This is a genomic window from Micromonospora musae (assembly GCF_003626545.1).
Lineage (GTDB): Bacteria > Actinomycetota > Actinomycetes > Mycobacteriales > Micromonosporaceae > Micromonospora > Micromonospora musae.
Map to the genome: position 1 here is coordinate 171,254 of NZ_RAZS01000007.1, position 57,671 is coordinate 228,924.

Genomic DNA, 57,671 nt, shown 5'->3' on the forward strand with positions numbered 1-57,671 from the left:
CTGAACATCACCGTCCCCGCGTCGATCAACCTCGGCTCCGTCTTCTCGGGTGCCGCCATCACCGGTGAGCTCGGCACCGTGACGGTCAGCGACCAGCGGGCGGCGCTGAGCGCCACCTGGGTCACCACCGTGTCGTCCAGTTCGTTCACCACAGGCAACAGCTCGCCGGAGGAGACCATCACGCCCAACCTCGTGGAGTACTGGTCCGGTGGCCTGACCAGTAGCACCGGCAGCCCCGGCAGCACCTTCGTGCCCGGCCAGCCCACCGAGGCCGACCGGGTCAACCTGGGCGTGCCGCGGACGGCCTTCTCCAAGACCTCGGGCAGCGGCAACAACTCCGCCAGCTGGGCCCCGGACGTCCGGATCAACGTGCCGGCGACCGCGGTCGGCGGCACCTACTCAGGGGTGATCACCCATTCGGTGGCATGACCGCATCCGCGCCCTCGCCCTGGCCGTGACCGTCCTGGTCACGACCGGGGCGCCGGCGTTGGCCGCCACGCCGAGGTCGGCGCCCCGGCCGGCCGCGCTCGTCGAACCCGACATCCCCGAGGCCGACGTACCGGCGCAGGGACGGCAGGAGCGGGAGAAGCCGCGGCCCTCCCCGACGGCGAGCCCGAGCGGATTGGACGTCTCCGTCGGGATCCGGCTGCTCGACGCCCCGATCGACCGGCGCGACGACACCCGGGCGCACAAGTACATCGTCGACCATCTCAAGCCCGGCACCACGATCAAGCGCCGGGTGATGGTCGAGAACACCTCGGAGATCCACCGGAAGGTGTCGCTCTACGCCGCCGCCGCGGACGTCACGGCCGAGGGCTTCGAGTACGCCCCGGACCGGACCGAGAACGAGCTGAGCAGCTGGATCGACGTGCAGCCCCGCGAGGAGGCGTTGGCGCCGGGCGAGGAGGTCGAAGCCCTGGTGACCATCGAGGTGCCGCGCAAGGCCGAGTCCGGCGAGCGGTACGCGGTCGTCTGGGCCGAGGTGCCCGGCACCGATGACGGGAACGTGCGCAACATCGGCCGATCCGGGATCCGGGTCTACCTCTCCGTCGGCCCCGGTGGTGAACCCCCGTCGGGCTTCGACATCGGCCCGCTGGCGGGCGGTCGGGAGAAGGACGGAACGCCGTTCGTCAGCGCGGAGGTGCGCAACACCGGCCAGCGGGCGCTCGACCTGGCCGGTGAACTCTGGCTCAGCGACGGGCCGGGCGGCCTCTCCGTCGGGCCGGTGAAGGCCGAGGCGCACACCCTGCCGCTGGATGGCAGCACCACCGTCCGGGTCCTGCTCGACCGGCGGCTGCCCGACGGACCCTGGTCGGCGAAGTTCGCCCTGGCCAGCGGCTGGACCAAGCGGACCGCCACCGGCACGGTGACCTTCGGGGCGGTGCCCGCGGCGGCGGCCGGCACCGAGGACCGAACGGACGGGGCGATCAACGCCGGGCTGGTCACGTCCGGACTGGTGCTGGCGCTCTTCGTGCTGTACGCGTACCGGCGGCGGAACCGTCTCCGGGCGCCCGCAGCGGCGGCCTGACCGGTCGGTCCGGTCCGCACGCGTACAGCGGACCGGACCGGACCGGTGTCAGGCCAGTGCCGCCTCCGCGGCGGCCAGGAAGGCGTCGTTCTCGGCCGGAGTGCCGATGGTGACCCGCACCCCGTCGCCGGGGAACGGCCGCACGATCACGGCGCGCGACTCGCACGCCTTGCCGAAGGCGACGGCCCGGTCCCTTAGCGGCAGCCACACGAAGTTCGCCTGGCTGGTCGGGACCTCCGGCACGAACTTGCGCAGCGCCTCGGTGACCCGGTCCCGTTCGGCGACGACCAGGGCGCAGCGGCGCTCCACCTCGTCGGCCTGCGCGAGCGCGGCGAGCGCGGCCGCCTGGGCCACCATGCTGGTGGAGAAGGGCGTGACCACCTTTCGCACCGCCGCCGCGACCTCCGGCTGGGCGACCAGGAAACCGATCCGGAGCCCGGCCAGCCCCCACGCCTTGGAGAGGGTGCGCAGCACCGCGACGTTCGGCCGGTCGAGGTACGTCAGCCCGTCCGGCACCTCCGGGTCCGTGACGAACTCGCGGTACGCCTCGTCGATCACCACGAGGACGTCGTCGGGCACGGCGTCGAGGAACCGGTCCAGCTCCGCCTTCCGCAGGGCGGTGCCGGTCGGGTTGTTCGGGGTGCAGACCAGGATCAGCCGGGTCCGGTCGGTAACCGCTGCCGCCATGGCGGTCAGGTCGTGTCCGTGGCCCGCGTCGTTGGGCACCTGGACGCTGGTCGCGCCGCTGGTCGCCGCGATGATCGGGTACGCCTCGAACGAGCGCCACGAGTACAGCACCTCGTCACCGGGGAGGCTGGTGGCCCGCGCCAGGTGCTCGGCGAGCGCCACCGATCCGCAGCCGGTGGCGACCCGGTCGGGATCCACCCCGTACCGCTCGGCGAGCGCGTTGCGGAGCGTGACCACGCCCATGTCCGGGTACCGGTGCACCCCGGCGGCGGCCTCGGTGACCGCCTCGACCACGCCGGGCAGCGGGCCGTACGGGACCTCGTTGCTGGCCAGCTTGATCGCCTCGGGCAGCCCGAGCTCCCGAGCCAGGTCGGTCGGGTTGCGACCGGGTACGTAGCTGGGCAGCGCGTCCAGGTCGGCGCGGGTCAGGCGCACCGCCGGCTCAGGTCTTCCGGTTTCGGTCATGGGGGTTCTCCCGGGGGTCGGAACTGTCGTTCAGGGGGCGTTCGGTGGGGGCGGGGTCGGGTAGCTGGACGACGACGGTCTGGGCCCGCTTGTCGTGCAGCGCCTGCCGAAGGGGGTGGTCGAAGAGGGGGGAGAGCGCGTCGACGAGCTGGATCAGCAGACCCAGGCCGAAACAGCACCAGAGCAGGGTGGGCACGCCGCCGTAGGTGTTCCATCGGGCCAGGGCCCGGCCGAAGCCGAGCGGCTCGTCGGCGGCGAGGGGCACCGCCTTGATCCGCATCGCCCGCTTGCCGAGCGTCTGCCCGGACGAGGCCGTCGTCGGCACCTCGTAGGCGAGCCAGAGCGCGGCGGCGATCGCCACGATGGCCAGCTGGAGGCCGCCGGCCTGCTCACCGATCTGCGGCAGCCCCTCACGGGACGTGTCGCCCTCCATCGCCCGGCGGAGGACCTCCCGCCAGTACGGCCCCATCTCCTCCAGGAACCGCCAGACGAACCAGCCGTTCACCAGGACGTTCAGGGCCAGGACGATGGCGAAGTCGATGAGCCGGGCGGCCAGTCGGCGACCGTAACCGGCCAGCGGCAGCCCGTGCGGCCGGGGTTCGGGCATCCGTCCCGCCCAACCCGGGGGAGCCCAGCCAGGCGGGGCACCCGCAGGCCCGTACCCGGGCGGAGCGCCCTGGGGGCCGTAGCCGGGCGGGCCGTAACCGGGGCCCTGGGGGCCGTGACCGGGCGGGGCGCTTTGGGGGCCGTAGCCGGGCGGGCCGTAACCGGGGCCCTGTGGGCCATGACCGGACGGGCCGTACCCCGGGGGTGGGCCGGGGTGACCGGGCCAACCGGGCGGCGGCCCAGCGGCTGGCGGCGCCGAGCCCGGGGACACCTGCGCCGGGCCGGGCGTGACCGGCGTCGGCGGCGCGGGCGGCGGCTCGACGGGAGGCGGCCCCTCCGGCGGGGTGGCGTCGACGGGGATGGGCGCGCCGATCCAGCCCTCGCCGTCCCAGTACCGCCGGGTCTCGGTGTCGGCAGGGTCGATGTACCAGCCGGGTTGCACGCTCACGCAGCCACCTTAACGACGACCGCACCGGCGAACCGGGCGTGGCGGCACCAGGTCGGAGCCGGTGGCGGAGCCGCGCCCGGGTGGTGTCCGTACGGCTGAGGGGTGGGACCGGTGGGCGGCGCGAAGCCGCCGGCGGTGGGTGGGGGCCCACCGGCCGGCGGCGTCGGGTACGACGGGGGTTGCGTCACGCTGGCAAGTGTTACAGGTTGCCCCGCATCTCCTGCTCACGCTCGATGGCCTCGAAGAGGGCCTTGAAGTTGCCCTTGCCGAAGCCGAGCGAGCCGTGCCGCTCGATCAGCTCGAAGAAGACGGTCGGGCGGTCCTGGACCGGCTTGGTGAAGATCTGGAGCAGGTAGCCGTCCTCGTCCCGGTCGACCAGGATCTTGCGGGCTTTCAGCTCCTCGATCGGCGCCCGCACGTCCCCGATCCGGGCGCGCAGCTCCGGGTCGTCGTAGTACGAGTCCGGGGTGTCCAGGAACTCGACACCGGCGGCCCGCATCGCGTCGACGCTGGCCAGGATGTCGTTGGTGGCGACGGCGATGTGCTGGGCGCCGGGGCCCTGGTAGAACTCCAGGTACTCGTCGATCTGCGACTTCTTGCGGGCGATCGCCGGCTCGTTGAGCGGGAACTTCACCTTGCGGGTGCCGTTGGCGACCACCTTGCTCATCAGCGCCGAGTAGTCGGTCGCGATGTCGTCGCCGACGAACTCGGCCATGTTGGTGAAGCCCATGACGCGCTTGTAGAACTCCACCCACTCGTCCATCCGGCCGAGCTCGACGTTGCCGACCACGTGGTCGACGGCCTGGAAGAAGCGCTTCGGCTGGATGCCGGCGTCGATCATCGGCTGCCGGTCCACGATCGGGCCGCGCGCCACGAAGCCGGGCAGGAACGGCCCGGTGTACCGGGAGCGGTCGACCAGGGTGTGCCGGGTGTCGCCGTACGTGGCGATGGCCGCCATCCGGACGGTGCCGTGCTCGTCGCTGACGTCGTGCGGCTCGACGAGGCCGGTCGCGCCCTGGGCGGTGGCGTGTGCGTACGCGGCGTCGACGTCCGGCACCTCCAGCGCGATGTCGCTGATGCCGTCGTTGTGCTTGGTGACGTGCTCGGCGCCTTCGGCGTCCGGGCGCACGACACCGGTCAGCACGAACCGGGCCGAGCCGCTGGTCAGGACGTACTGGGCGTGGTCGCGGTAGCCCTGCTCCGGGCCGCGGTACGCCACGCAGGTCATGCCGAACGCGGTCGAGTAGTAGTGCGCCGCCTGCTTGGCGTTGCCGACCAGGAAGTGCACGTGGTCGAGGCCCCGGACCGGGAAGGGGTCGCGGGTGATGTCGTGGTCGACAGCGCCGATGAGCCGGTCGGCATCGACCGTGTCGTCGCCGGACTGGGGTCGGTCGATCGCCTGGGTCATGGTGGTCTCCCTTGCGTACCGGCCGGCCTCGTGGGCCGCCGTGCCTGCTTTGTGCCGAGGATTGCGGTGCCGCCGGTCGTTGGGCAATAGTTCGCCGAAATGCTGGTCAGCTTGTGCATTGCGTAAGGTGAAACCCCATGAACACTGGTCAGGATGTCCAGCTCGACGACCTGGACGCGCGGCTGATCGAGCTGCTCGCCCAGGAACCCAGGATCGGCGTGCTGGAGTGCTCGCGGCGGCTCGGCGTGGCCCGCGGGACCGTGCAGGCGCGCCTCGACAAGCTGGCCGCCCGAGGCGTCATCGCCGGCTTCGGCCCCGAGATCTCGCCGACGGCCATCGGGTTCGGGGTGACCAGCTTCGTGACCCTGGAGATCAGCCAGCGGCACGGCCACGACCCGGTCACCGCCCACCTCGCCGGCATCCCGGAGGTGCTGGAGGCGCACACCATCACCGGCTCCAGCGACCTGCTCTGCCGGATCGTCGCCCGGTCGAACACCGACCTCCAGCGGGTGATCGACCAGATCGTCTCCTCCGAGGGGATCACCCGCGCCTCGACGATCATCGCGCTGGCCGAGCAGATCCCCTACCGCACACTCCCGCTGGTCCGCTCCGCCGCCCGCCGCTGAACAGGGCCGCCACGCCGGAGCTGTTGTCGACAGTGGCCGGACGGGACGGCCCTGTTAACACCATCGGCGGCAGAAAGCGCGGCGACACGGCGGTACGGGCGTATGGGAGCTACGTGATCGTGGCTACCGTGTGCGTGTGGCGAAGGGGAGGGGTCGAGGCGTACGCGTGGTGTTGCTGCTCGCGCTGATCGCCGTCGTCGCCCTCGCCGCCACCGGTGTGTGGAACCCGTTCCCCGGGGTGTGGGACTGGGTCGACCGGAGCGAACCGATCTCGGAGCCGGACGTGGTCTGGCAGCAGCGGATCGGTGGAACGCCGAAGAGCGTGACCATCGCCGGAGAGACCGTCGTCGTCGAGCAGCGCACCCGCGTCGAGGCGCGCGCCCTCGCCACCGGCGGCCAGCTCTGGGAGCGTAAGGCCGACTGGGCCGCGGTCGCCGGCGCCGACCGGAGCGCGGTCGTCGTCGTGGGCAAGCTGCTGGTCAAGGGGTACGAGGTGCTCGACCCGACCACCGGGGTGACCCGGCGGCGGGACGACGACGCGGTGGCCGTGTGGACGTACCGCAACCTGCTGCTCGACGCGCGCTGTGTCCAGCCGACCGACTGCACGTTGAGCGCCTGGGACCCGCGCGGTGCCAAGCCACTGTGGACGGCGTTCCTGCCGGGAGTGGGCAGCGGCCTCTTCGCCGACAACCCCGGGCTGCGCGGCACCCGCCGGCTGACCGCGCAGCGGCTCGAGGAGGAGGTGGCAGGCCCGGAGCCGGTGCCGCCGCTGCTCGGTTTCCCGGTCGACGGCCGGGTGCACGTGGTGGACACCGCCACCGGTGCCGTCCTGCAGAACGTCGAGCCGGGCCGGGAGGAACGCCTCTCCGTGGTCGGCGGGAGGCTGCTGCGCATCAACGCCCGCTCGCAGGACGACAACTGCTACTTCGCCATCGCCGGCGTCGATCCGGCCACCGGCCGGGAGACCTGGCGCCGGGCGGGAATCAACCTGCGCACCGCCGAGAAGGCCGGCTGCGTGCAGCGGGAGGATCCGCAGGGCGCACGGAACGTGGTGATCGGGGTCGCGCCGGACGCCCGGGAGACGGTGCTCGACGGGTACGACGGCCGCTTGCTCTGGGTCGGCGCTGACCGCGAGAAGCTGCTCGCCGTCGACGACAGGTACGCGCTGGTCCGCTCGGCCGACCAGCGTTCGATCATCGCCCGGGGGCTCGGTACCGATCGCACGCTCTGGACCCGGCCGGCGGGCGGAAAGGCGGGGGCGACCCTCACCCCGTACGCCGCGGTCATCGCCGACGAGAAGCCGTCCCGGCTGACCGCCGTGGACCCGCGTACCGGGCGGGAGCTGGCCGTGCTGCGGACCTCCGCGAACGCGCTCGCGGTCGGCCCGGCCGGCATGGTCATCGGCGAGGGGCGGGAGATCGGCTACGTCCGGTTCGGCGCGACGCCGGGTAGCGACCCGAACCCGTCGAACGGCGACGGCGCGCCCGGCCCGGGCGGCAGCGCCCCGGCCCCCGGCGATCACGGAGACGACGCCGACTGCGGGCCGAAACGTGAGTTGTGCCCCGACGGGACCAGCGGCTGACCTGGGCGGTGACGCCCAACCAGGCCGCCCAGATGAGGGGATCGATTTGCCCGGCTCGCGGGTTCGGTGAGAGCGGCGTCCCAGCGGGGCCCGGCGGGTGGGAATGATCGACCGGTCTGCCCTAGGCTTTCCGCTCATGAGCAGTGCCGCCGCCTTCTCGTACGCCCCCCTGCTGCCGACCGGCCCCGATCAGACGGAGTACCGCCTGATCACCGATGAGGGCGTCGACGTCGTGCACGGCCCGGGAGGTCGCCGTTTCCTCACCGTGGAGCCGGCCGCCCTGACCGCGCTGACCGCCGAGGCGATGCACGACATCGCCCACTACCTGCGCCCCGCGCACCTGGCCCAGCTGCGGTCGATCATCGACGACCCGGCCGCCTCGCCGAACGACCGGTTCGTCGCGCTCGACCTGCTGCGCAACGCCAACATCGCCGCCGGCGGTGTCCTGCCGATGTGCCAGGACACCGGCACCGCGATCGTGATGGGCAAGCGCGGCCGGCACGTGCTGACCGACGGCACCGACGCCGAGGCGATCTCCCGGGGCGTCTGGCAGGCGTACACCCGGCTCAACCTGCGCTACTCCCAGCTCGCGCCGCTGACCATGTGGGAGGAGCGCAACACCGGCAGCAACCTGCCCGCGCAGGTGGAGCTCTACGCCGAGGATCCGGACGGACACCCGGACGCGTACAAGTTCCTCTTCATGGCGAAGGGCGGAGGCTCGGCGAACAAGTCGTTCCTCTACCAGGAGACCAAGGCGCTGCTGAACCCGACGCGGATGATGCAGTTCCTGGACGAGAAGCTGCGGCTCATCGGCACCTCGGCCTGCCCGCCGTACCACCTGGCCATCGTCATCGGCGGCACCTCCGCCGAGTACGCGCTGAAGACCGCCAAGTACGCCAGCGCCAAGTACCTCGACGCGCTGCCCACCACCGGTTCGATGACCGCGCACGGCTTCCGGGACCTGGAGCTGGAGGCCCAGGTGCTGGAGCTGACCCGTGACTTCGGCATCGGCGCACAGTTCGGCGGCCGATACTTCTGCCACGACGTGCGGGTCGTCCGGCTGCCCCGGCACGGAGCCTCGTGCCCCGTCGCGATCGCGGTCTCCTGCTCCGCCGACCGGCAGGCCGTCGCGAAGATCACCCCGTCGGGCGTGTGGCTGGAGCGGCTCGAGACCGACCCGGCCCGCTACCTGCCGGAGGTCACCGACGCGCAGCTGGACACCTCCGAGGTCGTCCGCGTCGACCTGAACCGCCCGATGGACGAGATCCGCGCCGAGCTCTCCAAGTACCCGGTGAAGACCCGGCTGTCGCTCTCCGGACCGCTGGTGGTGGCCCGTGACATCGCGCACGCGAAGATCGCCGAGCGGCTGGACGCCGGCGAGCCCATGCCGCAGTACCTGCGCGACCACGCCGTCTACTACGCCGGCCCCGCCAAGACCCCCGAGGGCTACGCCTCCGGCTCGTTCGGCCCCACCACGGCCGGCCGGATGGACGCGTACGTGGAGAAGTTCCAGGCCGCCGGCGGCTCGCAGGTGATGCTGGCCAAGGGCAACCGGTCCGCCCAGGTGACCCGCGCATGCCAGGAGTACGGCGGCTTCTACCTCGGCTCGATCGGCGGGCCGGCCGCCCGGCTCGCCCAGGACTGCATCAAGCACGTCGAGGTGCTCGAATACGCGGAGCTGGGCATGGAGGCGGTCTGGAAGATCGAGGTGGAGGACTTCCCGGCCTTCATCGTGGTCGACGACAAGGGCAACGACTTCTTCGCCGAGGTCACCAAGCCGATGTTGACCATCGGCCGCCGCTGACCGTACCGACCACGAGGGCGCCGGGCACGAGCCCGGCGCCCTTCGTCGTTGCCGAGGTCGAGCTGATGGTCGACGTCGGTGCGCCCGCCCCCGAGGGGTCCCGGCGGGCGCACCGCCCCCGTCGGATGTCGGTGCGGACACCCCACACAAGACTGCGCCCCGCCACTGCCGATCCGCTCTCACATCGCTATCACCGGACGAGGACCTTCTGTCAGCAGCGGGCTACGCTGCGATCGTTACGCCGGTACGGACGGGAGCGGGAATGCGGTTCGGGATCCTGGGGCCCCTGCGGGTCGGTGCCGGCGAGGCCACCGTGACCGCCGGGCGCGACCGGATCGTGCTCGCCATGATGCTGCTGCGGACCAACCGGATCGTGCCGGTGGAGGAGCTCGTCGACGCGGTCTGGGAGGAACGCCCGCCGGCCACCGCCCGCGCCCAGATCCAGACCTGCGTGTCCCGGCTCCGACGCCGGTTCGCCCAGCTCGGCGTGCCCCCGAGCACCATCTTCAGCGATCCGGTGGGCTACGGCATCCACACCGAGCCGGGCGAGGTGGACGCGGAGGTGTTCGCCCGGAACGTCGAGGCGGGCCGCACCGCCCTCGCCGCCGGCCAGCCGGCGGAGGCGGGTCGCCACTTCCGGTCCGCGCTCGCGCTCTGGCGCGGGCCGGCGCTGAGCGGCATCACCAGCCGGAGCGTACGGCGGCGAGCGCAGGCGCTCGACGAGCAGGGGCTCGCGGCGCTCGAAGAGTGTGTCGACGTCGAGCTGGTCCTCGGCGACGCGACCGAGATCCTCGACGTGCTGACCGAGACCGTGGCCCGGTACCCGCTCCGCGAGCGGCTGCGCGGCCAGCTGATGCTCGCGCTGTCGGCGGTCGGTCGGCAGGCGGACGCGCTGGCCGTCTACCGCGAGGGGCGGCGACTCTACGCCGAAGAGTTGGGCATCGAGCCCGGGTCGGCGTTGCAGGAGCTGCACCAGCGGGTGCTCGCCGGTGACCTGGCGCTGGCCGGGTCGGAGGTTCGTCGTTCCGCTCCGGTTCGCGGCCTGCCCCGGGCGATCAGCGACTTCACCGGCCGGCAGGAGACCCTGGCGCGGCTGGTGAAGGAGATCGACGAGGACCGGACCCGGGTCCAGCTCGTCGACGGGATGGCCGGCAGCGGCAAGACGACATTGGCGATCCACCTCGCCACCGCGCTGGCCGACCGCTATCCCGACGCCCAACTCTTCATCGACCTGCACGGGCACAGCGACCGTAAACCGCTCCTTCCGGCGGCGGCGCTCGCCGCGCTGCTGCGTCAGCTCGGGGTGCCCGGCGAACGGATACCCGGCGACGTCGACGAGCGGGCCGCGCTCTGGCGCAGTGAGCTGGCCGACCGGCGGGCGGTGGTGGTACTGGACAATGCGACGTCGGCGGCCCAGGTGGCGCCGCTGCTGCCCAGCGGCCCCGGCACCCTGACGCTGATCACGAGCCGGCGACGCCTGACCGGGCTGGACGAGGGACGGCCCTCCTCGCTCGCTGTCCTCGACCCCGACGAGGGGATCGAGCTGCTCGCGCGGGTGGCCGGCGCCGAGCGGGTCGCCGCCGAGCCGGAGGCGGCCGCCGAGGTGGTACGTCGGTGCGGTTGCCTGCCGCTGGCGATCCGGCTCGCCGGGGCGCGGCTCGCGCACCGGCCCCGCTGGCGCATCGCCGACCTGGCCGCCCGGCTCGCCGCCGGCCGGGACGCCCTGACCGAGCTGGTGGCCGGCGACCGCTCCGTCGGGCAGGCCTTCGCGCTGTCGTACGCGCAGGTGACCCCGACCGCGCAGCGGATGTTCCGGCTGCTCGGGCTGCACCCGGGAACCCGGTTCGACGCCGTGATGGCCGCCGCGTTGGCGGACGTGCCGCTGCCCGAGGCGCAGCACCTGCTCGACGAGCTGGTCGACGTGCACCTCGTCGACGAACCGGAGCCGGGCCGGTTCCGCTTCCACGACCTGGTGCGCGACTACGCGCGGCAGCTGACGGCCGAGCCGGCGCTCGCCGCCGAACGCTCGGCGGCGGTACGACGGATGTTGAACGTCTGCCTGCACCTGGCCCTGGCGGCCACCCGGCAGCTCGAGGGTTCGGCGAGCCGGGCTCCGTTCCAGCGACCGCCGATGCTCCGGCCCGACCTGGTGGAGACGGGCCTGCCGCCGAACCTCGGATGGTTCGACGAGAACCGGTCGAACCTGTCCGCCATGGTCCGGCTCGCCGAGGCGGAGGGCCGGTACGAGTACTGCTGGCAGCTGGCCTTCGCCGGCTGGAGGTACTGGTACGCGTCCGGCCACCCGGACGAGCTGATCGAGGCGCACACCATCGGGCTCCGGGCCGCGGAGCGTCTCGGCGACGAGGCCGCGATCGCCACGATGCACAACTACCTCGCCTCCGGGTACCACCGGCTGGCCCGCTACGCGGAGGCGCTGACCTCGATGGAGCTCGCCCTCAGCCTGCGTGAGCGGCTGGGTGACCCACTGGGCCGGGCCGGTACGCACAAGAACGTCGCGGCCGTCCACGCGTTCCTCGGCAACTTCTCGGCAGCGCTGTCCCACCTGACCGAGGCGCTGCACATCGTCCGGCGGGAGGGGCACGACGCCGGCGTCGTCGCGGTCTTCAACAATCAGGCGTCGGTCCTGTTGAACGCCGGACGACTGGAGGAGGCGTTGGCGGTGTCCCGCCGGCACCTGATGCTGGCCCGGACGGCGGGCACGCTCTACGACAACGCGAACGCGCTGGGGCACATCGCGATGGCCCGGGCCCGGATGGGTCACGGTGAGCCGGCCCGCCGGAGGCTCTGGGCGGCGCTCGCGATGAAGCGCCGGCTCGGCAACCGGTACGGGGTCGGCGAGCTGCTCAACGAGATCGGTGCCCTGGAGCGGGCGAACGGCCACCCGGAGGCCGCGATGGACCGGCACCGGGAGGCGTTGCGCGCGATGACGCAGGCCGCGGACCGCAACGGACAGTGCGTGTCGCGGAATCTGCTGGCCCGGGCGCTGCTCGACCAGGGGGACGCGGCGAGCGCGCTGGACCTGCACCGGCGGGTGCTGACCGACGCCACCCGGCTCAACGCCCGCTACGAGCAGGCCCGCGCCCTGGACGGGATCGCCCGCTGCCTCGTCGCAACCGACCCGGCCGCCGCGCGGGCGCACTGGGTACGGGCGCTCGCGCTGTTCAGCGAGTTCGAGGCACCGGAGCAGCACGAGGTGCGGCGGCGCCTCGCCGCTCCGGAGTGAGGCGCTCGTCGCGATCATCTGCATAGCGCCGTGCGGCGCGGCAGGATGGTACGCGTGACGAATCCAGACGTGCCGGGTTACCGGATCGAACGCGACTCGATGGGTGAGGTGGAGGTGCCCGCCGAGGCGCTGTGGCGGGCACAGACGCAACGCGCCGTGCAGAACTTCCCGATCTCCGGCCGCGGGATCGAACCGGCGCAGATCAAGGCGCTGGCGCAGATCAAGGGCGCGGCGGCGCAGGTCAACGGCGAGCTGGGGGTGATCGACGCGAACGTGGCGGCGGCGATCGCCGCGGCGGCGGCGCACGTGGCCGACGGCGGCTACGACGACCAGTTCCCGATCGACGTGTTCCAGACCGGCTCCGGTACGTCGTCCAACATGAACGCCAACGAGGTGATCGCGACGTTGGCCGGCCGGGAGCTGGGCCGGGACGTGCACCCGAACGACGACGTGAACGCCTCCCAGTCCAGCAACGATGTCTTCCCGTCCTCGATCCACCTGGCCGCCACCCAGTTCGTGGTGGAGGATCTGATCCCCTCTCTCCGGCAGCTGGCCGAGGCGTTGGAGGCTAAGTCGGCCGAGTTCGAGACCGTGGTGAAGGCGGGTCGTACGCACCTGATGGACGCCACCCCGGTCACCCTGGGGCAGGAGTTCGGCGGGTACGCGGCGCAGGTCCGCTACGGCCTCGAGCGGCTGGAGAGCACGCTGCCCCGGCTGGCCGAGCTGCCGTTGGGCGGGACCGCGGTGGGCACCGGCATCAACACTCCGCTGGGCTTCGCCGCCGCGGTGATCGGCAAGCTGCGCGACTCGACCGGGTTGCCGCTGACCGAGGCGCGCAACCACTTCGAGGCGCAGGGCGCCCGGGACGCGCTGGTCGAGACGTCCGGTCAGCTCCGGACCATCGCGGTCGGGCTCTACAAGATCGCCAACGACATCCGCTGGATGGGCTCCGGGCCCCGGGCCGGCCTGCGCGAGCTGCGGATCCCCGACCTCCAGCCCGGCTCGTCGATCATGCCGGGCAAGGTGAACCCGGTCGTCGCCGAGGCGATGCGGCAGGTCTGCGCGCAGGTGATCGGCAACGACGCCGCAGTGGCCTTCGCCGGCAGTCAGGGCGACTTCGAACTGAACGTCATGCTGCCCGTGATGGGCCGCAACCTGCTGGAATCCATCAAGCTGCTGGCCGCGTCGAGCCGGCTCTTCGCCGAGCGCCTGGTGGTCGGTCTGGTGGCGGACGCCGAGGTGGCGTTGGCGTACGCCGAGGGCTCGCCCTCGATCGTCACCCCGCTCAACCGCTACCTGGGGTACGACGAGGCCGCCTCGATCGCCAAGGAGGCGCTCGCGAAGCAGCTCTCGATCCGCGAGGTGGTGGTCTCCCGCGGGCACGTGGACTCGGGGAAGCTCACCGAGACCCAGCTGGAAGAGGCGCTCGACCTGCTCCGGATGACCCACCCCTGATCGCCAGGGTTCGTTGCCCATCGCCGGTCCGACGCTGAGCGGCGCTGGTTTGGCGCCGTTTGGCGCTGAGCGGCGGTGAGCCGCGCTGGTCCGGCGCGTCGGTGTGCGGCCGGCCGGTCGGTCCGGAACATGGTGCGGCGCTCCTTTGGAGCTGAGTCACCTGCGTCGTCATCCGGGCCCGCGCGGGGTCGCCGGCCGGGGAGCGGGCTGTCCGGAGCCGCTCAGCCGGAAAAGTGGGCCGTCCGGGATCGCCTGGATGGGGAAGCGGCGTGTGGGACTGCCCGGCCGGGGAGTGGCCGTCCGGGGCCGGCCGACGGGAAAGGTGGGCCGTTCGGGATCGCCTGATGGGGGAGCGGGCCGTAGGACTGCCGGGCCGGGGAGCAGGCCGTCCGGGACGGGCCGGCCGGGGGGCGGGCCCGTTCGGGATCGCCTGAAGAGGGAGCGGGCTGTGGGACTGCCCGACCGGGGAGCAGGTCGTCCGGAACCGCTCGGCGGGGGACGGTCCCGCGTGACGCGCCGGTGCTGTCGGCGGCCGCCCGGCCGGGCTCGCCGAGCTGGTCAGCCCTGGGTGGCTGCCTTGCGGGCCCGGTAGGCCGTGACTGCGGCGCGGTTGCCGCAGCCCGCCTCGCAGAACCGCCGCGAGCGGTTGCGGGAGAGGTCGACGAGCACGTTGTCGCAGTCGGGGTGGGCGCAGGCGCGCAGCCGGTTCAACTCCCCGTTGCGGACCAGGTCGGCGACCGCCATGGCCGCCTCGACCGCCATCCGGATGGCCAGCGGGGCGTCCCGGGGTACGGCGTGGAAGTGGTACGGCTCGTCGTCGTGCGTGATGAGCTGTGGGAGGGCGGCGTGCTCCCGGAGCAGGCCGTTGACGATGGTCACGACCTCGTGGACGTCCGCGTCCCAGATCCGGCGGAGGCGGGGCCGGAGCTCGCGTACCGAGGTCAGTTCGGCTTCGGTGTGCTCGTGCCGTCCGGTGTAGGCGTGCGCGACGTAGAACTCATCGAGGGCTGTCACGTCGGGTAGCCCCTCACCCCCGCCACCAGCGGTGTTGACGAGAGCGGCGGCGGCGATCAGCGAGCACTCGGTGTCATGGGCAAAAAGCAACTTGACTCCTGTCGGGATGGCCACCTAGCGTCATCGGCGTACCCCTAGTTTGCCCATTACCGCTGTGACGTGCCAGGGAGGCCCGATGCAGAAGTCGCCCGCCGCCGGACTCGGCCTCGGTCTCGCCCTGCTCTCCGCGGTCACGTTCGCCACCTCGGGCACCTTCGCCCGGTCCCTGATCGAGGCCGGCTGGTCGGCCCCGTCCGCCGTCATCGCCCGGGTCGGGCTCGCCGCGCTGGTGCTCGCCGTGCCGGCGGCTCTCGCGCTGCGCGGCCGGTGGCCCGTGCTGCGACGCAACCTCGGCGTGGTGGGCGTCTTCGGGCTGCTCGGGGTGGCGCTCGCCCAGGTCTGCTTCTTCAACGCCGTCCGCTATCTCCCGGTCGGCGTCGCGCTGCTCCTGGAGTACCTGGGCATCATTCTGGTCGTCGCCTGGACGTGGCTGGTCCACAAGCAGCGCCCCCGTCGACTGACCGTCGCCGGCGCGGTCGCGGCGCTGGCCGGCCTGGTCTTCGTGCTCGACCTCACCGGCGACGCGCGGCTCGACGTGCTCGGCGTGCTCTGGGGGCTGGGCGCGGCCGTGGGCCTGGCCGGCTACTTCGTGCTCGCCGGTCGCGTCGACGCCCAACTGCCCTCGGTGGTGCTCGCCAGCGGCGGAATGGGCGTCGGCGCCGCCGCACTGGCCCTCCTCGGGCTCGTCGGAGTGCTGCCGCTGCACGCCGTCTTCGGCGACGTCAGCTTCGCCGGGCAACAGACCAGCTGGCTCGTGCCGATCGCCGGACTCTCCCTGGTCGCGGCCGTGGTCGCGTACCTGACGGGGATCGCCGGGGCGCGGATCCTCGGCCCGCGGCTGTCGTCGTTCGTCGGGCTGACCGAGGTCATGTTCGCCGTCCTCATCGCCTGGCTGGTCCTCGGCGAGCTGCCGAGGATGGTGCAACTGCTCGGCGGCGTGCTGATTGTGGCCGGGGTCGCGCTCGTGCGTCTCGGCGAGCAGCGCGAGACAGCTACGACGCCCGAGGCGATCCCCGAACCCGCCCTCGCCGCCGACCGCTGACCCCGGCGCGCCTAGCCAAGATCGTTCCCGAGTTCTGTGAAGTCGGGCTGTCCCGGTCGCCCGGATACCCCGACTTCACGGAAGTCGAGTTGATCTCGGCGTGGCCGACGCGATTGCCACCTTGTCGGGGCCGAGATGTCAGGCGGCGGCATGGTTGGACACGGACGCACACGGTGTGACTGGCGGGACACTCCCGCGGCGCAGCCAGGGTTGCCGGCGGCCGGGGGACGGCCGAATGGGCGACCCGGGCGGAACGCAATCATCGAAGATGTCACCCTCATAGTCGTGCTGACCACGATCGTCTTCGACGCCGACGAGACACTGATCGACCTCCGACCGGCGGTGACGGGGGGACTCGTGGCCGTACTCGAGGAGATGCGACAGCTCACCCCGGCGGCCGCCGATGTGTCGCTCGCGGACCTGGAGGCGGACTGGGCGGTGGTCTTCGGTGAATCGCCCGCCGCGCCGATCATCGAGATCCGCCGCGCGGCGCTGACGCGTTCGCTCTCGCGGGCCGGACTCGACGCGCACCTCGATGCCATCGCGGCTCTCTTTTTCGCCCGGCGATTCGCGCTCACCCGGCCGTTCCCGGACGTGCAGCCCGCGTTGGCTCTGCTGCGTGACCGGTGGACGCTGGGTTTCGCCACCAACGGCAACAGCCGCACCGAACGTTGCGGCCTCGCGGGGGAGTTCGCGTTCGAGCTGTATGCGCACGAGAACGGGGTACCCAAGAAGCCCGCACCTGAGTTCTACGCGGCGGTGGTCGACGCCGCGGGCGTCCCGGCGTCGCGGGTGGTGTACGTGGGCGACTCTCTCGACCACGATGTGGTCGCCGCCCAACGAGCCGGCCTGCGGGCTGTCTGGCTCAACCGCCTCGCGCTGCCCTGTCCAGCGGACGTGTTCCCGGACGGGCAGGTGCCCACGATGGCGGAACTGCCGTCCCTGCTGGCTGACCTGGCCGGCGAATCTTCGCCTGATCATTCCCGAGTTCCATGAAGTCGGGGTGTCCCGGTCGCCCGGATACCCCGAATTCATGGAAGTTGAGTTGATCTCGACGGGTGGCCGGGTTGGTGGGCGGGGGTGGTCACCGGCGCCAGCCGCGGGCGGCCAGCGCCGCGCGGACCTCTCGAAGCACCCCCGCGAAGTCGTTGTGCATTCGGCGACTGGTCACATGCAGCACCAGCCAACCGGCGGCGACCAACTGGTTGAGCCGTTTGCGGTCGGTGTGCAGCCGCTCGGGGTCGGCGTGCCAGTGGCCGTCGTACTCGATCGCGACCCGGAGCTGCGGCCAGGCGAGGTCGGGATGGAGGATCAAGCCGCTGGGCAGGCGTACCGGATGTTGTGCGAGCGGCCGGGGTAGCCCGGCCAGCACCAGCCGGACGCGCAGGTGCGACTCCGGTGGCGATTGAGCACGGCCATCGGCCAGGCCGAAGACCCATCGGGCCCGCTGCGCACCCGGCCGGCCGGCGTTCGCGTCGGCGATGGCGGTCAACTCGCCGGGGTGGGTGAGCCCGCCGGCGAGCAGGGTGTCGACGATGCCGACCGCGCGGACCGGTTCCAGCCAGACCGCCGTCTCCCAGGCGGCCTGACCGGGGCTGGTGCGCGGTAGGGCGCCCGTCGGTCGGTCGATCGTCACGGTCGCTCGCCCGGACTGCCCGGACTGCCCGGACTGCCTGGACTGCGCGGACAGCCCGGACCGCTCGGACTGCCCGGACTGCGCGAACAGCCTGGACTGCGCGGACAGCCTGGACCGCTCGGACCGCTCGGACCGCTCGGACTGCCTGGACTGCGCGAACAGCCTGGATTGCGAGGACAGCCCGGACCGCGGGGACTGCCCGGGCCGCCCGGACCGCTCGGGTGCGCCCAGGGTCGACCCGGGCTCCGGGGCCTGCGATGCGCCCACGACTGTTGGTGGTCCGCCTGTGAGGGTCGGTGGTCCGCCCGCGAGGGCTGGTGGCGCGTCGCCGCCGATGTGCAGGCGTAGGCCGCGTTGCGCGCCGGACCGTACCTGCGGCGGCAGCAGCACGTGCACGTCGTCGGTGAAGGTCGCGGCATGGTCGACGCCATGCAGGTAGGCGGCTGACGGCCCGGCGATCAGCACCCCGGACGGCAGGCGTAGCAGCGCCGCCCGGCAGGCGAGGGAGTGGTCGCGGTCGAGCCGAGCGTCGGCGTAGACGTCGTGGCGCAGCCGGAGCCAGGCCGAGCTACGCAGCTGGTGTTCGGTGATCAACCCTTGCCGGATTGCCGCGGAACCGCGGAAGACCTGCCAGGCGAGGGCGTCCGGCCGATGTGGTCGAGGTGGCATGCCTTTGAGCGTGCCCGCTGGGCACGGACCGGCGGCACCCTTGTGGACAACGGTGACCGGCCGGGCTGGGACCCCCTGTGGAGAACACCAGGGCGGCCTGCCGGGCGTGCTATAGGTGATCGACTCGGGTTCTGTGAAGTCGGGGTGTCGAGCGGACCCGGATACCCCGACTTCCAGGAACCCGAGTCGATCAAGCGAGCGCGGGCCGAGCGCGGCTGAGCGCGGCTGAGCGCGCCCGAGCTGAGCGCGAGACCGAGCCGAGTGTCGGTCGGGTCGGGCGTCGGGTCAGCCGAGGGCCGTGGCGATCGCGGCGGCGGCGGCGCGTACCTGCGTGCCGACCGTGTCGACGTTCAGCGGCGCGAGCGCGACCACGCCGACGCTCGCCTCCAGGCCCGGCACGCCGAGCACGGGCGCGGCCACCCCGTACGCCCCGGCCTGCAGCTCCCCGCTGCTGCTCACCGGGTCGGCGGAGCCCGACCGGCCCGCCAGGATGGCCCGGCCGGCGGCCCCCCGGTCCAGCGGATGCCGCGCCCCCGTCCGGTATGCGACGTGGAACGACGTCCAGCTCGGCTCGACCACCGCGAGGGCCACGCCCTCGCCGCCCTCGACGACGGTCAGGTGCGCGGTGGCACCGGCCTGCTCGGCGAGCCGACGCAGCGCGGGGAGCGCGGCCTCGGCCAGCAGCGGCTGCGCCCGCCGGGCCAGGTGCAGGAGCCCCGCCCCCAGCCGCAGCCGGCCGGCCTCGTCGCGCCGGAGCATCCCGTGCCCGGTCAGCGGGCCGGCCAGCCGGTAGACCGCGGCCCGGCCGATGCCCAGCCGGTTGGCGGCCTCGGTCACGGTCAGCCCGTTCGGCGCCTCCGCCACCAGGTGCAGCAGACGCAACCCCCGGTCCAGGGTCTGCGCCGACTCGCCGGTTCGAGCGACGGTCCTGCCCGGGTTCGCCGCAGCCGCCGTCGGGGTCGCGCCTTGTGGAGACCCGGTGCGGTCGCCCGGGCGCGACGCAGGGTTGTCGGCCCGGGCCGCCGCGAACGGGGTCGCGGAGCGGCTCGTCGCGCCGCCGCCGGGCCGTGCCGCCGTGTCCATGACAGGGAGCGTACGACGAGCCACGGGCCGACCCGGAAAAGCGCGGACGGCTACCCTTGTACGGTGACGCTGCGCTTGTACGACACCGCCACCCGGTCGGTCCGGGACTTCGTTCCCCGCGAATCCGGCAAGGTGTCTGTCTACCTGTGTGGTCTCACCCTCCAGGCGCCGCCGCACATCGGCCACCTCCGCTCCGGAGTGAACTACGACATCCTGCGCCGCTGGCTGACCGCCGAGGGCTACCAGGTCACCTTCGTCCGCAACCTGACCGACATCGACGACAAGATCCTCGTGAAGGCGGAGGAGCAGGGGCGGCCGTTCTGGTCGATCGCGTACGCCAACGAGCAGATTCTGAGCGAGTCGTACCGGCAGCTCAACGTGCTGCCACCGACGTACGAGCCGCGCGCGACGGGGCACATCCCGGAGATGCACGAGCTGATCGCCAAGTTGATCGCCGACGGGCACGCCTACCCGGCGCTCGACGGCTCGGGCGACGTCTACTTCGACATCCGCTCCTGGCCGGCGTACGGGTCGCTGTCGAACCAGTCGCCGGAGGACATGCAGTCGGCCGGAGACGCCCCCGAACGGGGCAAGCGCGACCCGCGTGACTTCGCCCTCTGGAAGGGCGCGAAGCCCGGCGAGCCGTCGGACGCCTACTGGCCGTCGCCGTGGGGCCGGGGCCGTCCCGGCTGGCACATCGAGTGCTCGGCGATGTGCTGGCGCTACCTGGGGGCGGAGTTCGACATCCACGGCGGCGGGCTCGACCTGACCTTTCCGCACCACGAGAACGAGCTGGCCCAGTCCACGGCCGCCGGGCTGCCCTTCGCCCGCTACTGGGTGCACCACGGTCTGCTCAGCATCGGCGGCGCGAAGATGGGCAAGTCGCTCGGCAACACGCTCGACCTGGCGTACGTCGACTCCCTCGGTGTGCGACCGGTGGAGCTGCGCTACTACTACGCCGCCGCGCACTACCGCTCCCGGATCGACTACTCGGAGGAGGCGCTCCGGGAGGCGGCCACCGCGTACCGGCGGATCGAGGGGTTCGTGCAGCGGGCCGTCGAGCGGGTCGGCGCCGGCCGGCTCGGCGAGCTGCCGGCCGCCTTCGTCGCGGCGATGGACGACGACCTGAACACCTCCGCCGCGCTGGCCGTACTGCACGAGGTGGTCCGGGACGGCAACACCGCGTTGACGGGCGGCGAGGATGTGACCGTCCGCACGGCGCTGGCCGCCACCCGCGCGATGCTGGATATCCTCGGCCTTGACCCCCTCGACCCGGCGTGGAACGCCGGTGGCCAGGCGGACGATCTGCGTGATGTGGTGGATTCCCTCGTCGCTCTGGCCCTGGAGCAGCGCGCGCAGGCTCGTAGCCGCAAGGACTGGGCCGCCGCTGACGCCGTACGGGACCAGCTCAAGCAGGCCGGCGTGGTGGTCGAGGACACCCCCCAGGGCCCCCGTTGGACTATTGGAGAGCAGAAGATCTGATGGCTGGCAACTCCCAGCGTCGCGGGCGGCGGGTGACGCCCAAGGCGGGCGCCCCGAAGGGCTCAGGCGGTAAGAACCGGGACTCCCTCGCCGGTCGGGGGCGTACCCTGCCGGCCGACGAGCGGCCGTGGCACAAGGGGTACTCGGGCACCGAGAAGCTGCCCCAGCGCACCGCCTGGAAGCAGGAGAAGGAGCGCCGGGCCGCCGCCGAGGAGGGGCGCGCCCCCAAGATCGGTCAGCCGGGTACGAAGGACACCACCTGGGGCAAGGGTGGTGGCCGGGGCGTTTCGGCGGGCGGCGGCGGTCGCGGTGCGGCCGGTCGCGGTGGCAAGCCGGCCGGGCGGAGCGGCCCGCGGGTCGCCCCGGGACGCAAGTCGAACCCGTCCCGGGACGCGCCCGAGCTGCTGGTCGGCCGTAACCCGGTGGTGGAGTCGCTGCGCGCCGGAGTGCCGGCGACCGCGCTCTACACCGCCCAGGGCATCGACATCGACGATCGGATCAACGAGATCGTCCGGACGGCCGCCGACCGGGGCATCGCGATCCTCGATGTGAGCCGGGCCGAGCTGGACCGGATGACCGGTGGGGTGCTGCACCAGGGCGTCGGCCTCCAGGTGCCGCCCTTCGCGTACCAGCCGTTCGAGGACATGTTGGCCGCCGCCGTCGAGCATCCGGCGCCGCTGCTCGTCGCGCTGGACGGGGTCACCGACCCGCGTAACCTCGGCGCGGTGCTCCGCTCCGCCGCCGCGTTCGGCGCGCAGGGTGTCTTCGTACCGGAGCGGCGGGCCGCCGGGATCACCGCGACCGCCTGGCGGACCAGCGCCGGTGCGGCGGCGCGCGTGCCGGTCGCCCAGGTGACCAACCTGACCCGGTCGTTGAAGGCGTGCCAGAGCGCCGGCTTCATGGTGGTCGGCCTGGACGCCGACGGCGAGACCGAGCTGTACTACCTCGAGGCTGCGGTGGGGCCGCTGGTCGTGGTTGTGGGCTCGGAGGGGCGCGGGCTGTCCCGGCTGGTCGGGGAGACCTGTGACCTGACGGTGAGCATCCCGATGGTCTCCGAGGTGGAGTCGCTGAACGCGAGCGTGGCCGCCGCGGTCACCCTCGCCGAGGTGGCCCGCCGCCGCTCGACCACCGACTGAGTCACTCGACAGACGACGAAAGGGGCGGTCCGCCGATGGCGGGCCGCCCCTTTCCGGGTCGTACGTCAGATCCGCTTGCCGGTGGCGGCGTTGAAGACGTGCGTACGGTCGGCGTTCGGCTTGACGAACACGGTGTCACCCATGTTCGGCATGTTACGGCGGTCGGTCCGGACGACGAAGCGCTCGGAGTTGCCGCCCAGCGCGGCGTGCCCGTAGACGTTGGCGTCGGAGCCCAGGTCCTCGACCAGCTCGACCACGATCGGCATGCCGCCCTCGGTGGGGCTGACCAGGTCGACGTCCTCCGGACGGAAACCGACGGTCACCTTGCCGTCGCCGCCCTCGGCCTTCGCGGCCTCGGCCTGCTCGCGGGTGAGCGGCACGAGCAGTTCGGCGAACTGGGCGCCCTTCTCGGTCAGCGGCACCGTCTTGATGTTCATGGCCGGGGAGCCCATGAAGCCGGCGACGAAGACGTTGGCCGGGGTGTCGTAGAGCGCCCGCGGGGTGTCCACCTGCTGGAGCTCACCGTCGAGCAGCACCGCGACCCGGTGGCCCATGGTCATGGCCTCGACCTGGTCGTGGGTGACGTAGACGGTGGTGACGCCGAGCTTGGCCTGCAGCGACGCGATCTGGGTACGGGTCTGCACCCGCAGCTTCGCGTCGAGGTTCGACAGCGGCTCGTCCATCAGGAAGACCTGCGGCTCACGCACGATCGCGCGGCCCATGGCCACCCGCTGGCGCTGACCACCGGAGAGCGCCTTCGGCTTGCGGCCCAGGTACTCCTCCAGCTGGAGCAGGCCGGCCGCCTCCTTGACCCGACGGTCGATCTCCGACTTCGGGGTCTTGCGGAGCTTCAGCGCGAACGCCATGTTCTCGTACACCGTCATGTGCGGGTAGAGGGCGTAGTTCTGGAAGACCATCGCGATGTCGCGGGACTTCGGGGGGAGGTGCGTGACGTCGCGCTGGTCGATGTAGATCGCACCCTGGTCGACGTCCTCCAAGCCGGCGAGCATGCGCAGGCTGGTGGACTTACCGCAACCGGAGGGGCCGACGAGGACGAGGAACTCGCCGTCGCCGATCTCGAGGTCGAGCTGGTTGACGGCGGGACGCTCGGTGCCCGGGTAGATCCGGGACGCCTTGGAATAGGTGACCGTAGCCATGGTGGTGCGCTTCCTTTCACCGGCAGGAACGTGCCGGACGATCCGAGTGAAGGAGCGACCGGCGCGTGTCGTGCCGGCCAACGGAGGTCAGGGAACCGGTCGCGGAGCGGCCGATTATGACGTCCGTGTCACTGCACCGTAAACGCCTTTCGGGGCGCTGCCAAGGTCGGGGCGATCTTCGGCACCCCGGCCGGTACGCATTCCGGTCAAGCGGGCACGGGCGGACATCAATCGCCACCCCTGACTGGCTCCGTCACTTCCGTGCCGGTCGGGATGTTGACGTTTCCCGTGCTGGGGAGGCCTGCCGAGCGGGAAATCCGGACGTCAGTCGCTATGCTGGCCACGACACCCAGCGCCCCTGTAGCTCAGCTGGCCAGAGCACTCGCCTTGTAAGCGAGATGTCGCCGGTTCGATCCCGGCCGGGGGCTCCAAATCCGCCAGGCGTTTCGCGGCGGCAGCCGTCTAGAGACAACCCGCTGACAGCAACGTTGACAGCAACGCGGTTCATGACAGCCGTCCGTCGAGCTTGCCGAGCGCCTGACGCATCGCATCAAGGCGGCCCTTGACGGGCCGCACGCGCCGACGCCTGGGCGCGCGTCCGTCGCTCCGCTGTCGCTCCACGCCGGCCACGCAACATGCCCGGCGACTGGCGCGGAGAGCGGGAGGCCCATGGGCCGCCGCAGACGAGTAGCTCTGAGCGTGGTGGAGGTTCGTCGCCGGCAGCCGGCCGCGCCGCGCCCGAGCAGCGCAGGAGAGTACGCGTCGGGTCCGCGCAGCAAGCCCCGAGCATGGGGGCGGTGTCCGCGCGAGGTGGGCCGGTCTTCCAGGAGCCGGCTTCGCAGCCGGCCAGGGTCAGGTCAACTGCTCACCTGGAAGGGGAGGGGTGCCCGCCGGTGGCCAGCTTTGACCTCGGGAGCCGGGTCGTGCCGGGCGAGGTTAGGTCAACTGCGCCACTGTGGCGGTGTCCGCCGGGGGGCGCGGTCCGTGACACGAGAGCCGCCTCAGTCTGCTCCGGCAGCGTCCGTGCGTGCGTCAAGGCCCGCTTGACGTGGCGGGCCCGCTCCTCAAGAAGGTGGTCGACGGTAGACAGGGTGGGGTAGCAGCGAGTTACGGCCGCTTGAGACACGCCCTAAACGAAGCACCGACCCGATAGGCTCGCTAAGGTCGCGCTGCAACGCGAGCCCATCGGGTCGGTGCTGGTCAAGCTATTGGCAGCCGGACGTGAAAACGGCCACATCTTGCTTCGGAGGGCTAAGCGGTAGCTGGCAGTCAGGCAGGAGCGCCGGTCAGGGTGGGGCGGCACTCCAGGTTCTGAAAGCCGCGCAGCGCAGAAGCGGCAAGCTCACGTACGTTCTGGAAGTACCGCGTGTGGGTCTTGGTCAGGGCTTCCCAGGATGCTGCGCCTAGAACTACAACCTCAACGTCTTGGTTCGCTCGGTACTCCATCTCGGCTTGGAACCTCGCGTCGAGCGCCTGCCCTGCACCCGAGAATTCTGCAGACCGGACGATCTCACCCATACGGCGATCAAACACCACAAGGTAGTGGTTCACTGCACGCCTCCGAGATCTACAAGCTGCTCTAAAGTCTTGATACTAGCGCGAACCCTGGCTCCGCGTCTCCTTGCGCTGTTCTCCATCGCCTGGAGGACGGTGCCGATCAAGCCCAGGGACCGAGCGATCGCCTGGCGAGCGGCGTGCGGGGAGTTCTCTACGCCTCGCGGGAAGGTTTTTCTAATGAACCTACCCGCTTTTCTCTTATCACGGAAGATGTGACGGGCTATCTGCTTGAAGCGGCGTTTAGCAACGAGGCAAAGGAATTCCATGTCCTTCTCGTGGTCGCCGGTAGGGCTTCGCTTCAGTGCTTTGTATTGATTTCTTGCGAACTCTTCAATCGCAGCCTCTTCCTCCGCAAAGAAGACCGATTCTAATTCCTGTCGTACGGCGTTGAAGAGCGTTTCCATCCTTTCTGCTTGATCGATCAGGTTGCTCAGGTCCAGAAGGTGTCGCACGAAGTTTGCGCGTGTTGTTGGAGGGAGAACGCGTTGGACTAGTTTGTCCGGATTCTCAGGGAGATCGCCATACCGGATTGACCGGCCCCACCGGTCAGCCAGGCTCTCCATTACCTGCGCCCACGAGTTCTGGACATCGGTTCGAACCTGTACCTCGACTTGAATGTCTTCTGGGTACACAATGACGTGCACAGCCCGATAGCCGTGGCTGGGATTAGAGCGACGGTCAACTACCCGTGGTGGCTTGGTTCGGTCGGAGAAGCGCTCGACGATTCTCTTGACAGCTTCGTCTTGGTGGTCGCGATTCCCGTCCAAGACGAGGCGGGCACCCGCGAAGTCCTGAACCCTGGCCAGCTCCATCTTTTCTTCGCGGCGCAACTTTTCGATCAAAGTGAGTTGAGTCTTGACTCTCGACGTTGCCTCACCGAAGCCAAGGGCATCCAGATCTGTCTTGACGGCATCCAAGACGGCCTGGTAGTAGCGGATCAGTTCTTGGAGTTTTATTAGGTCTTCATCGCTCGGGACGCTTTCCGTGCCGAGGCGCCGGCCGAGCCTGTTGATCTGGCTCTTGGATAAGGGGAGAGGCACCGAGGCACCGTATCGGTGGCTTGCGCCGAGTTGCAAGGTGGCGTCAAGCGCTGTCTGGCATCCGACTGCAGCACCCACGCCTTGTTTGCTCCGATCCAGCGGGGCCGAGGTGTAGACAGCAACTCGGTTGGCAGAAGGGGGTCGAGCCGAGCTTAAGGGCTCCAGTCCATGCCAGCGCCTGATCAGGTTGACCCGGTCGGCATCATCGAGGTGCGACGCCACTCTGGGTTCCCCTCGCGGTTGCGCTGATCGGCGTGCTCGGCACGCTCTCTGGCGGCACCGCGGGCGTGCTGATCACGCAGCGCCGATCGGACCGGCGAGAGGATAAGGCGTGGGAGCGAGAACGGGCACGTGAGCGCGAGCGATGGTGCCGAGAGGATGAGTCCAGGACGTTCGATCGCCGCCGTGAGTCCTATGTCGACTTTTATGACTCGCTCAAGGTCATGGCGCGGTTGGCTTACAACAAGGGCTACGGCTTCCTTGAGGAGTCTGAACTGCCGGACGACTGGCACACGCCAGCTTTCGAGAGGCTCAACCGTTTGAGGATCTTCGCTACTTCCTCGGTTGCTACGGCGGCTGCCTCGGCGTACAACGCCGCCTGGCGGTGGGGGCACTATTGCAAGCACGACGACCCGGATGACCCGAAGTTTCATGAGAGCCATGTCGCATACGACCACGCCGAAATCGACCTACTCATGAGGATTCGCGAGGATCTGGCGGTCCCCGGCAGCGACGTAGACGATGCGACACCCTTCATTTAGAGGTGCGGCACTTCCGGGCTGATGGCGGCGGAGGCTGGCCAACCACGGCCGTTGCGCCATATGAGTAGCCACGCGCCGTGGGCGGCGTGATCCGGAACATGCACGGAATGATTGAGCGCATCGCGACAGAGGTAACCAGTATTCGCCCTGGTAGGAGCCAAGATGACACGGCGGGCGCTACACCCTTCCTAAACCGTGTGTCGCTGGCGCGGGCGTGGCGCCCGGCGTTGGTTTAGCTGTCGTGGCGGTTCCCTCACACCGACGAGGTTCATTCGCTAGTCGCTGGTCAGTTGCCGACCGCGCTGGAGCGCTTCGTACTCAGCGGTCGACGGCGCTTGAGCGATGAAACCCTGTGACGCGATCAGCTGGCGCAGGCTGTGGGCCCGATTGACGTTACCCGCCTCGGACTCGCTGACCCGGAGAAGCACGTAGTCAGTTGGTCCGCCATCCTTCAGTTCATCGACAGCTTGGGACAGCTCCGCTGGCTCCCTAACTAGCTGAACACCGTAGACCTGAGTCCCGCTTGGCATCCAGCCCCGGATGGCCCGCTCACGGTTCAGGCGAAGCTCCTTCGTCTTCTCCTCGGCAAACTCCTTCTCAGCCTGTTGCCGGTCTCGCCAGTCTGCCCAAGCTGAGCGACTGCCGAACAAAGCCACTATGCCGAGGACGACAGCAAAGAGGCCGCCGGTTGCGTCGCCGAGGTTGCCTAGATCATCGAGGGTCACGATCGTTGAAGGTATCGGGTCAGCGCATGCGTTTGGTTGGCTGGGAGCGGCCCAGAGCTTGTGAGCGAAGCGTCAGGCGGGACCGAGGCGGCGAGAAGGCAGCGCGGACCCTCAACGAGCATCACGTGCGGCTGAAGGCCGAGCAGCGATCGCCGGCGGACGATGACGGACCGGGACACCAGGTGGGGCACGAGGACCGGGCGGTGGTCCAGCGGCGGGCAGCCGACTCGTAATGCGCAGATCTAGTCGCTCGCGGGAGGCGGGGCCGATGGCCTGGTAACCGCCGCGGCGTCACCCACCCGTAGCGTTGGATCTTCTGAGCCCATCAACTCACGGCGAGCGAGGATCTGGAACTCAGCCCAGATGTTGACCTTCTCGTCGTAGCCGGGATCGTCGTAGACGAACTCGTTGATGGCGTCTTTGGCCTGAGTCGAGGCCAGGATTTCGGCCTCCCCTGCGAGGCTTGCCATGAGAGGCACGTCGGCGAGAGGCGTCTCTTTGCCCAATTCATCGACGGGCCGGTTGAGGTATTCGCGCATGGCGAGTGTGGTGCGGGCGTAGAGATCCGCCCTCCGTGCCCATAGCCGATCTTCCGCAGCTAGCCGGCGCTCGTGTTCTCTGGCGTCGCGGGTAGCTTGCGCTTGTGCCGCTAAGGCACGTTCGCTAGCCGCCTCCTGGCGACGTATGGCGAAGACTGCTATGAAGGCAGCGGCAAGCGCTCCGAGGCCTGAGAGCAAGCCGCCGAGCTCCTGAAGCCAGGCCGGCAACACCGCACCACCCTCGCACAGAGCTCGGTGAATGGATAGTCGACGCTGGCCTTGATCGGTTCTCCGTACGACGCGCTATGCCCGGCTGACAACCACAAGCGGGCTCGCCAGCCGGGGTCGCTCTGGGGCGGCGGCGGGACGCCTTTCGACAGCAGCGCTGACAGCAACCATGCCGGACGGCAGCACGCTGAGGAGCATCGGCATGGACGAAGCTTCGAGCGAGCAGCCGTTCCCGGACGTATGTGGACGTGATGCACAGAGCTTGTAAGCGAGATGTAGCCGGTTCGATCCCGGCCGGGGGCTCCAAATCCGCCAGGCAAATCGCGACTGTCGTCGCCGCGAGAAGCACGCCGGGCGCGGATGCCCTTGAGAACCACGTCGGGCGGATCGCCGCCGACGGGAGAGTGCCCGGTCCACGGCGTGCCCTGTTAAGGCAGCGTTTACCCTGTGACAGCGGCCACCGCGACATGCGACCGACATCGGTCCATGCGGTGGCTGCGCTGCGCTCACCGGTCTGCACCCGGACCCGGACCGGGCGTCGGCGGACCAGGCGCGCGCGAACGCGTCCTGCGTCGGGCGAGAAAGGCGGATCATGATCGCTGAAGGTGGTCGGGCGGCGGCCCGTTCCCTGCCCCGGTCTCGCCGATGAGCACAATCGCCTTCCTCAACATCGCCATGCACGGGCACATCAACCCGACCCTGCCGGTCGTCTCCGAGCTTGTTCGTCGCGGCCACTCCGTCACCTACCACGCGGGGCACGCCTACGCGGAGGAGATCGCGGCCACCGGCGCGCGAGTGCTCGACTACCGCGGGGACGACGTACCGATGGCCGGCCCACCGACGCCGGTCACGCTGATGGAGCAGCTCGCCCGAATCGCCGTGCGCGTACTCCCCGCCGTTCTCGCCGAGCTGCGCGAGGCCCGGCCCGACCTGATCGTGCACGACTCCCTGTGCCCGTGGGGGCCGGTGGCCGCCCGCGAACTCGACGTGCCGGCAGCTTCCTCGTTCACCACGTTCGCCTTCAACCGGCACGTACCCAGCCCCACCCGCGGCTCCTGGCGGCTCCTCGCCGCGGCGGCGGTCCTGCCCCGGCACGCCGGGGGATACCTGAAGTCGCGTTGGCAGCTGCGCCGCCGCTACGACACCGGCGCCGTGCCCCTGATCGACCTGGCGAACATCCGTCAGCCGCTCAACCTGGTCTACACCTCGCGGGCTCTGCATCCCGAGGCTGGCAGCTTCGACCAGTCGTACTGCTTCGTCGGACCGAGCGTCGGCGCCCGCCCGCCCGACTCGTCGTTCCCGGCCGATCGGCTGCGGGACCCGGTGCTGTACGTCTCGATGGGCACGGTGTTCGGTGTCGGTCCGCGGCTGCTGCGCACCCTCGCCGACGCGCTCGCCCCGCTGGGCGGCACCGTGGTCGTCTCCACCGGACAGACCGATCCCGCCGCGCTGGGCCCGCTGCCGGCCAACGTGCTCGCCCAACGATTCGTGCCGCAGCCCGACGTGCTGGCCCGCGCGACCCTGTTCATCACCCACGGCGGGGTGAACAGCGTCAACGAGGCCATGTACGCCGGCGTCCCGATGCTGGTGGTTCCGCAGGGGGCGGACCAGACGTTGGTGGCTACCCGCATCACCGAGCTGGGCGCCGGCCTCTCGATCCGTACCGAGGAGGTCGGCGTGGAGGTCGTTCGCGCCCTCGCCCGGCGCCTGCTCGACGAGCCCCGGTTCCGGGCCGCCGCGAACACCCTGCGGGAGGCGCAGCGGCAGGCGGGCGGCTATCGGCGCGCCGCCGACGAGCTCGAACGTTATGTGCGGCAGTCCGGCCGGCCCACCCGGCCCGGGCCCACCGAAGAGCCGGCGCAGGGCTGATCCGGTGTCTCCCGTCGTCACCGTCCTGCTGCTCGTCGCCGGATTCTCCGAGGCCGCCGGGCGTCTCCTGCCGCTGGTGGCGCGCCTCTCCGGGGCGTCGCGTACCCGGGTGGTCGGGATGATGGTCGCCGGCGCCGTCGTCGACGGCGCGGTCTTCGCCCTCTGGCCGCTCTCCGCGTGGACCCTCGCCGAGCTGGTGCTGGTGACGTCCCCGTCCGACGAGGCCGCGCTGGTCTGGACGGCGGACCTCGCCGTGCCGCTGCTGCTCGCCGCCGTCCTCGCGTTCCCGCTGCTCGGGCCGTTCCTGCACCTGGTGCTCATGGTGGGGGTGGGGGCGGGTCTCGCCACCGCGCTCGCCACCGTGGCCGGGGTCGGCTGGTGGGGGGCGGCCGGCTGCGTGGCCGCCGCGGGGGTCGGGCTCGGCGTCGCCGTCGAGGGAGTCCGCCGCCTGGTCGTACGACTGAGTACCGGGCGGATGCCGGAGCCGCTCACATGACCGAGTTCGCGCTCCTGCTGCTGCTCGCCGGGATCGGTCCGGTCCTGCTCGCCGAGGCGCTGCTCGCCCGCTACGAGGTACTGGCCTACGTCGCGGGCTGGCGGACCCCCACCACCACGCTGCCCAAGGGCATGCCGCACGCCCGGGGCGCGGAGCCGGACCGCCCGCCGGGCGCCTACCTGGTCTACCTGGACGGCATCGGGAAGCGCCGCTTCCACGACACCCGCGACGGGGGTCGACTGGTCAAGTCCCTGATCGAGGGGGCGCCGGAGCTGAGGGTGCTGGGCCAGGTCCAGCCGTACTCCCCGCTGGCCAATCCGCTCGCCAACCGGCCCGTCTGGAGATGGCTGCGCCGGCGGGTCGGGCTGCTGCTCTTCCTGCACAACGTGATGCAGATCTTCGTCGCCGCCGATCGGCGTTACCGCCCCCTGTACAACCGCGCCGTCGGCTCGCAGATCGCCGCGCAGCTGCGACTCGCCGGGTACCAGCCGGAGAGCGGCATCCCCGTCGTGCTGCTCAGTTACAGCGGCGGTGCCCAGGTCGCCACCGGCGCGGTGGGCGAGCTCTGGGCCCAGCTGCGCTCCCCGCTCTGGCTGATCACGCTCGGCGCGTTCCACAACGGCGCAAACGACATCAGCCACGCGCAGCACCTCGACCAGCTCACCAGCGCCGGCGACCGGATCGAGCGGGTCGGCACCTGGATCTTCCCGCAGCGGTGGCGGCTCTTCCGCCGCAGCGGGTGGAACCGCGCCGCCCGCGACGGGAAGATCACGGTGCACCGGCTCGACCCGGCCACCCACGTCGGCCCGCTCAGCTACATCAGTCCGCAGGCCCGGCTCGCCGACGGCCGCAGTCACCTCGACCGGACCGCCGCCACCGTGATCGCGCTGATCCGGGATCGGCTGAGCGCGACTGCGGGGACCGACGGCCCGCCGCCCTGAGCTGCGCGGCCGTGGCGCACGGAAGAGACCAGCGCCACGCGGCCGGCAGGCCCGCGCCGGACGGCGACCGGCCGGCCGCGGCGGGTCGGGCCGTCGCGGCGACCCGACCCATCGACGCCGGGGGCGACCCGACCCACCGGCTCCGGTCAGCCGGCGCTCGACCGGGCCCAGAGGTTGATGCCCGACTCGGTCGCGTACTGCTCGATCTCGGTCAGCTCCTCGGCGCTGAAGGTGGCGTTCTCCAGCGCCGCCACGTTCGCCTCGAGCTGGGCGACGCTGCTCGCGCCGAGCACCGTGGAGGTCATCCGCGGGTCGCGCAGCGTCCAGGCGATCGCCAGCTGCGCGAGGCTCTGCCCGCGGCGCGCGGCGATGGCGTTCAACGCCCGGATCTTGCCTAGGTTCTCCTCGGTGAGCCACTCCGGGTAGAGGGAGGTCTGCGCGTTGGCCCGGGAGTCGGCCGGCACCCCGTCCAGGTAGCGGTCGGTCAGCATGCCCTGCGCCAGCGGCGAGAAGCCGATGCAGCCGACCCCCTCCCGCTCCAGCACGTCGAGCAGTTCGTCCTCGATCCACCGGTTCAACATCGAGTACGACGGCTGGTGGATCAGCAGGGGCGTACCGAGGTCACGGAGGATCGCGGCGGCCTCGGCGGTGCGGGCCGGCGAGTACGAGGAGATACCGACGTAGAGCGCCTTCCCGGCGCGCACCGCCGCGTCCAGCGCACCCATCGTCTCTTCCAGCGGGGTCTCCGGGTCGAAGCGGTGCGAGTAGAAGATGTCGACGTACTCCAGGCCCATCCGCTTGAGTGACTGGTCCAGCGACGCGGTCAGGTACTTGCGGGAACCGAGGTCGCCGTACGGGCCGGGCCACATGTCGTAGCCGGCCTTCGTCGAGATGACCAACTCGTCCCGGTACGGGCGGAGGTCGGTGGCGAGGACGCGGCCGAAGTTCTCCTCGGCCGACCCGTACGGGGGGCCGTAGTTGTTGGCCAGGTCGAAGTGGGTGATGCCCAGGTCGAAGGCGCGGCGCAGGATGGCCCGCTGGGTCTCCAGCGGTCGGTTGTCGCCGAAGTTGTGCCACAGGCCGAGCGAGACGGCGGGCAGTTTCAGGCCGCTGCGACCGGTCCGGCGGTACTCCATGCCGCGGTACCGGTCGGGCTCGGCGAGGTAGCTGGTGTTCACGGCACTCCTGTGATCGTGGTCTGGCGGTGGCGGCGGACCAGCACGGACCGCTCGCCGGTCAAGTCTTCAGCATCCCTCGGTGAGCGCCCCCGCCCGTGCCGCTCCTTCTGGGGCCTGTTTCACAGGATCGTGCCCGGCTCCGCCGGCGAGCCTTGGAAACAGACCCTGGGTAGCCTGGCCGTGAGGGTGAGGGGAGGGCCGTGAGCCGAGCGGTCGAGGAGTCGAACCGGGCGATGCTGCGCGCCCGGGACGCGATGGACCGCTCGTACGCCGATCCGCTGGACATTCCGGCGCTGGCCCGCATCGCGCACGTCTCCGAGGCGCACTTCATCCGCACCTTCCGGGCGACCTTCGGCGAGACCCCGCACCGCTACCTCCAGCGTCGGCGGGTCGAGCGGGCGATGTACCTGCTGCTCCGGACCGACCAGGACGTCACCGAGATCTGCTTCGCGGTCGGCTTCAGCAGCCTCGGCACCTTCAGCCGGACCTTCCGTCAGATCGTGGGGGAGCCCCCGACCGAGTACCGCCGGCGCAAGGTCGCGGTGGACGTACCGACCTGTTTCACGAAGGCCTGGACCCGACCCAGCAGTTTTGGATAAGCAGCAGGTCAGGGTGGCCCTCTAGCGTCATGGGCATGACTTTGAACGCACTCACCCGATCCTCGATCTACGTCCTCGACCAGGACGAGGCGCTCGACTTCTACGTCGGCAAGCTCGGCCTGGAGGTGAACACCGACGTCGACCTCGGCTTCATGCGCTGGCTGACGGTCAACGTCCCCGGCGACAAGCACCGCGAGATCCTGCTGGAGAAGCCCGGACCGCCGGCCCTCGACCCGGCGACCGCCGAGCAGGTCCGCGAGCTGCTGACCAAGGGCGCCATGGGTGGCTGGCTCTCCATCACCACCGACGACGCGCACAAGACGTACGAGACGCTCGTCGCCAAGGGCGTCGAGATCACCGACGAGCCGGCCGAGAGGTCGTACGGGATCGACTTCGGGATCCGCGACCCGTTCGGCAACAAGATCCGCATCGGCCAGATGCGCGAGGGCTGACCCGCTGACCCGGGCCGGGTGGGCACCCGCGGATCGGGAGGCGCGACTAATATCGCGCCTCCCGAAGCGTGGAAGGAGCCGAATGCCGACCCGATTCCTCCTGCTGGCCCGGCACGGCGAGCAGAACCTGCCGCCGGAGACGCCGCCGGGGACCGACCCGCCGGAGGCCGGGCTCTCCGCTCGGGGCCGCCGCCAGGCCGTGCTGCTCGGCGAGCGGCTGCGCGGCGTGCCGGTCGACGCGATCCACCACGGGCCGTTGCCCCGGGCGGTGGAGACCGCCCAGTTGGTGTCGGCCGCGCTCCCCGGAGTCCCGGTGCACGCCACCGAACTCGCCGGCGACCACCTGCCGGAGGACACGCCCGCGGCCGGGCTGCCGCCCGCGTACGCCAGGCTCCTGGCCGGCTTCGACCCGGCCGAGCGGGCCGACGGGCCGAGGCTGACGGCGGCGGCGGTGCGCAGCTTCGCCGGACCGCCCGACGACGGCGACCGGTACGAGCTGCTCGTCACGCACACGTTCCTGATCGGGTGGCTGGTGCGGGACGCGCTGGACGCGCCCGGTTCACGCTGGCTGGGCCTGAACCACCACAACGCGGGGCTTACCGTCATCCGCTACCGGGCCGGCCTGCCGCCCACCCTGGTCGCGTTCAACGACGTCGCGCACCTGCCCGCCGAGCTGCGCGGCACCGGACTGCCCCCGGAGTACCGCCTGTGAGGCCAGCCGTCCACGGTCCCCGGCAGCCCCGGTTCACCGGTTGGCTAAGGTCTCTCGCACCGAGCGAGGGAGGGTGACGGTGGCGGACGCGGAACTCGTCGTCGAGGTGGCCGGGCCGGTGGCGACCTTGGTGATCCACAACCCGGCCCGGCGCAACGCGATGACCCCGGAGATGTGGCGGCAGCTCCCGCCGATCCTCGACCGGTTGGAGGCCGACCCGGCCGTCCGCGCGCTGGTGCTCACCGGCACCGGTGACACCTTCTGCGCCGGCGCGGACCTGGGCGACCTCGACGAGCTGGTGGCGGCCGGCGACGCGAGCATCGCGGTGGCCGCCGAGGAGCGGCTCGCCGAGTTCGCCAAGCCGACCGTCGCGGCGGTACGCGGCGCGTGCGTCGGCGGCGGCTGCCAGCTCGCGGTCGCCTGCGACCTGCGGATCGCCACTGTCGACGCCCGGTTCGGTGTGCCTCCAGCCCGGCTCGGGCTGGTCTACCCGGCGCCCACCACCCGGCGGCTCACCCGCCTGGTCGGCCCGTCGGCCGCGAAGTTCCTGCTCTTCACCGCCGAGCTGATCGACGCCGAGCGAGCCCTGCGGGTGGGGCTGGTCGACGAGGTGCTTCCCGAGGCGGGGCTCGACGCCCGGGTCGCCGAGCTGACCGGCGCCATCGCCGAGCGCTCGCCGATCAGCGTCGCCGCGGCGAAGGAGATCGTCGACGATCGGGCCGGCCCGGCCCGGATCGCCTGGTGGCATCGGAAGGCCGTGGAGAGCGGCGAGGCACGGGAGGGCATCGCCGCCGTCCGCGAGCGGCGTACGCCCCGCTTCGCCTGGACGCCGCCGCACCCGGACTGATCGGGAGGAGGCCGGCGGGTGCCGCGCCGGGAAGGTTCCCCGGGCGCGGCCCCCCGTTCCCGCCGGCCGGTCCACTCACCGCCCGGCCAGCGCTGCCCAGCTCGGCACGATCGGCTCGCGGCGCAGCGGCATGCCCGCCTTGGCGGGCGTACGGTCGCCCTTCTGCTGGTTGCACGGGTAGCAGGCGGCAGTCGTGTTGCGCCACGTGTTCCGGCCGCCCCGCGAGCGGGGCAGGATGTGGTCGACGGTGTCGGCCGGCCCGCCGCAGTAGGCGCAGCAGCGGCCGTCACGCCGTAACACCCCCGCCCGGGACCAGGTCGGCCCGGCGGCGAACCGCCAACGGGTCACCACGTACCGGACCAGTCGGACCACCCGGGGCATCGGGAAGACGCCGACCACCCGGTCCGGCTCGGCCTCGTGGATCTCGGCGACCCGGCGGCAGAGCATCCGGATGGCGTGCTGGATGGTGACCCGGTGCAGCGGGCCGAGGTCGGCGTTGACGACGAGGACGGCATTCACCGGAATCTCCCTCCACGGTGACGGATGGACAGCGGGCCGGAGAGCGAAAGAGCCGCCCGGTCCGGAGGCGGAACGGGCGGCTCGACGGGCGCGGGATGCGCGTCAGTCGGGTCGACCGTCCCCGGGGTCTTCGGCTCGGCAACCGTCGCCGAGCAGCCACGACGGCACGGTGGTGACGTGCGACATCGACATGGACGGCTCCCGGAGCAGCGGTTGACCTTGCGCGATCACGGTAGGTCCGCCCGGAAGACCGGGCAACGGATTTCGATCGGAGGCGAGGCCGTCGCGGGACGCGTCGACGGCACGGTCACGGTCGCCGGGCGAAGAGGCCGAGCGGCCGGATCGAGTGGACCGGCTCCGCCGCGCCGCCCTCCGCCCGCAGGATGTGGTTGGCCGCGACGATGCCCGTCGCCGCGGCGCGCTCCATCAACGCGCTGGGGAACTCCGTGGCGACGCCGTCACCGGCGAGGTAGATGCCGTCGGCGTCGGTGCGTACCCGCGGCCGCCCGGCGTGACCGCCCGGGGGAAAGGCCGGTGCCCGCGCCTCGACCCGGGCGCGCAGCTCACGGGCCGACAGCCCGGCCACCTCCGGCCAGAGCGTCGCCAGCTCGCCGCGCATCCGTTCGGCCAGCTCCGCGGCGGGCACGCCCGGCTCGCAGGCGTACGCGTGCAGCTCGATCACGCTGCCGCCGGTGCGCTCGGCCCAGCCTCGGGGCTCCCGCTCCAGCCGGTGGTAGAGCGTCACGGAGTCCAGGGTGGACTGCCGGGTGACGCCGCTGAAGACCGACCGGTCGGGGCGTACGTCCCCGTCGAACCAGTAGCGGGCCACCGTGTACGGCGGGCCGGGCGCGCCGAAGGCGGGCATGGCGGCCACCAGCCGTGGCGCCAGCTCCGCCAGCGCGGGGGAGGCGCCGACCAGCGCGGCGAGCGCCGGCGGGTCGACGGCGAGCACGACGTGCCCGGCCTCGTACCCGACGCCGTCGTCGGTCAGCACCCGCCAGCCGCCGTCGGTGCGGTGCAGCGCGCCGACCGCCGCGCCGGTCAGCACCCGCCCGCCGTGCCGTTCGACGTGCCGGGTCAACGGCGTCCAGATCGCCGTCGCATAGTCCTCGTCCGGTGCGTCGAACGCCAGCCCCTCCCCGTTGCCGAGCAGATAGAAGTGGAACTGGGCGACCAGTTCGGCGGCCGACATCTCCGACTCGTGGTTGAAGAACGAGTGCGAGAAGACCTCGAAGAGCATGGCGCGGGCCCGGTCCGGCAGCCGCAGCGAGTCGAGCAGTTCACCGGCGGTGGTGCCGTCCAGCTCGGCGTAGGTGCGCACCGGGTGGTACCCAAGCAGGGGCAGGGCGGCGTCCCGATTCATCCGCCGCAGGTCGGGCAGGCGGAGGCTGGGGCTGCGGGCCAGCAACGCGAGCAGGTTCAGCGGTGGTGCGGCGGGCAGGTCACCGAACTCCTCGGTCGGCCACCGCTCGGCGAGAATCGGATAACCGGCCACCGGACGGAGGAAACGCAGCTGGGGGTCGATCCGCCGGAGGATGGCGCGCCAGTTGTAGTACTGCCGGAAGAAGGCGTGGAAGCCGTGCTCCACCTGCTGCACCCCGTCGGCGAGCCGCTCCGGCCAGGCGCCCGCCCGGCCGCCCAGGGTGGGCGAGGACTCCAGCACGGTCACCCGCACCCCGCGCTCGGCGAGTACCACGGCCGCCGACATGCCGGCGATCCCGCCGCCCACCACCACCGCCGTGACCGGGCGCGGCACCCGGGGCGGGCCACCGCCGCCGGGGTCGACGAGGTGCCGTCGTACGCCGAGGAGCCGACCGGCCAGCCGCGACAGTGCCATCGCGTAACCTCCTCCGGCCTCGGCTGCGACGCGCTGCGTCAGGCGGGTGTGCCACCCGGGACGTCGGGGGTGAGGCAGCGGCGATCCCGGTCCGAGTCGGGCCAGACGTACTCGAGGTCGACCGGGACGTCACCGAAGAGCGGGCGGTAGTGCTCCGGGTCCTTCCGTACCAGCGACGAACGGTGGCTCAGGTGCAGGTCCTCCCGGCCCAGCCAGGGCGGCAGCTCACCGGCGGCGGCCAGCTCCGCCTGGGCCCGTACCGTCCCGATGCCGCAGGCGGCGGCGAGGTCGCGGGTCATCGTCACGGCACAGGTGTCGGCCCGTCCCGGCTCGACCCAGACGGCGCACATGTCCAGCCCGTACCGGGTCAGCGCCTCCTCGTACCCCGCCCACATCTTCACCGCGGGATGGTTGCGCCACCCGTACGTCGGCCAGGTCAGCCCGCGCAGCACCTGGATCGTCTCCACCCGCTGCTTGCCCAGCCGCTTCTGGTCCAGCGTGCGGGCGCTGGCCAGGAAGTCCGGGTACGGGAGGAAGGTCTGCATGGCTGCTGTTCTACCCGCACCCATCGACGCCATGCCTGCACCACGCGCCAACCGGATGCTCTCGCCCAGCAAGGTCGTCCTTACTACGATCCGGGCATGGGGGAGCCGTGGCGGGACCGGGCGCGACGGGCGGTCGAGTGGAACTGGCGGCTGCGGCCCGCCGGTGATCCCCGCCCGCACTACGTCATCTGCGGGCGTGACTCGCTCGCGTACTACGTGGCGAAAGCGCTGCTGGAGAGCGACCTGCCCGCCGGCGGCGCGCGGGTGACGGTGGTCGTGCCCGAGCGGCACCGGTCCAACGGGGCCGACGTGGCGACGCTGCGGGGCGTCCGGGTCGTCCGCTCCGACCGGCTCGACGAGGCGACGTTCCGCGCCGCGAACCTGGCGGGGGCCGCCGGGCTCGCCCTGCTGCACCAGGACGACGTCGGCAACCTGCACGCCGCGCTCTGCGCCCAGGCCGTCGACAAGCACGTCCGGCAGGTGCTGCGGATGTTCAACGGCACCCTCGCCGACGGCGTCCGTACCCTGCTCCAAGCGCCGGTGGAGGTGCTCTCCGACGCCGAGATGGCCGCGCCGGCGTTCGTGGCGGCGGCGCTCGGCGAGGTCGACCCCACGCACTTCCAGCACCGCGGCCGTACCCTGCGGGTCGCCCGGCGGGCGGATGTGCGGGAGCAGGACGTGGCCTGCGGGCTGGCCGACCGGCGCGACCCGCAGAGGGTGCTGCTGCTGCCGTCCGACCCGGCGACCGCCGATCTGGTGCTCGCCGAGGCGACGGGGCAGCCACCCAGCACCGAGGTCGCGGCGCGGAAGCTGGTCCGGGCCAGGCGGCGGCGGAGACCGTTCGCGGTGCTGCTGCGGGCGGTACGCGGCTTCGCCACCCGCAAGATCGGCATCGCGACGATGCTCCTGCTCGCGGTCGTCGTCGTGCTCGGCGCGCTGATCGCCCAGGCGGAGGGGGTCTCGCCCGCGGAGGCGCTGTACGTCACCCTGGTCACCACGCTCAGCGGTGCCGACCCGGACACCAACAAGTCGGCCGACGCCCAGGTGATGCAGGTCGTGCTGAACCTGGCCGGGCTGGCCCTGATCCCGCTGATCACCGCCGTCGTGGTGGAGGGGATCGTGAACGCCCGGCTGGCCCTGCACACCGGCCGGCTCCAGCCGCACCGCTCCGGTCACGTGGTGGTGGTCGGCCTCGGCAACGTCGGTACCCGGGTGATGGCGCAGCTGCGCGAGTACGACGTCGAGGTCGTCGCCATCGACAAGAACCCGGAGCCGCGCGGCGGTACGCTCGCCCGCCAGCTGGAGGTGCCGCTGATCGTCGGCGACGCCGCGCAGCCGGAGACGTTGGAGGCCGCCTCGGTGGCCGACTGCCAGGCGTTGGTGATCGTGTCGACCGACGACGTGGCCAACCTGGAGGCGGCGCTCGCCGCGCGGGAGACCCGGGCCGAGCTGCGGGTGGTGCTGCGGCTCTTCGAGAACGACTTCGCCGAGCGGGTCGAGGAGGCGTTCGGTCTCGGTGCCTCCCGGTCGGTCTCCTACCTGGCCGCGCCGGCGTTCACCGGCGCGCTGACCGAACGGGCGGTCATCGCCACGATTCCGGTCGGGCGGCACGCGCTGCCCGTGGCCGAGGTGCCCGTCGCCGCCGGATCGGAGCTCGACGGGCGGCCGCTCTCCGTCGTCTCCCAGGAGGGGCAGGTGCGGTTGATCGCCCGTACGCCGGCCGGTGGCGCGCGGACGATCTGGTGGAAGGACCTCGACCCCCGACAGGTGATCTTCGCGGGCGACCGGCTGACGGTGGTCGCTCGCCGTGCCGGGCTGGACTGGCTCACCCGGCACTGCGCCCCGCCGGCTCCGGCCGCGGGTGACGGCCTGCCCGCCTCCCGGGTGGGCGCGCTGCCCCGTGCCGCCGCGCCGACTCCTGGCCCCCCGCCGGCTGCCGGCCGCCCGCCGGCTACGGCTGTCCCGCCGGTCCCCGGCGGGCAGGTTCCCGGGCCGGTCGGCGCCCCGTCGCGCGCGGAGCCGTCCGTGCCGGAGCAGCCGCCCGGCGACCAGTCGGGGCCGCCCCGTATGGCCACCGATGGCGGCCGGCCGACGCCGCCCGGTCAGCCCACCCCGCCCCGTTGATCGAGAACCTGTCGCCGGGGTGTCCGCGGCGACTTCATGATCGACGGAGAGTTGGGGAGCGGCGGAGCGCGTACCAGGCGGCGCCCGCGGCGAGCACCGCGAAGCCGACGACGACGCTGGTCAGCGGCAGGTTGGCGGCGAGCAGCAGGCAGCCGGCGAGCCCCAGCGCGGCGAGTGTCCGGACCGGCAACCGGCGGCCCGGGTCGCGGCCGAGGGTGAGCGCCGCCGCATTGGTGATCGCGTAGTAGACCAGCACCGTGCAGCTGGAGAAGCCGATCGCGTGGCGGACGTCGGCGACCAGCACCACCAGGATCACCACCGCGGCGACCGTCAACTCGGCCCGGTGCGGCACCCGGTGCCGGGGGTGCACGGCGGCCAGCGCCGCCGGCACGTCCCGGCGGCGAGCCATCGCCAGCAGGGTGCGACCCACCCCGGCGAGCAGCGAGAGCAGCACGCCGGTGACCGCGACGGTGGCCCCCGCGCGGACCACCCAGGCGAGTTCCGGCAGCCCGGCCGTCGTCACCACGTCCGCCAGGGGCGCTGCGGAGCCGGCCAGCCGGTCCGCGCCCAGCACGCCGAGCGCGACGACGGCGAGCACCAGGTAGCTGCCCAGCACGAGGCCGAGCGCGATCGGCACCGCCCGGGGAATGGTCCGCTCCGGGTCGCGCACCTCCTCACCGAGGGTGGCGATCCGGGCGTACCCGGCGAAGGCGAAGAAGAGCAGACCGGCGGCGGTGAGCACACCTCGACCGGCGCCCCCGGCGTCGGCCAGCCGGTCCAGCTCGACCGGCCCGCCGACCACACCGGCGACCGCGACCAGCGTCAGCACCGCGAGCACCAGCGCGACCAGCGCCTTCGTCACGGTCGCGGTCTTGCCGATGCCGCGCAGGTTCACCCCGGTCACCGCGAGCACGGCGGCGACCGCGACCAGCCGGGCCTGCTCCGGCCAGAGGTACGCCCCGATGGTCAGCGCCATCGCCGCGCAACTCGCCGTCTTGCCGACCACGAAACCCCAGCCGGCCACGAACCCGGCGAACAGGCCCAGCCGCTCCCGGCCGTAGACGTACGTGCCGCCGGACTCCGGGTAGCGGGCGGCCAGCCGGGCGGAGCTGGTCGCGTTGCAGAAGGCGATGAAACCGGCCAGCACCAGGGCGGGGAGCAGCCCGGCACCGCCGGACGCCGCCGTCGCCGGGCCGAAGACCACGAAGACACCCGCGCCGAGCATCGACCCGAGGCCGATGAGCACCGCCTCGGGTACGCCCAGCCGGCGCTCCAGTTGGCTCACGGCGGGCGAGGCTACGGGCCGGAGGTGAACAATCGGGTGCGCTCCGACCAGAGCGGGCGCCCCGGCAGCGGTACGTCGTCCCACGGCACCCGGTGCAGCAGCCGATCCAGGAACAGGCCGAGCAACAGCCCGGCCACCGAGTCGGTGAGCCAGTGCCAACCCAGGTAGGTGGTGGTGGAGAGCACGATCAGTGGCGGGAGCACCCGGATCGCGAGGACGAGCCGGGGTGGGACGGTACGCCCGTAGCTGCGCAGCAGCGGGGCGAGCAGCAGCGCCAGCACGCCGTACCAGACGATCGCGTTGGCCACGTGGCCGGACGGGTACGACTGGGCGAAGCGCACCGGCAGGTGCTCCTGGAAGAGCGGCAGGGTCTGCTCGGGCGACAGGAACGGCTCCTTGATGCTGGCGCTCGGCGCCGGGCGGGCCGTCCACACCTTGAGCGGCCCGATGGTCAGGTAGGTGAGCACGAACGCGACGACCGCCGGCAGGACCGGCCGGATCGAGCGGGTCCGGACCGCCAGCAGCACCCCCAGCCCGGCCGCGATCAGGGTCAGCGGGGTGCCCTGGCCGAGCAGGTTCAACACCCGGGCCACCCAGTACGCCACCGGCGGGCGATGCGCCTGCGCCCAGTCCGCCACCGCCCGGTCGACGTCGAAGAGGTGGTGCGCGGTGAGCGCGACGGTCAGGCCGACGAGGGCGGCGAGCAGCAGCACGTCGTACCACCAGCCGGCCGGCCGCACCGGCCGCAGCCGCACCGGTTCGCGTACCCCTGCGGTGTTGCGCATCCGCCCACGCTACCGGGCGGTGCTGTGGGCCCAACCACGATGGGAAGCGTTGCGCGGATGGAGCAGTCACACTTGTCCGCGTGCGGATCACGTCTGCTCTCGTGGACCCGGCGCTGCTCGACCTTCCGTGGTCGACCCCGCTGGAGGAGTGGCCTGCCCAGCACCTGGTGGCGCTGCCGCAGGGCATCTCCCGGCACATCGTCCGCTTTGTCCGGCTCGGCGAGTACGTCTACGCGTTCAAGGAGACCCGCGAGCGGATCGCCGAACGCGAGTACGACCTGCTCCGCGCGCTGGAGCGGATCGATTTCCCGGCGGTGGAGGCGGTCGCGATCGTCGCGGACCGGCAGACCGACGACGGTGAACCCCTCGAATCGGTACTGATCACCCGGCACCTGCAGTTCTCGCTGCCGTACCGGGCGCTCTTCTCGCACACACTGCGGCCGGAGACGATGAGCCGGCTGCTCGACGCGCTCGCCGCCCTGATCGTGCGGATGCACCTGACCGGCTTCTTCTGGGGCGACTGCTCGCTCTCCAACACCCTGTTCCGACGGGACGCCGGGGCGTTCGCGGCGTACCTCGTCGACGCGGAGACCGGGGCGCTGCGCACGTCGCTCTCCAACGGTCAGCGCGGCGAGGACCTGGAGATCGCCCGGGTCAACATCTTCGGTGAGGCGCTGGACCTGCAGGCCGCCGGGTTGCTGCACGAGTCGATCGACCCGGAGGTGGTCTCCGAGGAGGTGGTGCAGCGCTACGAGCGGCTCTGGCACGAGATCACCTACGAGCAGCAGGTCGAGCGGGAGGCGCGGCACGACATCGAGAGCCGGATCCGCCGCCTCAACGAGCTGGGCTTCGACGTCGCCGAGGTGGCCATGTCGACCATCGCCGACGGGCGCTACCTGGTCCGCCCGAAGGTCGTCGACGCCGGCTATCACACCCGCCGGCTGCTGCGCCTGACCGGCCTGGACGCCGAGGAGAACCAGGCCCGCAAGCTCCTCAACGACCTGGACGCCTACCGGGCCGAGAGCGACCTCAGCGACGAGCAGCAGGCCGCGCACCGCTGGTTGACCGAGGTCTTCGAGCCGGTGGTGCGGGCGGTCCCGGCCGACCTGCGCCGCAAGCTGGAGCCGCAGGAGCTCTTCACGCAGATCATCGAGCACAAGTGGCTGCTCTCCGAGCGGGCCGGTCGCGACGTCGGCATGGCCCCCGCCGTGCAGTCGTACCTCTCGGACGTGCTCGTGCACCGCCCCGACGAGCAGTCCGTCCTCGGCGTCGAGATCCCCGCCGCCGGCTGACGGACTCCGCCCGGCCCGCGGCCGTGGCCGGCTTGCCGGTGCGTGGGTTGCTGGGGAATTGGTTGCGGGTCCGCGGTTGCCGGTGCGCGGGCGTTGGGGATTGGTTGCCGGCCCGCGGGTCGCTGGCGGGCGGGTCGCTGGAGGATAGGTTGCTGGTTCGGACACTTTAGAGCTGATGACGCAGACGAGTCAGGCGTCCTCGGACTGCCGGACGCGGTGAGCGGATGCAGTGCCCGCACGCGGTGTTCAGATGCGGTGCCCGGGGCGCGGTGCTCGGACGCAATGCCCGTGCGCTGCCCCGGGCGCGGTGCTCCGGCGCGGTGCTCGGATGCGGTGCCCGTGCGCGATGCGCAGACGCAATGCCCGCGCGCTGCCCGCGCGGGGTGCCCGGATGCGGTCGAGAGGGCATCGGTGATGACGCGAACTGCTCAGCTCTAAAGCGAGCACAGGACAGGGGTCGACCTCCGGTCGAGCTGCCCACGGGCCGGGGCGCCGGCAGCGGGCAAGCCCTGCGGGGAGCGGGCAAGCCCTGCCGGGAGCGGGTCAGCGTGGGTCAGCGCGGGGTCAGTCCTGCCAGGCGCCGGCCCGCAGCACCCGGACCACGTTGAGGTCCTCGTCGAGCATGAGCAGGTCCGCGCGGAGCCCCACCTGGAGGGCGCCGACCTGGTCGCCGAGGCCGATCGCGCGGGCCGGCGTGGTCGCGACCATCCGGGTGGCGTCCGCCATCGGGATACCGGCGGCCACGGCGTGTCGCAGGGCCTCGTCCATGGTCAGCGTGCTGCCCGCGATCGCGCCGTCGCGGGCGAGTCGGGCCACGCCGTCGGCGACGGTGACCGCCTGGCCACCCAGCTCGTACTCGCCGTCGGGCATCCCGGCGGCGGCCATCGCGTCGGTGATCAGGGCGGACCGCTCGGGCCCGGCCACCGAGGAGGCGAAGGTGAGCATCCCGTCGTGCAGGTGCACACCGTCGGCGACCAGCTCGCACACCACGTTCGGGGCGTCCAGCAGCGCGGTCACCGGGCCGGGCTCGCGGTGGTGCACCGGTCGCATCCCGTTGAACAGGTGGGTGCCGACGCTCGCGCCCGCCGCGATGGCCGCGCGGGTCTCGTCGTACGTGGCGTCGGTGTGGCCCACCGCGGCGACCACCCGGTGCGCGGTGAGCAGCTTCACCGCCTCCAGCGCGCCGTTGCGCTCCGGGGCGATCGTCATCATCCGGATGGCGGGTCCACCCAGCTCGATCAGCTCGGCCAGCTCGTCGGGGGACGGGTCCCGGAGGTACTCCGGGTTCTGGGCGCCGCACCGGGCCGCCGAGAGGTACGGCCCCTCGAAGTGGATGCCGGCGAGCACCCCTTCCTGTACGAGCGGGCGGAACGCTGCGGTGGCCGACCGCATCAGCTCGAACGGGGAACTGACCAGGCTGGCCAGCAGCGTCGTGGTGCCGTGTCGCAGATGGAACGCGGCGGCCTGCCGGGCCTGGTCGGCGTCTCCCGTGGTGAAGGTGTGCCCGCCGCCGCCGTGGGTGTGCATGTCCACGAAGCCGGGCAGGATCCAGTGTCCGTCCCGGACCGACGGGTACTCGGCCACCGCGGTGATGCGCTCGCCGTCCCACTCGACGCAGCCCTGCCGGATCACACCCGCCGGGGTCACCACCTTGCCGCTGACCCGCTCAGTCATGGCGCCTCCAAGGTTGTCGGGACGCCACGGTGGGCGTCGAGGGCGAGCAGGGCGGCGCCGAGGCAGCCGGCCTCGTCGCCGAGGGCCGCCGCGACCAGGCGCGGCTCCCGGTGGAAGGTCATCCGTTCGTGCAGCGCCGCCCGGAGCGGGTCGAGCAGTTGCGCGCCGGCCTGCGCCAGCCCGCCGCCGACCACGATCGTGGCGACGTCGAAGAGCGCCTGGGCAGTGGCGAACCCGTCGGCCAGCGCCTCGACCGTCTCCCGCCAGACCTGCGCCGCGACCGGTTCACCCGCGGCCGCCCGCTCGCCGACCTGGGCCGCCGTGGCCGGCGTACCGGCGAGCTCCTCGTACCGGCGGCCGACCGCCGAGGCCGAGGCGACGGCCTCCAGGCAGCCGAGCCGGCCACAGCCGCAGCGGGGCCCGCCCGGCCGGACCAGGATGTGCCCGAACTCGCCGGCCGCGCCGTGCGCTCCGAGGCTCGCCGAGCCGTCGACCACATGCGCCGCCGCGATGCCGGTGCCGATCGCGACGAAGAGGACGTGTCCGGCGCCCCGGCCGGCGCCGAGCCGGGCCTCGGCGATCCCGCCGGCCCGCACGTCGTGGCCGAGCGTCGCGGGCAGGCCGAGCCGCGCCACCGCCAGATCCCGCAGCGGTACGTTCCGGAAGCCGACGTTGGCCGACCAGACCGCCACCCCGCGGGCCTCGTCGACGATGCCCGGTACGGCGACGCCGAGCGCGACGGGCGTGAGGCCGTCGGCGCGCGCCTTACCGGCCAGCCCCTCCGCGACGTCCAGGATGGTGTCGACGACAGCTGCCGGGCCCCGTGCGGCGGCCGTCGGGTGCCGTTCGGTGTGCACGGTGGCGCCGTCCGGGCGGACCAGGGCGCACTTGATGCCGGTCCCGCCGACGTCGAGCGCGACGACGACGTCACCGTTCACGCGAGCACCACGGACCTGGTGAGATGCCGGGGGGCGTCCGGGTCGAGGCCGCGGCTCGTGGCGAGGGCGACCGCGAACCGCTGGGCCAGGATCAGGTCGGCCATCGGGTCGACCGGGTTCCGCCCCGCCGACCAGCTGCCGAGCACCGTACGGCAGCCGTGGGTGCGGCTGTGCACGAACGCCGCGCCGGTCGCGGCGACGTCCTCCGGCAACCCGTCGGGGAGGGCGCCGAACGCCCAGACCAGCCGGCCGGGGGCGGCGATCGAGATCGGGCCGTGCCGGTAGTCCATGGCCGGGTACGCCTCGGCCCAGAAGGTGGCCGCCTCGCGGCACTTCAGCGCGGCCTCCTCGGCGAGGCCGACCGTCCAACCCCGACCGAGGAAGGTGACCTGCTCGATGCTGCTGGGATCGATCGGCAGCGGAGCCCGGACGGCGACCTCGGCGTCGGCGGCGAGCGCGTCGAGGTTCTCGCCCAGGTGGGCGCGGAGCAGGGCCAGCGCCGTGGTCGCGAACCGGGTCTGCACCACCGAGCGCTCGTCGGCGAACGGCATGAGGATGGCGGCGTCGGCGAGCGGGACGGCCGGGGAGTCCGGGTCGCCGACGATGACCGTCGTGCGGGTACGCCCGCGGAGCGCCTCGAACAGCTCCACCACCTCGGTGGTGGTGCCGGAGCGGGTGATGCCGATCAGCCGGTCGTAGTGGCGGCCGGTCGGGAACTCCGAGGCCTGGAAGGCGTCCGTCTCGCCCTGGCCGGCCTGCTCACGCAGCGCCGCGTACGCCATGGCCATGAACCACGACGTGCCGCAACCCACGACGGCGACCCGCTCACCGGGCGCCGGCAGGTCGGCGCGGGCCTCGTTGGCCAACTCCGCGGCCCTCCGCCAGCAGTCGGGCTGGCTCGCGATCTCCGCGTCGACGTACGCCATGAGAGCTCCTCGCAGGAGGTGGCCGTGCGCAATAGGGCTCATTACGCCCGTCTTTCGCGCGTCATTCTGCGCGAAACCGGGTGGCTGTGGCAACCGGTACCCGGATCGAGCAGGTCAATGTTTTGCGCCTGGGTAGTTTCGCGCACTACTGTGCACGCAATCAATCACCGAAGGTGCAGTCGCAGGAGGGCCCCCAGGTGGACCGGTACGCCAGATGGAACGCCCTGCTCGAGATGCTGACCGAGGACGGCCGGGTCAGCGTCGAGGAGGCGGCCGAGCGGCTGGACGTCTCCCAGGCGACCATCCGGCGGGACTTCGACCAGCTCGCCCAGCAGCAGATGATCACCCGTACCCGTGGTGGCGCGGTGGCCAACGGGGTCTCGTACGACCTGCCGCTGCGCTACAAGACCGCGAAGCACTCGGCGGAGAAGCAGCGGATCGGGGCCGCCGCGGCGGCGCTGGTCGTGCCCGGCACGGTGGTCGGCCTCAACGGCGGCACCACCAGCACCGAGGTGGCCCGCGCCCTGGCCGTACGACCGGACCTGAACACCAACACCGACGGCGCCCAGTTGACCGTCGTGACGAACGCGCTGAACATCGCCAACGAACTGCTGGTCCGCTCCCGGATGAAGGTCGTGGTGGCCGGCGGCGTGGTCCGGCCGAAGTCGTTCGAGCTGGTCGGCCCCCTCGGTGGGGCGTTGCTGCGCGAGGTGACCCTCGACATCGCCCTGCTCGGCGTGGACGCGATCGACCCGCAGCTCGGTGCCGCCGCCCACCACGAGGGCGAGGCGGCGATGAACAGCCTGATGGTGGCCCGGGCCAAACGAGTGGTGATCATCGCTGACTCGTCCAAGTTGGGTGGTCACGCGTTCGCCCGGATCTGTTCGGTGGACCGGGTGGAGACCCTCGTCACCGACTCCGGCGCCGACCCCGCGGTGGTCGAGGCGTTCCGTCTCTCGGGCGTGCAGGTCGTCTGCGCCTGACCTGCGGAAAGGGTCGTCTTTTCGGGCACCGGCGACGGTCGGGGAGCCACTCCTGAACCCCTGGTCGGCGCGTCGGTGCATACCGCGTATTGCGCGGCCGTGCATACCGCGTATGGTGTCCGCTGTCACGCCCACCATCGGGGGAGGTGCAGCTTGCCAGCTGTCCTGGAGATCGAAGGTCTACGGAAGACCTACAAGAGCCGTCGGCGCGGTACCCGCAACGCGCTGGACGGTTTCGACATGCGGGTGGAGGCCGGGCAGGTGCACGGCTTCCTCGGCCCCAACGGGTCGGGCAAGACCACGACCCTGCGTACGCTGCTCGGTCTGATCCGGCCCGACGGCGGACGGATGTCCATCCTCGGCCACCAGGTGCCCGAGGCGCTCCCGGTCGTCGCCGGACAGGTCGGCGCGATCGTGGAGAGCCCGCAGTTCTTTCCGCACTTCACCGCCCGGGACACGCTCTCCCTGCTGGCGTCCGCCGGCGACGTGCCGGCGAACCGGGTCGACGAGGTGCTGGAGCTGGTCGGGCTCCGCGACCGGGCCGGCGAGCGGGTCAAGACCTACTCGCTCGGCATGAAGCAGCGGCTCGCGGTCGCCTCGGCCCTGCTCAAGAACCCGAAGCTGCTGATCCTGGACGAGCCGGCCAACGGCCTCGACCCGGGCGGCATCCGGGAGATGCGTACGCTCACCCGCAACCTCGCCGAATCCGGCATGACGGTGGTGCTGTCCAGCCACATCCTCGGCGAGATCCAGCTGATCTGCGACTCGGTCACCATCATCTCGCTGGGCCGCCGGGTCGCGTTCGGTCCGGTCGACGAGGTGCTGGCGCAGCACTCCTCCGGTGCGGTGCGGGTACGCCTGGAGGCCGTGACCGACCTGCCGGCCGCCGCCGACGCGCTCACCCGCTCGGGGATCCGCGTCACCGGGCAGGACGACCACCTGATGCTCGCCGGGGTCGACAAGCCGGCCGCGGTGACCCGCATCCTCGCCGAGCAGGGTCTCTACGTCAGCGAGCTCTCGCCGGTGACCGTCGACCTGGAGAGCGTCTTCCTCGAACTGACCGCCACCGCGCCCGTTCCGGGCCAGCACCGGCAGGTCGACCAGTCCTTGAAGGTCGGTGGGCCGGAGTCCGGTGCCACCGGAGGGGGGTGGGGGGCGTGAGCCTCTACCGTACGGAGTTGCGCCGGCTGACCAAGCGGCGATTCACCCGCTACATGACGCTGCTCGGCCTGCTGGTGCTCGTCGCCGTGGTGCTCGGGACGTTCTTCACCAACCAGAAGCTCGACGCCGACGCCGTGGCCGGCGCCGAGCGCCAGGCCGACCGGCAGTACCAGGAGCAGGTCCGCTGGAGCGAGCAGGAGCGGGCCGCCTGTGAGGCGGCCAAGGCGGCCGGTACGCCGAACGACGGCCGCTACCCCGACGATTGTTCGATGATCACCGCGCCTCCGCGCGAGGCGATCGAGGCCTCGTGGTTCCTGCCGTCCACCTTCAACTTCCGGGAGACGTTCCCGGAGACGCTGATCCCGTTCGCGGCGATCCTGGCCCTGGTCGGCTTCGTGATCGGCGCGTCCTTCGTCGGCGCCGAGTGGAGCAGCGGCGGGATGATGAATCTCCTGCTGTGGCGGCCCAAGCGGCTGACCGTACTGCTGACCAAGCTCGCGGCGCTGCTCACCGGGATGCTCGCGGTGACCCTGCCCGCCGCGGTGGCGTGGTTCGCCGGGTTCTGGCTGGTCGCCACGTTCCGTGGCACTACCGAGAAGGTGACCAGCGGGGTGTGGCAGTCAGTCACCCTGACCGGGCTGCGCGCCGTGGTGCTGGTGCTGGTCGTCACCACGGTGGGCTTCGCCCTGGCCTCGCTGGGACGGCACACCGCGATGGCCCTCGGCGGCGTGGTCGCGGTGGCGGTGGTCGGCCAGTTCGGGCTGGGCATCCTGCTGGAGATGGCGAACGTCCGGTTCCCGCAGGTCTGGCTGCTGCCGACGTACGTGCTCGCCTGGATGCAGAAGAAGGTGACGCTGCAAGACTGGGAGTCGTGCAACGCCACGGTCTTCGGGGAGTGCAAGCCCGAGACGTTCGACATCACCTGGCAGCAGTCGTCGGTGCTGCTGGTGGTGGGCGTCGCGGCCGTCCTCGGCGCGGCGCTCTGGGCGATGCGTCGCCGCGACATCTCCTGATGTCGAGCCGCGACTGAGGACGTCGACCGCGGTCCTGAACTCCGCTGTCGAGCACCGGCGAGGGCCGTCCACCGGGGAGACCCGATGGGCGGCCCTGTCGCTCGGGCGAGCCTTGTGAAACGGACCCTGGTCGCTGCTGCGCGACCAGTGCGTCGATGGCCCGAAGCGCCGGATGCGACGGGCGTCCGCCCTGGTTAGGCTGGTGTCCCCGGTCGGCTGTCCCCGCTGCCGGCCCGTCCGACCGAGGAGCGCCATGCAGCCTGCCGACGCCGCCCCGGCCGCCGCCGAGCCGCCCACGACCACTCCCGCGGAGTCCGCCGACACCGCACGGACCCCCGCTCCCCGTACCGGCGAACAGGTGACCGAAGCCGCGTCCCGAGTGACGTCCCGGCCCGTGCCACCGCCCCGGCCCGCGCCCGCAGTGGAGGCCGTTCCCGGTGACAGCACCAGCACTGTTGCTGGCGACGTCGTCGAGGAGGACGGCGCGGCGGCGACGGCGCAGGCCGCGGCGGAGACCGTCGGCCCGACGGCGGACGCGGCCCGGACGGCGGCCGGGCTCACCGAGCGTGAGCAGGCGATTCTCGCGTTCGAGCAGCAGTGGTGGCGGCACGCCGGGGCGAAGGAGCAGGCGATCCGGGACGTCTTCGGTCTCTCGGCGACCCGCTACTACCAGCTGCTCAACGGGCTGCTCGACAACCCGGCCGCGCTCGCCGCCGAGCCGGTGCTCATCGGTCGGCTGCGCCGCCTGCGCTCCTCCCGGGCCCGGAACCGTCGCCGCTGACGCCCCGGGAACCAGTTCGAGCCGCTGCGGCCACCCAGCAGCGAGGACCGGGGCCGCCTCGTCCTCGATGTCGCGGGTGACCGGCTCGGCCCCACGACTGCCCGGCAGAGGCGGCACGTACCCCGATCACGACCTGGGGTCGACGTCCCGTCTCGCCCTGCCGGGGGATCCGCCCGGCTGCGCGCCTCCGGTCACCCCGTCGGGGATGGCCCCGCTCGTCCGATCGTGCCCGTCGATCGTCCGGCCCGCCGAGCCGGCCTGGTCTGGCCGGATCCCGGCCCCGCCGACGCCACCACCGGTCGGTGACCAACGAATGTCGCCGGACCCGACGGGTAGGCGGCAGACGTCCCGGGTTCGACCGTGGCCGGGGGCAGAGGAAGGGAGCGTGTGATGACGGCGATCAACAGGAACAGACCGCCGGACAGCACCACCGGGCAGGCCCGCCAGCAGGCCTCCCGGGTCGGTCACTCGACCGCGCAGGCCGGCAGCCAGGTCGGTCACGCCATGGCCGAGCAGGGCCGCGAAGTGACCGCACAGGCGCGCCAGCAGGTGCGGAACCTGGGCGGCGAGGCCGGCTCGCAGCTGCGTGACCAGGCCGAGTCGCAGAAGCACCGAGCCGCCGACGGGTTGCGTGGTCTCGGCCGCGACCTCGACTCGATGGCGCAGGGCAGTGAGTCGCAGCTCGCCGGTGAGGCCGTCCGCCGGGCGGCGGACGTGGCGCAGCGGGCTGCCGGATGGCTCGACGAGAACGAACCCGCCGACGTGCTGCACGAGGTACGCGGGTACGCCCGCCGGCATCCGGGCGTGTTCCTGGCCGGTGCGGCGGTTACCGGACTGCTCTTCGGCCGGTTCGTCCGGAACATGGGTTCGTCCGGCAACGGGCGGCGCCCGGGTGGCCAGCTGAACCAGCCGACGGAAGCCGGCCGGTACCAGCAGCAGGTCGGCACACCGTACGAGGCAGCGGGCCCGTACGCCGGGATGCAGCGGGCACAGAACATCTCGCCCGACGGCCGGCGCCAGGACCCGGGGATCTCCGGCGGGGTGGCACCGTGAGCGCCCCGGTGACGGAGCGCACCCAGTCGGTCGGCGACCTGCTGGGTGACGTGACCCGCGACATGTCCACCCTGCTCCGTCAGGAGGTGGACCTCGCCAAGGCGGAACTGCGCGAGGAGGCCGTCCAGGCCGGTAAGGCCGGCGGCATGTTCGGGGGCGCGGCGCTGGCCGGCTTCCTGACGGTGCTGTTCCTCTCGTACGCGGCCTGGTGGGGTCTGTCGAACGTGATGGACCAGGGCTGGGCCGCGCTTATCGTGGCGGCCTTCTGGGCGGTGGTCACCGCCATCACGGCTGTGGTCGGGCGGTCGAAGCTCAAGCAGCTCCGTGAGGTGCTGCCGCGGACGCAGCAGACCGCACGGCAGGTGCCGGACGCGTTGCGCGGCCGGTGATCCGGCCGGGAGGGAGCAGATGATGTCGACCGATGCGGATCGGATCCGACAGCAGATCGAACACACCCGGCGAGATCTGAGTGACAACATCGACGCGCTGGCCGACAAGGTCAGCCCGCGCCGGATAGCGGGCGACCGCGTCGGGGAGGCGCGTGGTGCGCTCACCCGGATGAAGGAGAAGGTGATGGGTAGCTCGGCACACATGGGGGACGGCGCCGGACAGCGCATGTCCTCCGCCGCCGGCTCGGCCCAGCAGATGGGCCAGCAGGCCGGGCAGCGGATGTCCTCCGCCGCCGGTTCCATGCGGGACGAGGCCCGCTCGGTCGGGCAGCAGTCCCGGGAGCAGATGCACGGCAACCCGCTGGCGGCCGGCCTGATCGCCTTCGGCGCGGGCCTGCTGGTCTCCGCCCTGCTGCCGGCGAGCCGTCGCGAACGGCAGCTGGCCGGGCAGGCCCGGGGCATGATGAGCCAGCAGGTCGGCCAGCACGCGGGCGAGCTGCGTGAGCAGGCCGGCCAGTTCGGTCACCAGTTCCGCGACAACATGCGGCAGCCGGCCCGGCAGGCGGCGCAGTCCGTCGGGTCCACGGCCATCCGGGGCGCGGGCGCCGTACGGGAGCAGGGCCGCTCGGCCGCCCACCAGATGCGTGGGCAGGCGCAAGAGGCCGCCGGTGAACTCCGCCGTTGAGCCGGTGCGGGCGGTGGGGCGGGCTCCGCTGATGCGGGTCCGCTCCGCCTCCGCTCCAGCGCCCGGGCGGGAGGTGAACGAGGACGTCGTCTTCCGGTTCGGATCGTTGGTCGGCGTCCTCGACGGCGCCACCGTCCCCGAGGGCTTCGACACCGGCTGCGTACACGGGCCGGAGTGGTACGTGCGGCACCTGGCCGCCCGGATCGGACTGGCCGAGGCGGCGCGGCCGACGGCGTCGTTGATGAGCAACCTAGCCGCGGCCATCCTCGCGGTACGCGCCGACCACGACGGCCACTGCGACCTGGACCATCCGGGCACCCCCTCCAGCACCGTCTGCCTGCTCCGGGAGGGCGGCGACCAGGCGGACTACCTGGTGCTCTGTGACAGCCCGCTGGTGCTGGACGCCGGTGGCCGGATCAGCGTCGTCTCCGACGACCGGCTGGATCGGGCGATGGCCGACCTCCGGGAGACCGTCGCCGCGGTGCCGGCCGGCGCGATGGCGGACCGGCTGACCCGGTTCCGGCGGGCCGTCGGCCTGCAGCGGGAACGCATGAACAAGACGCACGGGTACTGGGTGGCGGCCGCCGATCCCGACGCGGCGTACCACGCGGTGACCGGCACGGTGCCCCTGCACGGGCCGGGCGCGCTGCGACGGGCCGCGCTGCTCAGCGACGGGGCCTCCAGCGCGGTGGAGCAGTTCGGCCTCGTCGACTGGCCGGGGCTGCTCGATCTGGTGACCACGGACGGGCCGGGTGCGTTGATCGACCAGGTCCGGACCGCCGAACGGGACCTCGCCGACCGGCTGCGCCGGCACAAGAGCGTCGACGACGCGTCCGTGGTGCTCTGCGAGTTCGGTCCGGGCCGTAGCGGAGCGTGAAGCACCGGGCGGTGCCAGCCGACCGGGCGGTCCCGCTCGACGGACCGTCAGTAGCGACCCAACGGGGTGGACTTCTGCCGGTGAGAGCGGCAAACTGCGCCACGTGACGGGTGCGGTCCGGTTGGAGCCGATGAGCGAACGGCACCTCGAGCCGTTGCTCTCCGTAGCGGCAGCCGAGGCGGAGCCGGGCGAGGTGATGCCGCCGGTGGAGGCACCGGCCGGCTGGTCGCACGCGCGCCGGGAGGCCTTCCGCGACTTCCACCGCGCCAGCTTCGCCGGGCTCGGCGGTCCGACCCGCACCCAGATGTACGCGATCCTGGCCGGCGGCGAGGTGGTGGGGATGGTCCGGATGACCCGACGCGACCAGCCCGGCACCGTCGAGACCGGTATGTGGCTGGGCCGGTCGGCGCGCGGTCAGGGCCTCGGCGGCGCGGCTCTTCGGGAATTGCTCAACGAGGCCGCTGCGGCCGGCATGCGTACCGTTGTCGCGGAGACGACTCCGGACAACACGCAGGCGCTTCAAGTGCTCGGGAAATCCGGTGCCGAACTGCGTTACGACGGCGAGAAGGTGTACGCCGAAATCTCCCTCGACGCCACACCGCCGGCGCTCTGACACCATTCTTGCGGTAGTCGCCCCGGTGCCCACTTATCGCCCCTGAGCTGCATGTAAAGGCCCCGACGCCCGTTTTGGCGGCTCATTGCACCGCCTTCGTAATTCAATTCTCCGGGCGCGCCACGAAATAGCTCCTGCGGTTTCGAAATCTGACCCTCGGGTACTGCCCGCCGGGTCCGCCAAAACGGGACGCCTGAGGGAGAGTCCCGGCCACGTCGATCAGCGGGCCCCTTTCGGCCCCGACGGCGACAGGCGTCCGAACAGCGGGGAGCGAAGGAGAATTGATGAACAGAGGAGCAGGAATCGGACTCGCGGTGGGCCTCGGCTATCTGATCGGTCGTCGCCGCAAACTGCGTACCGCCCTCGCCCTTGCCGCCGCCGTCGCGGCGGGCCGGGCGAGCATGCATCCGGACGGATTGTTGAAGCGGGGCACGGACCTGTTGAATTCCTCCCCCCACCTGGGCAACCTCGGCCGCCTCGGCGGCCCGCTGGCCATGGCCGGCAAGGCGGCGGCCACCGCCGCCGCCGGCAGTGGGGTCGACGCGCTCAGCGGCAAGCTGCACGACTCGGCCAACGCGCTACGCCGCCGCACCGCCTCGATCAGCGGTCAGGCGTCCGGCGCCGAGCAGTCGACGGACGAGGCCGAGCCCGCCGGCCAGCGGCGGAGGCGATGAGCATGGCACCGAACCCGAGCAGCGGCGGGCTGGGCGGCAAGGTCCGCGGTGAGCTCGCCGACGAGGTGCGGAACCTGGCCGAAGCGCTCGGCGAGCGGGCCGCGTCCGCGCTGACCGAGAAGGTCACCGGCGCGACGCACCGGCTCAGCGAGTACGCCAAGCAGGGCGGCGGCCCCGGCCTGATCGCGGCCGCCACCGGCGCGCAGCGGATGGCCGAGGGGGATTCCCCGATGAAAGCGATGATCCATGCCGGCGTGGCCGGCGGTAAGGAGAAGGTGATGTCGGCGCTCGGCCGCCGCAAGGAGCGTACGGGCGGCGGCGCCCGCAAGATCAAGGTCACGAACATCGTGGAGACGGTCGAGGTCGGCGTGCCGGTGCGGGTCGCGTACGACCAGTGGACCCGGTTCGGGGACTTCCCGAGCTTCATGAAGAAGGTCGAGAACGTCGACACGGAGTCCGACGAGAAGCTCACGTGGAAGGCGCAGGTCTTCTGGTCGCACCGGACGTGGGAGTCGACGATCGTCCGGCAGATCCCCGACCGGCTCATCCACTGGCGGTCGAAGGGGGAGAAGGGCTCCGTCGACGGCACCGTCAGCTTCCACGAACTCACCCCGGACCTGACCCGGATCCTGGTCGTGCTCGAGTACCACCCGCAGGGGCTCTTCGAGCACACCGGGAACCTGTGGCGGGCCCAGGGGCGCCGCGTCCGGCTGGAGTTGAAGCACTTCGTCCGGCACGTCATGACGCGGACCGTCCTCGACCCCGACTCGGTCTCCGGCTGGCGGGGCGAGATCGAGGACTCGCGGGTCGTCAAGGACCACGACACGGCCGTACGCGAGGAGCAGGAGCAGCAGCAGGACCAGGAGCAGCAGGACCAGGAGCGCGAGCAGGGAGAGCGCGAACGGCCGGGCCGGAAGCGGCGGGCGCCGTCCGCCGACCGGGAGACCTCGGGCGAGGAGGAGCCCGGCGAGGAGGAGCCGCGCCGGGAACGCCCCCGGCCCGCCACCGGCGCGCGTCGCCGGCCGGCTCGCCGCCGCCCGGCCGACGAGGAGTACGACGAGTACGAGGACGAGTACGACGAGGACCACGACGAATACGAGGAGGAGCCCGAGGAGCCGGAGGAGCCTCGTCGGGTTCGCCGCCGCGCTCCGGAACGGGCCCGCCGGGCCCGCCCGCGCGAGGAGCAGCCGGAGGCCGAGGAGGAGGCTCGTCCCCGCCGCCCCCAGGCGCCGCGTCGTCCCGTGGTCCGTCGTCGTCGGGAGGAGTCGGAGCAGTGACCATCGCTACCAACGACGGCCAGGCCGGCGGCGCGCTGCAGCGCAGCGGATCGTCGTCCGGGCTCGCCGACGTCGTGGAGACCGTGCTCGACAAGGGCGTGGTGATCGACGCGCAGATCTCGGTGGCCGTCGTCGGAATCCAGCTCTTGGAGATCAACGCAAGGGTGGTGGTGGCGAGCGTCGAGACGTACCTGCGGTTCGCGCAGGCGGTGGACCGGCTCGACATCACCCCCCGCAACCAGAAGGGCCTGCCCGACCTCGTCCAAGGGGCGACCGGTGCGGTGACCGCCGGCAAGGCCGCCTCCGGCCTGGGCAAGACCGTCGGAGCGATCGGCGGCGCGGTCCGGGACGCGGTCGGCGAACTCGGCACCGACCGCGAAAGGGAGCGGCCCCGCCGCCGGCGCCGGAGCGAGGAACAGCACGATGAGTGAGGAGCGAGGCTTGTTCATCTACGGCATCGTGCCGTCCGACGTGGAGCCGACCCCGGACGCGTCCGGGGTCGGCGACCCGCCGGGCGAGGTGACGGTGGTGCGGCACGGACGGGTGGCCGCCCTGGTCGGTGAGGTGCCGCTGCAGGGGGCGTTGGGCCGGCCGGCGGACCTCACGGCGTACCAGGAGCTGCTCGACGGTACGGCCACCGTGGCCCCGGTGCTGCCGGTCCGGTTCGGCACGGTGGTGACCGGCCCGGACGCGGTGGTCGACCTGCTCGACGCGCACGGCGACCGGTTCGCCGCGGCGCTCGACGAGTTGGAGGGTCAGGTCCAGTACGTCGTGCACGGCCGCTACGACGAGTCCGCGCTGGTTCAGAGCGTGCTCGACGACAACCCGTCCGCTGCCGACCTGGCCGACCAGGTACGCGGGCAGCCGGAGGAGGCGACCCGTGGGCAGCGCATCCGGCTCGGCGAGATCATCAGCCAGGCGGTGGAGCTGCGGCGGGAGTCGGAGAACCGGGAGCTGCTCGACACCCTCGGCCCACTCACGGTCGCGGGCGTCGCGCGGCCGCCGAGCAACGAGCTGGACGCGGTGAACGTCGCCTTCCTGGTCGACGCCGACCGGGAGGACGAATTCGTGGACGCCGTCGAGGATTTCGCCGAGCAGCGGCGCGGCCTGGTCCTGATGCGGCTG

The 57,671-nt window shown here is 72.1% G+C and carries 53 protein-coding genes, 1 tRNA gene and 1 pseudogene (2 of these 55 running past the window's edge); 35 read left to right on the forward strand and 20 right to left on the reverse strand.

Annotation, left to right across the window (positions count from 1 at the left end; genetic code table 11):
* Positions 1-429, forward strand: partial view of a hypothetical protein gene (locus D7147_RS20765; RefSeq protein WP_120680204.1) — the 3' portion only. It extends 120 nt beyond the left edge of the window; 429 of the gene's 549 nt are visible here — the last part of the coding sequence; the start codon falls outside the window, past its left edge; its stop codon occupies positions 427-429.
* Positions 430-454: 25 nt separating this feature from the next.
* Positions 455-1,528: a hypothetical protein gene (locus tag D7147_RS20770; RefSeq protein WP_120680206.1), complete on the forward strand. Its 1,074-nt coding sequence runs from the start codon at positions 455-457 to the stop codon at positions 1,526-1,528.
* Positions 1,529-1,576: 48 nt separating this feature from the next.
* On the opposite strand, the gene hisC is transcribed toward D7147_RS20770, so the two are convergent.
* The 3 genes from hisC to hppD all read right to left on the reverse strand — a co-directional run bounded on the left by hisC (position 1,577) and on the right by hppD (position 5,142).
* Positions 1,577-2,680: a histidinol-phosphate transaminase gene (gene hisC / locus D7147_RS20775; RefSeq protein ID WP_120680208.1), complete on the reverse strand. Its 1,104-nt coding sequence runs from the start codon at positions 2,678-2,680 to the stop codon at positions 1,577-1,579.
* Positions 2,658-3,734 (reverse strand): RDD family protein, encoded by a 1,077-nt coding sequence (locus tag D7147_RS20780; protein WP_120680210.1) that lies wholly within the window; start codon positions 3,732-3,734, stop codon positions 2,658-2,660. The genes hisC and D7147_RS20780 overlap by 23 nt, the downstream gene beginning before the upstream one ends.
* 199 nt (positions 3,735-3,933) lie before the next feature.
* Positions 3,934-5,142, reverse strand: a complete 1,209-nt coding sequence (hppD, locus tag D7147_RS20790; protein ID WP_120680212.1) for a 4-hydroxyphenylpyruvate dioxygenase — start codon at positions 5,140-5,142, stop codon at positions 3,934-3,936.
* 137 nt (positions 5,143-5,279) lie between these two features.
* Between hppD and D7147_RS20795 the strand changes: the two genes are divergently transcribed.
* The 5 genes from D7147_RS20795 (at position 5,280) to D7147_RS20815 (ending at position 13,853) form a co-directional block, all read left to right on the forward strand.
* Positions 5,280-5,768 (forward strand): Lrp/AsnC family transcriptional regulator, encoded by a 489-nt coding sequence (locus tag D7147_RS20795; protein ID WP_120680214.1) that lies wholly within the window; start codon positions 5,280-5,282, stop codon positions 5,766-5,768.
* 136 nt (positions 5,769-5,904) lie between these two features.
* A complete protein-coding gene (locus tag D7147_RS20800) occupies positions 5,905-7,350 on the forward strand; it encodes an outer membrane protein assembly factor BamB family protein (protein ID WP_120680216.1) in 1,446 nt (481 codons plus the stop codon).
* Positions 7,351-7,486: 136 nt separating this feature from the next.
* Positions 7,487-9,154 (forward strand): fumarate hydratase, encoded by a 1,668-nt coding sequence (locus D7147_RS20805; protein WP_120680218.1) that lies wholly within the window; start codon positions 7,487-7,489, stop codon positions 9,152-9,154.
* Between the two features lie 262 nt (positions 9,155-9,416).
* Entirely contained in the window at positions 9,417-12,398 is a 2,982-nt protein-coding gene (locus tag D7147_RS20810; RefSeq protein ID WP_120680220.1) for an AfsR/SARP family transcriptional regulator, read from the forward strand.
* Between the two features lie 45 nt (positions 12,399-12,443).
* Positions 12,444-13,853, forward strand: coding sequence for a class II fumarate hydratase (locus tag D7147_RS20815; protein WP_199734218.1), 1,410 nt, complete (start codon positions 12,444-12,446; stop codon positions 13,851-13,853).
* A gap of 558 nt (positions 13,854-14,411) precedes the next feature.
* Here D7147_RS20815 and D7147_RS20820 read toward each other — a convergent pair.
* A complete protein-coding gene (locus tag D7147_RS20820) occupies positions 14,412-14,957 on the reverse strand; it encodes a CGNR zinc finger domain-containing protein (RefSeq protein WP_120680631.1) in 546 nt (181 codons plus the stop codon).
* 85 nt (positions 14,958-15,042) lie between these two features.
* On the opposite strand from D7147_RS20820, the gene D7147_RS20825 reads away from it, so the two are divergent.
* Positions 15,043-16,008 (forward strand): EamA family transporter, encoded by a 966-nt coding sequence (locus D7147_RS20825; protein WP_120680224.1) that lies wholly within the window; start codon positions 15,043-15,045, stop codon positions 16,006-16,008.
* A gap of 285 nt (positions 16,009-16,293) precedes the next feature.
* Complete coding sequence (locus D7147_RS20830; RefSeq protein WP_120680226.1) at positions 16,294-17,004, forward strand: HAD family hydrolase; 711 nt, start codon at positions 16,294-16,296, stop codon at positions 17,002-17,004.
* 88 nt (positions 17,005-17,092) lie between these two features.
* On the opposite strand, the gene D7147_RS33125 is transcribed toward D7147_RS20830, so the two are convergent.
* Entirely contained in the window at positions 17,093-18,313 is a 1,221-nt protein-coding gene (locus D7147_RS33125; protein WP_233563259.1) for an endonuclease domain-containing protein, read from the reverse strand.
* Between the two features lie 285 nt (positions 18,314-18,598).
* A complete protein-coding gene (locus tag D7147_RS20850; protein WP_233563295.1) occupies positions 18,599-19,207 on the reverse strand; it encodes a helix-turn-helix domain-containing protein in 609 nt (202 codons plus the stop codon).
* 252 nt (positions 19,208-19,459) lie between these two features.
* On the opposite strand from D7147_RS20850, the gene cysS reads away from it, so the two are divergent.
* Both cysS and rlmB read left to right on the forward strand, forming a co-directional pair.
* A complete protein-coding gene (gene cysS, locus D7147_RS20855; protein ID WP_120680230.1) occupies positions 19,460-20,878 on the forward strand; it encodes a cysteine--tRNA ligase in 1,419 nt (472 codons plus the stop codon).
* Positions 20,878-22,014, forward strand: a complete 1,137-nt coding sequence (rlmB, locus tag D7147_RS20860; RefSeq protein WP_120680232.1) for a 23S rRNA (guanosine(2251)-2'-O)-methyltransferase RlmB — start codon at positions 20,878-20,880, stop codon at positions 22,012-22,014. The genes cysS and rlmB overlap by 1 nt, the downstream gene beginning before the upstream one ends.
* Before the next feature lie 65 nt (positions 22,015-22,079).
* Here the strand turns inward: rlmB and D7147_RS20865 are convergent, their stop codons facing one another.
* Positions 22,080-23,171, reverse strand: coding sequence for an ABC transporter ATP-binding protein (locus tag D7147_RS20865; RefSeq protein ID WP_120680234.1), 1,092 nt, complete (start codon positions 23,169-23,171; stop codon positions 22,080-22,082).
* Between the two features lie 354 nt (positions 23,172-23,525).
* Between D7147_RS20865 and D7147_RS20870 the strand changes: the two genes are divergently transcribed.
* A tRNA-Thr gene (locus D7147_RS20870) sits at positions 23,526-23,602 on the forward strand.
* Positions 23,603-24,440: 838 nt separating this feature from the next.
* Here the strand turns inward: D7147_RS20870 and D7147_RS32160 are convergent.
* Both D7147_RS32160 and D7147_RS20875 read right to left on the reverse strand, forming a co-directional pair.
* Positions 24,441-24,722 carry a hypothetical protein gene (locus tag D7147_RS32160; RefSeq protein WP_147437417.1) on the reverse strand — a complete coding sequence of 94 codons (282 nt, stop codon included), beginning with the start codon at positions 24,720-24,722 and terminating at the stop codon, positions 24,441-24,443.
* The gene (locus D7147_RS20875) at positions 24,719-25,768 is read right to left on the reverse strand and encodes a nucleotidyltransferase family protein (protein ID WP_158609369.1); all 1,050 of its coding nucleotides are present in this window, start codon (positions 25,766-25,768) and stop codon (positions 24,719-24,721) included. Before D7147_RS20875 ends, D7147_RS32160 begins: the two co-directional genes overlap by 4 nt.
* Before the next feature lie 254 nt (positions 25,769-26,022).
* Here D7147_RS20875 and D7147_RS20880 point away from each other — a divergent pair, with 254 nt between their 5' ends.
* Positions 26,023-26,529, forward strand: a complete 507-nt coding sequence (locus tag D7147_RS20880) for a hypothetical protein (protein ID WP_120680238.1) — start codon at positions 26,023-26,025, stop codon at positions 26,527-26,529.
* Between the two features lie 275 nt (positions 26,530-26,804).
* On the opposite strand, the gene D7147_RS20885 is transcribed toward D7147_RS20880, so the two are convergent.
* Complete coding sequence (locus tag D7147_RS20885; protein ID WP_120680240.1) at positions 26,805-27,254, reverse strand: hypothetical protein; 450 nt, start codon at positions 27,252-27,254, stop codon at positions 26,805-26,807.
* 242 nt (positions 27,255-27,496) lie between these two features.
* Entirely contained in the window at positions 27,497-27,793 is a 297-nt protein-coding gene (locus D7147_RS20890; RefSeq protein WP_120680242.1) for a hypothetical protein, read from the reverse strand.
* A gap of 951 nt (positions 27,794-28,744) precedes the next feature.
* On the opposite strand from D7147_RS20890, the pseudogene D7147_RS20895 reads away from it, so the two are divergent.
* The 3 genes and pseudogenes from D7147_RS20895 to D7147_RS20905 form a co-directional block, all read left to right on the forward strand.
* Positions 28,745-29,890, forward strand: a pseudogene (locus D7147_RS20895) (macrolide family glycosyltransferase); the annotation flags it as partial.
* 4 nt (positions 29,891-29,894) lie between these two features.
* Positions 29,895-30,386 (forward strand): hypothetical protein, encoded by a 492-nt coding sequence (locus D7147_RS20900; protein ID WP_120680246.1) that lies wholly within the window; start codon positions 29,895-29,897, stop codon positions 30,384-30,386.
* Positions 30,383-31,327: a hypothetical protein gene (locus tag D7147_RS20905; protein ID WP_120680248.1), complete on the forward strand. Its 945-nt coding sequence runs from the start codon at positions 30,383-30,385 to the stop codon at positions 31,325-31,327. Before D7147_RS20900 ends, D7147_RS20905 begins: the two co-directional genes overlap by 4 nt.
* Positions 31,328-31,473: 146 nt before the next feature.
* Here the strand turns inward: D7147_RS20905 and mgrA are convergent, their stop codons facing one another.
* A complete protein-coding gene (gene mgrA, locus D7147_RS20910) occupies positions 31,474-32,505 on the reverse strand; it encodes an L-glyceraldehyde 3-phosphate reductase (RefSeq protein ID WP_199734219.1) in 1,032 nt (343 codons plus the stop codon).
* A 200-nt stretch (positions 32,506-32,705) separates the two neighbouring features.
* On the opposite strand from mgrA, the gene D7147_RS20915 reads away from it, so the two are divergent.
* The 4 genes from D7147_RS20915 to D7147_RS20930 all read left to right on the forward strand — a co-directional run bounded on the left by D7147_RS20915 (position 32,706) and on the right by D7147_RS20930 (position 35,115).
* The gene (locus tag D7147_RS20915) at positions 32,706-33,104 is read left to right on the forward strand and encodes a helix-turn-helix domain-containing protein (RefSeq protein WP_199716659.1); all 399 of its coding nucleotides are present in this window, start codon (positions 32,706-32,708) and stop codon (positions 33,102-33,104) included.
* A 35-nt stretch (positions 33,105-33,139) separates the two neighbouring features.
* On the forward strand, positions 33,140-33,556 hold the full coding sequence (locus D7147_RS20920) for a VOC family protein (RefSeq protein WP_120680637.1): 417 nt from the start codon (positions 33,140-33,142) through the stop codon (positions 33,554-33,556).
* A gap of 82 nt (positions 33,557-33,638) precedes the next feature.
* Entirely contained in the window at positions 33,639-34,268 is a 630-nt protein-coding gene (locus D7147_RS20925) for a histidine phosphatase family protein (RefSeq protein WP_120680250.1), read from the forward strand.
* A 73-nt stretch (positions 34,269-34,341) separates the two neighbouring features.
* Entirely contained in the window at positions 34,342-35,115 is a 774-nt protein-coding gene (locus tag D7147_RS20930; protein ID WP_120680252.1) for an enoyl-CoA hydratase/isomerase family protein, read from the forward strand.
* A gap of 75 nt (positions 35,116-35,190) precedes the next feature.
* On the opposite strand, the gene D7147_RS20935 is transcribed toward D7147_RS20930, so the two are convergent.
* From D7147_RS20935 to D7147_RS20945, 3 genes are all read right to left on the reverse strand, one after another.
* Positions 35,191-35,634 carry an HNH endonuclease gene (locus D7147_RS20935; protein WP_120680254.1) on the reverse strand — a complete coding sequence of 148 codons (444 nt, stop codon included), beginning with the start codon at positions 35,632-35,634 and terminating at the stop codon, positions 35,191-35,193.
* A gap of 307 nt (positions 35,635-35,941) precedes the next feature.
* On the reverse strand, positions 35,942-37,471 hold the full coding sequence (locus D7147_RS20940) for a hydroxysqualene dehydroxylase (RefSeq protein ID WP_120680256.1): 1,530 nt from the start codon (positions 37,469-37,471) through the stop codon (positions 35,942-35,944).
* 38 nt (positions 37,472-37,509) lie between these two features.
* Positions 37,510-38,016, reverse strand: coding sequence for an MSMEG_6728 family protein (locus D7147_RS20945; protein ID WP_120680258.1), 507 nt, complete (start codon positions 38,014-38,016; stop codon positions 37,510-37,512).
* A 96-nt stretch (positions 38,017-38,112) separates the two neighbouring features.
* On the opposite strand from D7147_RS20945, the gene D7147_RS20950 reads away from it, so the two are divergent.
* A complete protein-coding gene (locus D7147_RS20950) occupies positions 38,113-40,140 on the forward strand; it encodes an NAD-binding protein (protein ID WP_233563260.1) in 2,028 nt (675 codons plus the stop codon).
* A 34-nt stretch (positions 40,141-40,174) separates the two neighbouring features.
* Here D7147_RS20950 and D7147_RS20955 read toward each other — a convergent pair whose 3' ends face one another.
* The gene (locus D7147_RS20955) at positions 40,175-41,425 is read right to left on the reverse strand and encodes an APC family permease (protein ID WP_120680260.1); all 1,251 of its coding nucleotides are present in this window, start codon (positions 41,423-41,425) and stop codon (positions 40,175-40,177) included.
* A gap of 11 nt (positions 41,426-41,436) precedes the next feature.
* Complete coding sequence (locus tag D7147_RS20960) at positions 41,437-42,180, reverse strand: phosphatase PAP2 family protein (protein ID WP_199716674.1); 744 nt, start codon at positions 42,178-42,180, stop codon at positions 41,437-41,439.
* Positions 42,181-42,290: 110 nt separating this feature from the next.
* Between D7147_RS20960 and D7147_RS20965 the strand changes: the two genes are divergently transcribed.
* The gene (locus tag D7147_RS20965; RefSeq protein WP_120680264.1) at positions 42,291-43,502 is read left to right on the forward strand and encodes a DUF4032 domain-containing protein; all 1,212 of its coding nucleotides are present in this window, start codon (positions 42,291-42,293) and stop codon (positions 43,500-43,502) included.
* Positions 43,503-44,066: 564 nt separating this feature from the next.
* On the opposite strand, the gene nagA is transcribed toward D7147_RS20965, so the two are convergent.
* Genes nagA through D7147_RS20980 form a run of 3 tightly spaced genes read right to left on the reverse strand, consistent with a single transcriptional unit; the run spans position 44,067 to position 47,040 of the window.
* Positions 44,067-45,176: an N-acetylglucosamine-6-phosphate deacetylase gene (gene nagA, locus D7147_RS20970; RefSeq protein WP_120680266.1), complete on the reverse strand. Its 1,110-nt coding sequence runs from the start codon at positions 45,174-45,176 to the stop codon at positions 44,067-44,069.
* Positions 45,173-46,114, reverse strand: a complete 942-nt coding sequence (locus tag D7147_RS20975) for an ROK family protein (RefSeq protein WP_120680268.1) — start codon at positions 46,112-46,114, stop codon at positions 45,173-45,175. Before D7147_RS20975 ends, nagA begins: the two co-directional genes overlap by 4 nt.
* Positions 46,111-47,040: an SIS domain-containing protein gene (locus D7147_RS20980; RefSeq protein ID WP_120680270.1), complete on the reverse strand. Its 930-nt coding sequence runs from the start codon at positions 47,038-47,040 to the stop codon at positions 46,111-46,113. The genes D7147_RS20975 and D7147_RS20980 overlap by 4 nt, the downstream gene beginning before the upstream one ends.
* Before the next feature lie 197 nt (positions 47,041-47,237).
* Between D7147_RS20980 and D7147_RS20985 the strand changes: the two genes are divergently transcribed.
* From D7147_RS20985 to D7147_RS21045, 13 genes are all read left to right on the forward strand, one after another.
* Positions 47,238-48,023 carry a DeoR/GlpR family DNA-binding transcription regulator gene (locus tag D7147_RS20985; RefSeq protein WP_120680272.1) on the forward strand — a complete coding sequence of 262 codons (786 nt, stop codon included), beginning with the start codon at positions 47,238-47,240 and terminating at the stop codon, positions 48,021-48,023.
* Between the two features lie 153 nt (positions 48,024-48,176).
* On the forward strand, positions 48,177-49,184 hold the full coding sequence (locus D7147_RS20990; protein WP_120680274.1) for an ATP-binding cassette domain-containing protein: 1,008 nt from the start codon (positions 48,177-48,179) through the stop codon (positions 49,182-49,184).
* Positions 49,181-50,197 carry an ABC transporter permease subunit gene (locus tag D7147_RS20995; protein ID WP_120680639.1) on the forward strand — a complete coding sequence of 339 codons (1,017 nt, stop codon included), beginning with the start codon at positions 49,181-49,183 and terminating at the stop codon, positions 50,195-50,197. Before D7147_RS20990 ends, D7147_RS20995 begins: the two co-directional genes overlap by 4 nt.
* Positions 50,198-50,450: 253 nt before the next feature.
* Positions 50,451-50,978, forward strand: a complete 528-nt coding sequence (locus D7147_RS33130) for a DUF3263 domain-containing protein (protein WP_233563261.1) — start codon at positions 50,451-50,453, stop codon at positions 50,976-50,978.
* Positions 50,979-51,368: 390 nt separating this feature from the next.
* Entirely contained in the window at positions 51,369-52,031 is a 663-nt protein-coding gene (locus D7147_RS33135; RefSeq protein WP_120680276.1) for a hypothetical protein, read from the forward strand.
* Positions 52,028-52,420, forward strand: coding sequence for a phage holin family protein (locus D7147_RS33140; protein ID WP_120680278.1), 393 nt, complete (start codon positions 52,028-52,030; stop codon positions 52,418-52,420). The genes D7147_RS33135 and D7147_RS33140 overlap by 4 nt, the downstream gene beginning before the upstream one ends.
* A 22-nt stretch (positions 52,421-52,442) precedes the next feature.
* Entirely contained in the window at positions 52,443-53,105 is a 663-nt protein-coding gene (locus tag D7147_RS21015) for a DUF3618 domain-containing protein (protein WP_120680641.1), read from the forward strand.
* A complete protein-coding gene (locus D7147_RS21020; RefSeq protein ID WP_120680280.1) occupies positions 53,089-53,982 on the forward strand; it encodes a hypothetical protein in 894 nt (297 codons plus the stop codon). The genes D7147_RS21015 and D7147_RS21020 overlap by 17 nt, the downstream gene beginning before the upstream one ends.
* A 103-nt stretch (positions 53,983-54,085) precedes the next feature.
* Positions 54,086-54,595 carry a GNAT family N-acetyltransferase gene (locus D7147_RS21025; protein WP_120680282.1) on the forward strand — a complete coding sequence of 170 codons (510 nt, stop codon included), beginning with the start codon at positions 54,086-54,088 and terminating at the stop codon, positions 54,593-54,595.
* A 284-nt stretch (positions 54,596-54,879) separates the two neighbouring features.
* Positions 54,880-55,269, forward strand: a complete 390-nt coding sequence (locus D7147_RS21030) for a hypothetical protein (protein ID WP_147434682.1) — start codon at positions 54,880-54,882, stop codon at positions 55,267-55,269.
* Entirely contained in the window at positions 55,266-56,546 is a 1,281-nt protein-coding gene (locus tag D7147_RS21035) for an SRPBCC family protein (RefSeq protein ID WP_233563262.1), read from the forward strand. Before D7147_RS21030 ends, D7147_RS21035 begins: the two co-directional genes overlap by 4 nt.
* Positions 56,543-56,977, forward strand: coding sequence for a gas vesicle protein GvpJ (gene gvpJ / locus D7147_RS33780; RefSeq protein WP_120680288.1), 435 nt, complete (start codon positions 56,543-56,545; stop codon positions 56,975-56,977). Before D7147_RS21035 ends, gvpJ begins: the two co-directional genes overlap by 4 nt.
* Positions 56,970-57,671 carry the 5' portion of a GvpL/GvpF family gas vesicle protein gene (locus tag D7147_RS21045; RefSeq protein WP_120680290.1) on the forward strand. The gene runs 54 nt beyond the window's last position, so only the first 702 of its 756 coding nucleotides appear in the window; it begins with the start codon at positions 56,970-56,972; its stop codon lies beyond the right edge, outside the window. Before gvpJ ends, D7147_RS21045 begins: the two co-directional genes overlap by 8 nt.

Coding starts and splice junctions, on each gene's coding strand:
- hisC (WP_120680208.1), bottom strand. CDS start 2,680: ATGACCGAAACCGGAAGACCTGAGCCGGCGGTGCGCCTGACCCGCGCC.
- hppD (WP_120680212.1), bottom strand. CDS start 5,142: ATGACCCAGGCGATCGACCGACCCCAGTCCGGCGACGACACGGTCGAT.
- D7147_RS20795 (WP_120680214.1), top strand. CDS start 5,280: ATGAACACTGGTCAGGATGTCCAGCTCGACGACCTGGACGCGCGGCTG.
- D7147_RS20805 (WP_120680218.1), top strand. CDS start 7,487: ATGAGCAGTGCCGCCGCCTTCTCGTACGCCCCCCTGCTGCCGACCGGC.
- D7147_RS20810 (WP_120680220.1), top strand. CDS start 9,417: ATGCGGTTCGGGATCCTGGGGCCCCTGCGGGTCGGTGCCGGCGAGGCC.
- D7147_RS20815 (WP_199734218.1), top strand. CDS start 12,444: ATGGTACGCGTGACGAATCCAGACGTGCCGGGTTACCGGATCGAACGC.
- D7147_RS20825 (WP_120680224.1), top strand. CDS start 15,043: ATGCAGAAGTCGCCCGCCGCCGGACTCGGCCTCGGTCTCGCCCTGCTC.
- D7147_RS33125 (WP_233563259.1), bottom strand. CDS start 18,313: ATGCCACCTCGACCACATCGGCCGGACGCCCTCGCCTGGCAGGTCTTC.
- rlmB (WP_120680232.1), top strand. CDS start 20,878: ATGGCTGGCAACTCCCAGCGTCGCGGGCGGCGGGTGACGCCCAAGGCG.
- D7147_RS20865 (WP_120680234.1), bottom strand. CDS start 23,171: ATGGCTACGGTCACCTATTCCAAGGCGTCCCGGATCTACCCGGGCACC.
- D7147_RS20890 (WP_120680242.1), bottom strand. CDS start 27,793: ATGCGCGAATACCTCAACCGGCCCGTCGATGAATTGGGCAAAGAGACG.
- D7147_RS20905 (WP_120680248.1), top strand. CDS start 30,383: ATGACCGAGTTCGCGCTCCTGCTGCTGCTCGCCGGGATCGGTCCGGTC.
- D7147_RS20920 (WP_120680637.1), top strand. CDS start 33,140: ATGACTTTGAACGCACTCACCCGATCCTCGATCTACGTCCTCGACCAG.
- D7147_RS20925 (WP_120680250.1), top strand. CDS start 33,639: ATGCCGACCCGATTCCTCCTGCTGGCCCGGCACGGCGAGCAGAACCTG.
- D7147_RS20940 (WP_120680256.1), bottom strand. CDS start 37,471: ATGGCACTGTCGCGGCTGGCCGGTCGGCTCCTCGGCGTACGACGGCAC.
- D7147_RS20945 (WP_120680258.1), bottom strand. CDS start 38,016: ATGCAGACCTTCCTCCCGTACCCGGACTTCCTGGCCAGCGCCCGCACG.
- D7147_RS20950 (WP_233563260.1), top strand. CDS start 38,113: ATGGGGGAGCCGTGGCGGGACCGGGCGCGACGGGCGGTCGAGTGGAAC.
- nagA (WP_120680266.1), bottom strand. CDS start 45,176: ATGACTGAGCGGGTCAGCGGCAAGGTGGTGACCCCGGCGGGTGTGATC.
- D7147_RS20980 (WP_120680270.1), bottom strand. CDS start 47,040: ATGGCGTACGTCGACGCGGAGATCGCGAGCCAGCCCGACTGCTGGCGG.
- D7147_RS33130 (WP_233563261.1), top strand. CDS start 50,451: ATGCAGCCTGCCGACGCCGCCCCGGCCGCCGCCGAGCCGCCCACGACC.
- D7147_RS33135 (WP_120680276.1), top strand. CDS start 51,369: ATGACGGCGATCAACAGGAACAGACCGCCGGACAGCACCACCGGGCAG.
- D7147_RS21015 (WP_120680641.1), top strand. CDS start 52,443: ATGTCGACCGATGCGGATCGGATCCGACAGCAGATCGAACACACCCGG.
- D7147_RS21030 (WP_147434682.1), top strand. CDS start 54,880: ATGAACAGAGGAGCAGGAATCGGACTCGCGGTGGGCCTCGGCTATCTG.
- D7147_RS21035 (WP_233563262.1), top strand. CDS start 55,266: ATGAGCATGGCACCGAACCCGAGCAGCGGCGGGCTGGGCGGCAAGGTC.